The organism is Gordonia sp. (in: high G+C Gram-positive bacteria) (assembly GCF_012515855.1).
Taxonomy (GTDB): domain Bacteria; phylum Actinomycetota; class Actinomycetes; order Mycobacteriales; family Mycobacteriaceae; genus Gordonia.
The window spans coordinates 1-55,253 of sequence record NZ_JAAYXO010000204.1; the positions used below are offsets into that span (position 1 = coordinate 1).

60 protein-coding genes (1 of these 60 running past the window's edge) are annotated in these 55,253 nt (G+C 66.9%); 23 read left to right on the forward strand and 37 right to left on the reverse strand.

The annotated features are described in order from the left end of the window. Positions 1–1,012 precede the first annotated feature (1,012 nt). Positions 1,013–1,231, forward strand: a complete 219-nt coding sequence (locus tag GX543_RS14535) for a hypothetical protein (protein WP_290852880.1) — start codon at positions 1,013–1,015, stop codon at positions 1,229–1,231. Here GX543_RS14535 and GX543_RS14540 read toward each other — a convergent pair. From GX543_RS14540 to GX543_RS14555, 4 genes are all read right to left on the reverse strand, one after another. Continuing rightward, positions 1,225–1,458: a hypothetical protein gene (locus GX543_RS14540; protein ID WP_290852881.1), complete on the reverse strand. Its 234-nt coding sequence runs from the start codon at positions 1,456–1,458 to the stop codon at positions 1,225–1,227. The two genes, GX543_RS14535 and GX543_RS14540, sit on opposite strands and share 7 nt — an antisense overlap. A gap of 108 nt (positions 1,459–1,566) precedes the next feature. Beyond that, positions 1,567–1,998: a ChaB family protein gene (locus GX543_RS14545; protein ID WP_290852883.1), complete on the reverse strand. Its 432-nt coding sequence runs from the start codon at positions 1,996–1,998 to the stop codon at positions 1,567–1,569. Positions 1,999–2,060: 62 nt separating this feature from the next. Next, positions 2,061–2,933 (reverse strand): SDR family oxidoreductase, encoded by an 873-nt coding sequence (locus GX543_RS14550; RefSeq protein WP_290852884.1) that lies wholly within the window; start codon positions 2,931–2,933, stop codon positions 2,061–2,063. Positions 2,934–3,042: 109 nt separating this feature from the next. Next, a complete protein-coding gene (locus GX543_RS14555) occupies positions 3,043–3,252 on the reverse strand; it encodes a CsbD family protein (protein ID WP_290852885.1) in 210 nt (69 codons plus the stop codon). A 341-nt stretch (positions 3,253–3,593) separates the two neighbouring features. Between GX543_RS14555 and GX543_RS14560 the strand changes: the two genes are divergently transcribed. Further along, positions 3,594–4,355: a SigB/SigF/SigG family RNA polymerase sigma factor gene (locus tag GX543_RS14560; RefSeq protein WP_290852886.1), complete on the forward strand. Its 762-nt coding sequence runs from the start codon at positions 3,594–3,596 to the stop codon at positions 4,353–4,355. Between the two features lie 89 nt (positions 4,356–4,444). Here GX543_RS14560 and GX543_RS14565 read toward each other — a convergent pair whose 3' ends face one another. The 5 genes from GX543_RS14565 to GX543_RS14585 all read right to left on the reverse strand — a co-directional run bounded on the left by GX543_RS14565 (position 4,445) and on the right by GX543_RS14585 (position 6,835). Beyond that, positions 4,445–4,981: a DNA starvation/stationary phase protection protein gene (locus GX543_RS14565; RefSeq protein ID WP_290852888.1), complete on the reverse strand. Its 537-nt coding sequence runs from the start codon at positions 4,979–4,981 to the stop codon at positions 4,445–4,447. An 87-nt stretch (positions 4,982–5,068) separates the two neighbouring features. Beyond that, positions 5,069–5,341: a hypothetical protein gene (locus GX543_RS14570; protein ID WP_290852890.1), complete on the reverse strand. Its 273-nt coding sequence runs from the start codon at positions 5,339–5,341 to the stop codon at positions 5,069–5,071. 58 nt (positions 5,342–5,399) lie between these two features. Further along, positions 5,400–5,774, reverse strand: coding sequence for a hypothetical protein (locus GX543_RS14575; protein WP_290852892.1), 375 nt, complete (start codon positions 5,772–5,774; stop codon positions 5,400–5,402). Between the two features lie 142 nt (positions 5,775–5,916). After that, positions 5,917–6,123 (reverse strand): CDGSH iron-sulfur domain-containing protein, encoded by a 207-nt coding sequence (locus GX543_RS14580; RefSeq protein WP_290852894.1) that lies wholly within the window; start codon positions 6,121–6,123, stop codon positions 5,917–5,919. Then, the gene (locus GX543_RS14585; protein ID WP_290852896.1) at positions 6,113–6,835 is read right to left on the reverse strand and encodes a HemK2/MTQ2 family protein methyltransferase; all 723 of its coding nucleotides are present in this window, start codon (positions 6,833–6,835) and stop codon (positions 6,113–6,115) included. Before GX543_RS14585 ends, GX543_RS14580 begins: the two co-directional genes overlap by 11 nt. Positions 6,836–7,097: 262 nt before the next feature. Between GX543_RS14585 and GX543_RS14590 the strand changes: the two genes are divergently transcribed. Further along, complete coding sequence (locus GX543_RS14590; RefSeq protein WP_290852898.1) at positions 7,098–7,793, forward strand: iron-containing redox enzyme family protein; 696 nt, start codon at positions 7,098–7,100, stop codon at positions 7,791–7,793. Between the two features lie 52 nt (positions 7,794–7,845). Here the strand turns inward: GX543_RS14590 and GX543_RS14595 are convergent, their stop codons facing one another. Further along, entirely contained in the window at positions 7,846–8,415 is a 570-nt protein-coding gene (locus tag GX543_RS14595) for a type 1 glutamine amidotransferase domain-containing protein (RefSeq protein WP_290852987.1), read from the reverse strand. A 210-nt stretch (positions 8,416–8,625) separates the two neighbouring features. Between GX543_RS14595 and GX543_RS14600 the strand changes: the two genes are divergently transcribed. Continuing rightward, positions 8,626–9,732: a BtrH N-terminal domain-containing protein gene (locus GX543_RS14600; protein ID WP_290852901.1), complete on the forward strand. Its 1,107-nt coding sequence runs from the start codon at positions 8,626–8,628 to the stop codon at positions 9,730–9,732. A gap of 33 nt (positions 9,733–9,765) precedes the next feature. On the opposite strand, the gene GX543_RS14605 is transcribed toward GX543_RS14600, so the two are convergent. After that, positions 9,766–10,788 carry an AraC family transcriptional regulator gene (locus tag GX543_RS14605; protein WP_290852903.1) on the reverse strand — a complete coding sequence of 341 codons (1,023 nt, stop codon included), beginning with the start codon at positions 10,786–10,788 and terminating at the stop codon, positions 9,766–9,768. Positions 10,789–10,963: 175 nt separating this feature from the next. Between GX543_RS14605 and GX543_RS14610 the strand changes: the two genes are divergently transcribed. From GX543_RS14610 to GX543_RS14625, 4 genes are all read left to right on the forward strand, one after another. Further along, on the forward strand, positions 10,964–11,374 hold the full coding sequence (locus GX543_RS14610) for a carboxymuconolactone decarboxylase family protein (protein ID WP_290852904.1): 411 nt from the start codon (positions 10,964–10,966) through the stop codon (positions 11,372–11,374). A gap of 128 nt (positions 11,375–11,502) precedes the next feature. Beyond that, positions 11,503–11,910 (forward strand): hypothetical protein, encoded by a 408-nt coding sequence (locus tag GX543_RS14615; RefSeq protein ID WP_290852906.1) that lies wholly within the window; start codon positions 11,503–11,505, stop codon positions 11,908–11,910. Positions 11,911–12,106: 196 nt separating this feature from the next. Then, on the forward strand, positions 12,107–13,048 hold the full coding sequence (locus tag GX543_RS14620) for an oxidoreductase (RefSeq protein WP_290852908.1): 942 nt from the start codon (positions 12,107–12,109) through the stop codon (positions 13,046–13,048). Between the two features lie 60 nt (positions 13,049–13,108). Then, the gene (locus tag GX543_RS14625) at positions 13,109–14,617 is read left to right on the forward strand and encodes a YdiU family protein (protein ID WP_290852910.1); all 1,509 of its coding nucleotides are present in this window, start codon (positions 13,109–13,111) and stop codon (positions 14,615–14,617) included. 245 nt (positions 14,618–14,862) lie between these two features. Here GX543_RS14625 and GX543_RS14630 read toward each other — a convergent pair whose 3' ends face one another. The 3 genes from GX543_RS14630 to GX543_RS14640 all read right to left on the reverse strand — a co-directional run bounded on the left by GX543_RS14630 (position 14,863) and on the right by GX543_RS14640 (position 17,667). Then, positions 14,863–16,401 (reverse strand): acetyl-CoA hydrolase/transferase family protein, encoded by a 1,539-nt coding sequence (locus GX543_RS14630; protein ID WP_290852911.1) that lies wholly within the window; start codon positions 16,399–16,401, stop codon positions 14,863–14,865. A gap of 209 nt (positions 16,402–16,610) precedes the next feature. Further along, positions 16,611–16,967 carry a hypothetical protein gene (locus GX543_RS14635; protein ID WP_290852912.1) on the reverse strand — a complete coding sequence of 119 codons (357 nt, stop codon included), beginning with the start codon at positions 16,965–16,967 and terminating at the stop codon, positions 16,611–16,613. A 106-nt stretch (positions 16,968–17,073) separates the two neighbouring features. Then, positions 17,074–17,667: a TetR/AcrR family transcriptional regulator gene (locus GX543_RS14640; protein ID WP_290852914.1), complete on the reverse strand. Its 594-nt coding sequence runs from the start codon at positions 17,665–17,667 to the stop codon at positions 17,074–17,076. 114 nt (positions 17,668–17,781) lie between these two features. Here GX543_RS14640 and GX543_RS14645 point away from each other — a divergent pair, with 114 nt between their 5' ends. After that, positions 17,782–19,020 carry a cytochrome P450 gene (locus tag GX543_RS14645; protein WP_290852916.1) on the forward strand — a complete coding sequence of 413 codons (1,239 nt, stop codon included), beginning with the start codon at positions 17,782–17,784 and terminating at the stop codon, positions 19,018–19,020. A 33-nt stretch (positions 19,021–19,053) separates the two neighbouring features. Here GX543_RS14645 and GX543_RS14650 read toward each other — a convergent pair whose 3' ends face one another. Beyond that, a complete protein-coding gene (locus tag GX543_RS14650; RefSeq protein ID WP_290852917.1) occupies positions 19,054–19,764 on the reverse strand; it encodes a hypothetical protein in 711 nt (236 codons plus the stop codon). A 226-nt stretch (positions 19,765–19,990) separates the two neighbouring features. Here GX543_RS14650 and GX543_RS14655 point away from each other — a divergent pair, with 226 nt between their 5' ends. Continuing rightward, positions 19,991–20,704 (forward strand): nitroreductase, encoded by a 714-nt coding sequence (locus GX543_RS14655; protein WP_290852919.1) that lies wholly within the window; start codon positions 19,991–19,993, stop codon positions 20,702–20,704. 2 nt (positions 20,705–20,706) lie between these two features. On the opposite strand, the gene GX543_RS14660 is transcribed toward GX543_RS14655, so the two are convergent. From GX543_RS14660 to GX543_RS14675, 4 genes are all read right to left on the reverse strand, one after another. Beyond that, positions 20,707–21,204 carry a hypothetical protein gene (locus tag GX543_RS14660; RefSeq protein WP_290852921.1) on the reverse strand — a complete coding sequence of 166 codons (498 nt, stop codon included), beginning with the start codon at positions 21,202–21,204 and terminating at the stop codon, positions 20,707–20,709. An 84-nt stretch (positions 21,205–21,288) separates the two neighbouring features. Beyond that, the gene (locus GX543_RS14665; RefSeq protein WP_290852923.1) at positions 21,289–22,290 is read right to left on the reverse strand and encodes a crotonase/enoyl-CoA hydratase family protein; all 1,002 of its coding nucleotides are present in this window, start codon (positions 22,288–22,290) and stop codon (positions 21,289–21,291) included. Then, entirely contained in the window at positions 22,287–23,945 is a 1,659-nt protein-coding gene (locus GX543_RS14670) for an acyl-CoA dehydrogenase family protein (protein WP_290852925.1), read from the reverse strand. Before GX543_RS14670 ends, GX543_RS14665 begins: the two co-directional genes overlap by 4 nt. A 31-nt stretch (positions 23,946–23,976) precedes the next feature. Then, positions 23,977–24,936 (reverse strand): oxygenase MpaB family protein, encoded by a 960-nt coding sequence (locus GX543_RS14675; RefSeq protein WP_290852926.1) that lies wholly within the window; start codon positions 24,934–24,936, stop codon positions 23,977–23,979. A gap of 71 nt (positions 24,937–25,007) precedes the next feature. On the opposite strand from GX543_RS14675, the gene GX543_RS14680 reads away from it, so the two are divergent. After that, entirely contained in the window at positions 25,008–25,739 is a 732-nt protein-coding gene (locus GX543_RS14680) for a PaaX family transcriptional regulator (RefSeq protein ID WP_290852927.1), read from the forward strand. Positions 25,740–25,867: 128 nt separating this feature from the next. Here the strand turns inward: GX543_RS14680 and GX543_RS14685 are convergent, their stop codons facing one another. Together GX543_RS14685 and GX543_RS14690 are read right to left on the reverse strand one after the other, a co-directional pair. Further along, complete coding sequence (locus tag GX543_RS14685) at positions 25,868–26,950, reverse strand: maleylacetate reductase (protein ID WP_290852930.1); 1,083 nt, start codon at positions 26,948–26,950, stop codon at positions 25,868–25,870. Further along, positions 26,947–27,456, reverse strand: coding sequence for a VOC family protein (locus GX543_RS14690; RefSeq protein WP_290852931.1), 510 nt, complete (start codon positions 27,454–27,456; stop codon positions 26,947–26,949). The genes GX543_RS14685 and GX543_RS14690 overlap by 4 nt, the downstream gene beginning before the upstream one ends. A 129-nt stretch (positions 27,457–27,585) precedes the next feature. Between GX543_RS14690 and GX543_RS14695 the strand changes: the two genes are divergently transcribed. Next, positions 27,586–28,038 carry a MarR family transcriptional regulator gene (locus GX543_RS14695; protein ID WP_290852933.1) on the forward strand — a complete coding sequence of 151 codons (453 nt, stop codon included), beginning with the start codon at positions 27,586–27,588 and terminating at the stop codon, positions 28,036–28,038. On the opposite strand, the gene GX543_RS14700 is transcribed toward GX543_RS14695, so the two are convergent. Further along, positions 28,031–28,804 carry an SDR family oxidoreductase gene (locus GX543_RS14700; protein WP_290852934.1) on the reverse strand — a complete coding sequence of 258 codons (774 nt, stop codon included), beginning with the start codon at positions 28,802–28,804 and terminating at the stop codon, positions 28,031–28,033. The genes GX543_RS14695 and GX543_RS14700 overlap by 8 nt on opposite strands. Positions 28,805–28,979: 175 nt before the next feature. Here GX543_RS14700 and bluB point away from each other — a divergent pair, with 175 nt between their 5' ends. Together bluB and GX543_RS14710 are read left to right on the forward strand one after the other, a co-directional pair. After that, a complete protein-coding gene (bluB, locus tag GX543_RS14705) occupies positions 28,980–29,627 on the forward strand; it encodes a 5,6-dimethylbenzimidazole synthase (protein WP_290852936.1) in 648 nt (215 codons plus the stop codon). A 63-nt stretch (positions 29,628–29,690) separates the two neighbouring features. Next, positions 29,691–30,209 carry a GNAT family N-acetyltransferase gene (locus GX543_RS14710; RefSeq protein WP_290852938.1) on the forward strand — a complete coding sequence of 173 codons (519 nt, stop codon included), beginning with the start codon at positions 29,691–29,693 and terminating at the stop codon, positions 30,207–30,209. Positions 30,210–30,232: 23 nt separating this feature from the next. On the opposite strand, the gene GX543_RS14715 is transcribed toward GX543_RS14710, so the two are convergent. The 5 genes from GX543_RS14715 to GX543_RS14735 all read right to left on the reverse strand — a co-directional run bounded on the left by GX543_RS14715 (position 30,233) and on the right by GX543_RS14735 (position 34,344). Continuing rightward, positions 30,233–31,216: a glycine betaine ABC transporter substrate-binding protein gene (locus tag GX543_RS14715; RefSeq protein ID WP_290852940.1), complete on the reverse strand. Its 984-nt coding sequence runs from the start codon at positions 31,214–31,216 to the stop codon at positions 30,233–30,235. Further along, positions 31,213–31,980: an ABC transporter permease gene (locus GX543_RS14720; protein ID WP_290852941.1), complete on the reverse strand. Its 768-nt coding sequence runs from the start codon at positions 31,978–31,980 to the stop codon at positions 31,213–31,215. The genes GX543_RS14715 and GX543_RS14720 overlap by 4 nt, the downstream gene beginning before the upstream one ends. Next, positions 31,980–33,203 carry an ATP-binding cassette domain-containing protein gene (locus GX543_RS14725; protein WP_290852942.1) on the reverse strand — a complete coding sequence of 408 codons (1,224 nt, stop codon included), beginning with the start codon at positions 33,201–33,203 and terminating at the stop codon, positions 31,980–31,982. The genes GX543_RS14720 and GX543_RS14725 overlap by 1 nt, the downstream gene beginning before the upstream one ends. Beyond that, the gene (locus tag GX543_RS14730) at positions 33,200–33,847 is read right to left on the reverse strand and encodes an ABC transporter permease (protein ID WP_290852989.1); all 648 of its coding nucleotides are present in this window, start codon (positions 33,845–33,847) and stop codon (positions 33,200–33,202) included. Before GX543_RS14730 ends, GX543_RS14725 begins: the two co-directional genes overlap by 4 nt. A 179-nt stretch (positions 33,848–34,026) precedes the next feature. Beyond that, the gene (locus GX543_RS14735; protein WP_290852944.1) at positions 34,027–34,344 is read right to left on the reverse strand and encodes a DUF2853 family protein; all 318 of its coding nucleotides are present in this window, start codon (positions 34,342–34,344) and stop codon (positions 34,027–34,029) included. A gap of 212 nt (positions 34,345–34,556) precedes the next feature. Between GX543_RS14735 and GX543_RS14740 the strand changes: the two genes are divergently transcribed. Together GX543_RS14740 and GX543_RS14745 are read left to right on the forward strand one after the other, a co-directional pair. Then, on the forward strand, positions 34,557–35,768 hold the full coding sequence (locus GX543_RS14740) for an oxygenase MpaB family protein (protein WP_290852946.1): 1,212 nt from the start codon (positions 34,557–34,559) through the stop codon (positions 35,766–35,768). Positions 35,769–35,897: 129 nt separating this feature from the next. Next, positions 35,898–36,386 (forward strand): nuclear transport factor 2 family protein, encoded by a 489-nt coding sequence (locus GX543_RS14745; RefSeq protein ID WP_290852948.1) that lies wholly within the window; start codon positions 35,898–35,900, stop codon positions 36,384–36,386. A gap of 34 nt (positions 36,387–36,420) precedes the next feature. Here the strand turns inward: GX543_RS14745 and GX543_RS14750 are convergent, their stop codons facing one another. Continuing rightward, entirely contained in the window at positions 36,421–38,793 is a 2,373-nt protein-coding gene (locus GX543_RS14750) for an excinuclease ABC subunit UvrA (protein ID WP_290852950.1), read from the reverse strand. Positions 38,794–38,899: 106 nt separating this feature from the next. Continuing rightward, positions 38,900–41,008: a serine/threonine-protein kinase gene (locus GX543_RS14755; protein WP_290852952.1), complete on the reverse strand. Its 2,109-nt coding sequence runs from the start codon at positions 41,006–41,008 to the stop codon at positions 38,900–38,902. Positions 41,009–41,165: 157 nt separating this feature from the next. Between GX543_RS14755 and GX543_RS14760 the strand changes: the two genes are divergently transcribed. The 4 genes from GX543_RS14760 to GX543_RS14775 all read left to right on the forward strand — a co-directional run bounded on the left by GX543_RS14760 (position 41,166) and on the right by GX543_RS14775 (position 46,169). Next, on the forward strand, positions 41,166–42,215 hold the full coding sequence (locus tag GX543_RS14760; RefSeq protein ID WP_290852954.1) for a phosphotriesterase-related protein: 1,050 nt from the start codon (positions 41,166–41,168) through the stop codon (positions 42,213–42,215). A gap of 9 nt (positions 42,216–42,224) precedes the next feature. Then, complete coding sequence (locus tag GX543_RS14765) at positions 42,225–42,740, forward strand: Fur family transcriptional regulator (RefSeq protein ID WP_290852957.1); 516 nt, start codon at positions 42,225–42,227, stop codon at positions 42,738–42,740. 36 nt (positions 42,741–42,776) lie between these two features. Then, positions 42,777–44,981 (forward strand): catalase/peroxidase HPI, encoded by a 2,205-nt coding sequence (gene katG, locus GX543_RS14770; RefSeq protein WP_290852959.1) that lies wholly within the window; start codon positions 42,777–42,779, stop codon positions 44,979–44,981. Positions 44,982–45,134: 153 nt separating this feature from the next. Further along, the gene (locus GX543_RS14775; protein WP_290852961.1) at positions 45,135–46,169 is read left to right on the forward strand and encodes an LLM class F420-dependent oxidoreductase; all 1,035 of its coding nucleotides are present in this window, start codon (positions 45,135–45,137) and stop codon (positions 46,167–46,169) included. A gap of 365 nt (positions 46,170–46,534) precedes the next feature. Here the strand turns inward: GX543_RS14775 and GX543_RS14780 are convergent, their stop codons facing one another. The 3 genes from GX543_RS14780 to GX543_RS14790 form a co-directional block, all read right to left on the reverse strand. Further along, positions 46,535–46,819 carry a hypothetical protein gene (locus tag GX543_RS14780; RefSeq protein WP_290852964.1) on the reverse strand — a complete coding sequence of 95 codons (285 nt, stop codon included), beginning with the start codon at positions 46,817–46,819 and terminating at the stop codon, positions 46,535–46,537. An 18-nt stretch (positions 46,820–46,837) separates the two neighbouring features. After that, the gene (locus GX543_RS14785; RefSeq protein ID WP_290852965.1) at positions 46,838–47,653 is read right to left on the reverse strand and encodes an adenylate/guanylate cyclase domain-containing protein; all 816 of its coding nucleotides are present in this window, start codon (positions 47,651–47,653) and stop codon (positions 46,838–46,840) included. An 86-nt stretch (positions 47,654–47,739) separates the two neighbouring features. Beyond that, positions 47,740–48,021 (reverse strand): hypothetical protein, encoded by a 282-nt coding sequence (locus GX543_RS14790; RefSeq protein WP_290852966.1) that lies wholly within the window; start codon positions 48,019–48,021, stop codon positions 47,740–47,742. Between the two features lie 154 nt (positions 48,022–48,175). Between GX543_RS14790 and GX543_RS14795 the strand changes: the two genes are divergently transcribed. After that, positions 48,176–48,520: an RNA polymerase-binding protein RbpA gene (locus GX543_RS14795; protein WP_290852968.1), complete on the forward strand. Its 345-nt coding sequence runs from the start codon at positions 48,176–48,178 to the stop codon at positions 48,518–48,520. A 119-nt stretch (positions 48,521–48,639) separates the two neighbouring features. Here the strand turns inward: GX543_RS14795 and GX543_RS14800 are convergent, their stop codons facing one another. The 4 genes from GX543_RS14800 to GX543_RS14815 all read right to left on the reverse strand — a co-directional run bounded on the left by GX543_RS14800 (position 48,640) and on the right by GX543_RS14815 (position 53,331). Continuing rightward, entirely contained in the window at positions 48,640–49,416 is a 777-nt protein-coding gene (locus GX543_RS14800; RefSeq protein WP_290852970.1) for a polyprenol monophosphomannose synthase, read from the reverse strand. After that, positions 49,397–50,959 carry an apolipoprotein N-acyltransferase gene (lnt, locus tag GX543_RS14805; RefSeq protein WP_290852991.1) on the reverse strand — a complete coding sequence of 521 codons (1,563 nt, stop codon included), beginning with the start codon at positions 50,957–50,959 and terminating at the stop codon, positions 49,397–49,399. The genes GX543_RS14800 and lnt overlap by 20 nt, the downstream gene beginning before the upstream one ends. A 107-nt stretch (positions 50,960–51,066) precedes the next feature. Continuing rightward, complete coding sequence (locus tag GX543_RS14810) at positions 51,067–52,683, reverse strand: amidohydrolase family protein (RefSeq protein ID WP_290852972.1); 1,617 nt, start codon at positions 52,681–52,683, stop codon at positions 51,067–51,069. A gap of 108 nt (positions 52,684–52,791) precedes the next feature. Further along, positions 52,792–53,331, reverse strand: coding sequence for an FxsA family protein (locus GX543_RS14815; RefSeq protein WP_290852974.1), 540 nt, complete (start codon positions 53,329–53,331; stop codon positions 52,792–52,794). Between the two features lie 138 nt (positions 53,332–53,469). On the opposite strand from GX543_RS14815, the gene GX543_RS18820 reads away from it, so the two are divergent. Then, a complete protein-coding gene (locus GX543_RS18820; RefSeq protein WP_366929082.1) occupies positions 53,470–54,027 on the forward strand; it encodes a hypothetical protein in 558 nt (185 codons plus the stop codon). On the opposite strand, the gene GX543_RS14830 is transcribed toward GX543_RS18820, so the two are convergent. After that, positions 54,024–54,773, reverse strand: coding sequence for an SDR family NAD(P)-dependent oxidoreductase (locus GX543_RS14830; RefSeq protein WP_290852976.1), 750 nt, complete (start codon positions 54,771–54,773; stop codon positions 54,024–54,026). The genes GX543_RS18820 and GX543_RS14830 overlap by 4 nt on opposite strands. Before the next feature lie 81 nt (positions 54,774–54,854). On the opposite strand from GX543_RS14830, the gene GX543_RS14835 reads away from it, so the two are divergent. Further along, positions 54,855–55,253, forward strand: partial view of a pyridoxamine 5'-phosphate oxidase family protein gene (locus tag GX543_RS14835; protein WP_290852979.1) — the 5' portion only. It continues 27 nt past the right edge of the window; only the first 399 of its 426 coding nucleotides appear in the window; the start codon lies at positions 54,855–54,857; the stop codon falls past the right edge of the window.

Consider the following 55,253-nt stretch of genomic DNA (forward strand, 5'->3'; position numbering starts at 1 on the left):
AAACCAACTGCCAGCGATGACGGCTACACGAAACCGGTCCCTGCCCTTTCGTCCTGAGGGCAGGTTTCGGAGCCTGCCTCAGCTGGTTTGGACTCGAGACAAAGTGATACGAGTGGTTACCAGTACATCTAAGTTGGCAGGTCTCGATGTGCATCACGCTGATCGATCGATTGCGAATCGCCATCAGGGCTTCGTTAGACCGTGGTCGCGGTTGGTTGTTCACCCGGAGTCTACGTGCACTGACCGTCGCACCTCGTAGGGTTGCCTGCGCCTCGGTTGGTGTTGTGCGGGTTTGATGCTGAGGTTATCGTTTCGACTTCTTCCGTAGGTGTCGCATCGATTCCGGCGCACGTATCGCACAATCTCCCCGGCGTCACTTTATCGTCACTGTGACGAAGTGTCGGTCCCCGAGCGGCGTTGGTCACGCCTCTGCTCGAGTTCCGGTCTACGAGCGTGGGGTCCCTGGGCGTGATCGACCGGCGTCACCGGCTGTAGTCGTCGTTCAGCAGCCGTCGCTGGTGCCAGCGTCGACTGTAGGTGCCTTCTCGGACCACGTTCTCGTCGTCGAAGATTGGAGCCGAGAGCGCCTGCGATGGTTCCCATCGACGCCGAGAACCACCCGAGGTGCAGATAGTCGGCGATCGTGACAGGGTGGCCGAGTTGGTCCGCCAGGTAGGTCGGCTCCACGACCGTTCCGCTGAGTATCGTCATCCCGGCGAACAGTATGAGATGCAGGAGTGTGGTCGCCGAGCACACCGTGACCACGGTGGACGCATTGTCTAGGGCGCCGCTCGACGGGGCGCACTGACTCCCGAGGCAGCGGTTCGGATGTCGGCGGCAGGTCGGCGAGGATCAGGTCGCCGAGTAGCCGTCGGATTCTCACGGTTTTGCGCAGCCATCCGTACGCGGGTACGAAGACCACGATGGCTGGCTCCTCGCCGGACAGCTGATAGCGGACCGGCGTGGCGTCTCGGTAGTGGGTCAGGTCGGACAGGTAAACCAGCCAGCGCCATTGATTGCTGTGCAGTACCTCCCGCTTCTCGGCCATCAACGGAATGTCGCCGCCCGCGGTGATCGGCAACGATTCCTCCCGCACATCCACCGTCCAGTGCTGCCCGGTACGGGTCGTCAGGTCAGCCGACAACTCGTCGGCGACCGCCGCTGCTACTTGGCGCGGAACACCGGGATCGGCCAGCAGACCGACGGTCGCCGAACCGTCAACCGTCACTGATGATCGAGCACGTCCTGAACGGACGTCTCGTGCTCAATCGGCAGGATCGACTGTGCGATGTCCGAGCGCGGGACGGGGACCTTGGTGCCGTCGCGGTCGAGCTGAACCTCGATGAAATCGACGGGGAACCGTCGGATGGCCGAGACCACGGCATCGGCCGTATCTCCCGAAGGCAGCCGGCAGCGGACATGCGTCCCCGGGGTGATGTCCATATCTGCTGAGTGCATCGCAGTACCTCCATGATTGAGATCGGCGTCCGACGAACGCGGGCCACTCCTTGACTACCCGCGAGCACGGATCGCCAAACCTCGTTCGATGAGCGACGTGCGTTGACGTTACGAACCGGCGGACCCGGCCTTGCTGGTCGCGTTCTTGTTCGCAGCCCTGATCGCGTCGATCAGCTCGGACTTACGCATCCGCGAGCGGCCGGTGATCTCCAATCGGCGGGCGACGTCGAGAAGATGCTCCTTGGTCGCATTGGCATTTACCCCGTCCGCGCTCTCGCCAGAGGGATGCGGGCCTCCCCTTTTGGCTCGGGAATCGGACGGTCCGCGGTGGGCCTTCTCCTCCCAATGGTCCCCGACCTTCTCGTAAGAGTGTTTGAGGGCGCTGTAGGCGACCTTGTGTGCGCGTTCCTCGGATCCGTACTCCTCGAGCGCACTGTCATGAGCCTCGGCGAAGGTGCGTTGCGCCTTGGCCAGCGATCGGCCGATCGTATCGGGAAGTTCAGATTTACGAGGTCGACCTGATTTGTCGGTCTTGGGCATGACGCTTCTCCTTTCTCGCGGCCCGCTCGGTGAGCGCGGCCGGTGCGACGGCGAGTTGCTGGTCAACCGGGCAACGTCTCACCTCCGGTGGGAGCGAGCACCTCTCCGGTGTAGTACGACGACAGGCGATCGGCCGCGAAGAAGACGAACGACGGGGCGACCTCGTCGGGTTGTGCGGGTCGGCCGTAGGGGGCCTGAGCGCCGAAGCCCTCCACTTCGTCCTCGGAGAACGTCGCCGGGATCAGGGGCGTCCACACCGGACCCGGAGCCACGCAGTTCACACGAATCCGTCGCTCCATCAGGGCTTGGGCGAACGAGAAGGTCAGCGCGTGCACAGCCCCCTTGGTCGCCGAGTAGTCGATGAGTTTCTTGTTGCCGCGCAGACCGTTAACAGAGCCGGTGTTGACGACCGACCCGCCGGGAGTGAGGTGCTCGAGCCCGGCCTTCGTCGTATGAAAAACAGCAGAGGAGTTGACTGCGAACGTGCGCTCCCATTGCTCGGCGCTCAACTCGGCGAGGTCGTCCACCGGCACCTGCGTCGCGGCATTGTTGACCAGAATGTCGATCCCGCCGAAGCGGTCGACGGTCTTCTCGACGATACGGCGGCATTCGGCGGGATCGGCAAGGTCGGCGCGGATGCAGAGGGCCCGTCGCCCCTCCGATTCGATCAGGTCGACCGTATGGGCGGCATCGTCGTCCTCGGAGAGATAGGCGATCGCGACGTCGGCGCCTTCCTTCGCGAACGCTGCGGCGACCGCCCGCCCGATCCCGGAATCGCCGCCGGTGATCAGCGCTCGTCGTCCCTCCAACAGGCCGCTCCCGACCCAATCGCGCATCTCATCGTCGGGACGCGGGGCCATCTGGTCCGTCGCTCCCGGGTAGGGCGCACTTTGACGCGGGGCGCCGCCTGCGAGCTTGTCATGTTCGGTGTCCATGCCCATAGGGTGCCCACTACCCCGCTCACTGAAACACATCGAGCGGCCCGTGCGCACGTTGAACGGCCCGTCACTCAGATCTGAGTGACGGGCCCGTCCCTGTACCGGATCAGTGTCCGGTCAGTTTCTCCTTGACCGTCTCGACGCCCTCCTTGACCTTGTCTGCAGCCTCGGAGACCTTCTGCTTCGCGGTGGCTACGCCCTGGTCGGCCTGCCCCTCGTTCTTCAGTTCGTCGTCGTTGGTCGCTGCACCGGCGGCCTCCTTGGCCCGCCCCTTCAGTTCCTCGGCCTTGTTCTGTGCGCTGTCGGAAGAGCTCACGATTCCTCCTTCGGATGGGTTGGTACTTGTTGGAGCGTCAGCACGGGTCCCCTGCTCGCACCTGCGTCGTCACGCAGCGCGTGGCAGTGCTTCGGTGCGTGTCCCATCAACGGAGTACCCGGTACCGACGCAACGAAACGTCCGGTGGTCACACAACGAGCTCGAGGAACTTCTGCTCGCAGTGTCGTTTTGGGGGTAGCCTGTGGTCACTCGGTTCAACCAACAGCCGAGTTCGACGCCTTGAGGACGCGTATGCGTCAGGGCCTTCACATCTCCGCACAGTCCGGCTGCGCCACGTGCGTTGCTGCTTCCGTGCGGATGGCAGTCGAAGGAGCTCTCGAATGAAGGACAACGAATACGGCTTTGTGGGCGATCTCCTCGCCGAGCGTGCCGAACTGGCTGACGACGACTCCGTGCGGCGGGACGCGCTGCGCGACGAGGCGATCATCGCGTGTCTACCGCTGGCTCAGCACATCGCTCAACGCTATGGAGGGAGAGGTGAGACCTACGACGACCTACTGCAGGTCGCACGTCTGGGACTCGTGCACGCGGTCGACCGGTTCGATCCGTCGCTAGGCACGGACTTCCTGTCGTTTGCCGTCCCGACCGTCACGGGTGAGGTGCGCCGACACTTCCGTGACCGAACGACCACGGTGCGGACGCCACGCCGCGCGAAAGAGTTGGCGCTGCGGCTCGGCGACGCAGAGGAACAACTGGCGCAACGCCTGGGTCGGTCGCCTACAAGGGACGAACTCGCCAGTGATCTAGGCGTGGAGGTCTCCGCAATCGACCGGGCGCGGCTGGTCACAGCGGCGTCGGTGACCATTCCACTGGATGCTCCGGCCCGCGGCCACGAAGGCACGCCGACAGTCGATCTACTGGGTCAGGAAGACGCCGGGTTCGACTTGGTCGAGGACACCCACGCACTGAAACCCGCACTCGCGACGCTGCGCGCCCGCGAACGACGCATTCTGAAGCTGCGGTTCTACGAGGATCTCTCGCAGAGCGCTATCGCGCAGCGCACCGGACTGTCTCAGATGCATGTGTCGCGCCTGCTTCGGCAGTCGATCACTCATCTGCGGTGCCAACTGGTCCCGGCCTGATTCGGGCCGATGCGAGACGGCGGTCGAACGGAGTTCTTCGGTCGACCGCCGTCGATCGGCACCGACGAGCCGAGGTCGCGGTTCCGGATTCAGCGGACCGCTGCTGCGGCCCCCTCCTCGGTGGACTCGGAGGCGTGCGGGACACGCCCTCGGGGGTCCTCGAGATGCGCCCGCATGAACCACTGGAACTGTTCGAGGTCGCCGGTTTGGCCGATCAAGATGTCCTCCGAGACCGGGTCGATCTTGCCTGCGGTGTCGATCGCCGCGCGGTGGGAGGCGATCACGCCGTCGTACACCACGTCGAGCGCAGCGAGATGGGCGTCCACCGTGTCACGCCCCAGGCTGTAGTCATCCCATGTTCGGTCCCGCTCGATGGCGGACGGCGTCCCGGACGGGGCGCCGCCGAGTGCGGCGATGCGTTCGGCCAGTACGTCGGCGAAACCGCGCACCGTCTCCACCTGCGGGTCGATCATCTGATGGACCCCGATGAAATTGGGTCCGACGACATTCCAATGGACGTGTTTGAGCGTCAGGTGAAGATCGTTCAGTGCGCTGAGCCGAACCTGTAGGAGTTCGATCAACCGGTCGGCGTCGTGCTGTCCGATGATGGTCCTATGCGTGGGCATGCTTGTCTCCTTCACGAGAACGAATGGGTGCGGCACACGTGTCGCATCTGTCGATGAGGCGGTGAGAATCCGATGCGGCGATCGGAATCAGGGCTCCCGAGGCGTGAGATATGACGGCGACGGGGCGACGACCGCCCCGTGCGACGCATCGTCGCCGGTGCTGGAATCCGACATTCCTCCTGGATTCGGATCGGCGCTGACCGCCGGGGTCAACTTGCCCGGATCGGTGTGGAAGGTGACATCGCCGGTGTCGGTGTCGACTCGTGCCGTGAGTGGTACGGAGAGGATCTCTCCGCCCGCGAGCAAGACCGTCATCTGCGACTGATCGATGGCTATCTCACTCGAATCGATATGTGCCATGAATGCCTCCTGCGGCGTTGGTGTTCTAGACGGAGTCAGTCGGGCGTTCGCCGGTGCGTTATCGCGAAACGTCTGGGCGGCCGTGATGCTCCCGTTGGTAGGTCACCGCCTCCTCCTTAGTCACTTCGGGGATGAGCGGGTCGTGCTGAGGGCGGTCGCGGGCTGGATGCCGCGCCAACGCGACCCGAACGGTCGCGATGAATCCGATGCCGATCACGCCGCACACGATGGTCGCGACGATCCATGGCGTCAGGGCCGTGTCGAAGGCGGCCGCGGCCAAGGTGACGCCGACCAAGGCGATAGCTGCCAGTAGGAATCCGTAGCCGACCAGGCCGGCGACCTTAAGCGGGCGCAGGCTGCGCTCCGGGGCGTGTGCGTGGCTCGGGTCGCGGGGCGTCGGGCCGTCGACCCCGGGCGTGTGGTGGGCCGTCATGACACTGTGCTCCCTTCTGCTCCGTTGGTTGGGTCGGCGAAAGACCGACCCGACTGGATGCGTCTGCATCCGCAACCACTCGGGTACCCGGCGGGACTGTGGTGAAACATGCGCTGGTCAACGATGCTGGCGGCGACCGCAGTCAGTCGCGGCGCCGCCGCAGGAGTCGACGATGGCTGGCGTCGCACAGCGGAGGCGTACCGCTGAATCCGCACGCGCAGATCGCCACCTGAAACCGATCGCAGTGGAGGGTTGTTCCGTCCGGTCGTTCAACGTCCACGGGACCCTCCACCAGGATCGGCCCTTTGGCGACCAGGCGCACACGTCGCGCCGCGTGCTCAGCACTCATGACGATCACTTCCGTCACCGGCAGTGGTTCGGTCGGCCCGCGTGACAACGATGGATTCGAGGTCGGTTGTCGGATCGAGGAGACCGACGTCGACGAGCTCGTTTCGGCGCGACCGCAGGACCGGGCCGAAAGCGATGGAGCGCTTGCGAACAAGATTCGTCCGCAAGCCGGCCGCGCGCAGCGCCATGATCGTTTGGTGCACGCCGGCGAGTTCGGACTGCACAACGAAGGCGGTACCCCGGTCGGCGAGCAGTCCGGGGATCAGTGCGCACACCACGTCGAGGACGGCACGCCCGTCCGGGCCGGCATTCCACGCGTGGTGTGGCCCGGGAGCCGACAGCTCTGTCCCCGGTGGTGTCGGGACATACGGCGGGTTGCAGGTGATGAGATCGAAGGTCTCACCCGTGACGTCGGCGAGATCGGCGCAGACGACGTCCACAGCGACTCCGGCAGCGACGGCCGCTCGACGAGTCGCGGCAGTCGCCCGCGGGCAGGAATCGACGGCTGTGACCGCGGCTCCACCCAGCGCCGCGCTCACCGCAACCGCACCGGAACCGGAGCAGAGATCCAGCGCCCGCGCACCACGCAGGTCGATGTCCCGGAGGGCGTCGATCAGCAGCGCGGTGTCGTCCTGCGGCTCGTAGACCCGCCCGATACGGTTCTCGTCGACGGGACCGGCGGACCGGCGTGGGGCCAGTGCGGACTTCTTCATACAGGGACCTCCTGCCGTCGGTGCGAGACGGCCACGTCAGTGCGCCCCACATGTCGTGCCGTTTCGGGTACCCCAACGAGCACGTATTCAATCCTCGGGGTCGCCGGCCGCACGAGGGCCTGTCACGCCGCATGTTTGCGTTGCTGCGGCGAGGGGTACTCGTCGATCAGACGTGAGGAAAGGCCAGGTGAAGTACGTGCTCCGAACGGAAGGGGCCTCGTCCCGCGGTGCGCAGGCAACGCTTCCCTCCCCGCGCGGACCAGTGTCCGAGGCCGTGATCGAGGCGATCCGCGCGCGATCCGCCGACAACCGAGCCCGGATTGCGATACCTGAAGATCTCGATCCGTGGGGCGACGACGGTCAGCTGTCGATGACCGTGTGCCAGGAGTTGTACTACCGCGGATGGGCAGACGCGGGGCGTGACTGTGAATGGGATCCCACCCTGGTGGAGGTACGGGTCCGCATCGAAGATCTGTTTCTCGACGCCGTCAAGCATCAGATCTCGCCGTTCGCAGGAGACACCACTGCCGACGCCGCACTCGGGGCGCTCGCCCGGACGGTGCCGACGGGCGCCTCCGACCAACTCGCGCGACACGGCACCGATGACGAGTTCGTCGACTACTTCGCCGCCCGATCGATCTACCACTTGAAGGAGGCGGACCCGCATGCCTGGGCTATCCCACGGCTGCGCGGAGCATCGAAGGCGGCGTTCGTCGCTGTCGAGTTCGACGAGTACGGCGCAGGTCGCGGCGAACGAGTTCACCAGGAGTTGTTCGGCGATCTTCTGGCATCGATGGAACTCGACGACAGGTATCTCGGCTACCTGGATGTGGCGCCCGCCGCGGTCTTGGCTCCGGTGAACCTGATGTCGTGCTTGGGCCTACGGCGTTCGCTGCGCGGGGCGACGATCGGCTCGATGCCGCATTCATCGACGCCTGGAACGCGGGTCACTCCGTGATGGGTGGGGCTGTTGGTTTGTCGGGTGACACCCGGTGAACTACTGTTCCGGCTCACTGCGCGGGGCGCGATCGCCGCGCATCCCCGACCATCGCCCTGGTGGCATCGGCGAAGACATCGACGATCTTGGCGCAGAACTGAGGCAGATCCGCTGGTCCCCGGCTCGACACCAGGGAACCGTCGACCACCACTTCGCCGTCGACCACGATGCCTCCGGCATTCCTGATATCGGTGCGAACACTGGGATAGCTGGTCAGCGTTCGCCTCGAGACGACACCTGCTTCGACCAGAGTCCACGGGCCGTGGCAGATGACTCCGGTCGGCCGCTGCGCGTGCATGCAACCCCGAACGAAGTCGACCGCATGAGAATTCTGGCGGAGCTTGTCGGGATTGGTCGTCCCGCCGGGCAGGAGAAGACCGTCGAAATCGGCCACAGAAACATCGTTGACCACCTTGTCGACCCGGAAGCGTCCGGCGGGCTCGACGTCGCGGTGCATCGCTTGAATCTCGCCGTCGTGCAGCGACACCAGAACGGCCTGCGCACCGGCCCCCTCCAGCGCGGCGCGAGGCTCGGTCAGTTCGACCTCCTCCACGCCGTCCGTCGCGAGGATGGCGACGACCATGCCATCCAGCGGTCGTGCAGGTCGCGGTTCCCGGGTAGTCGAATTCAGGAAGATCGGATCGTTGCCCGTCATGCATCGCTCCTCACCGTGTCGTGCTTGCTGTCCCCTGTCTGAGTGCCCCGTCCTCGCCCGACCGAAACATCCGTGGGAACCAGACGCAGCAGCCAAGCGGAAGTCCGGAGTCGTCGAGCGCGCATATACGCTGGGCGCATGGCCCGACAACGAGTTGGCGGTCTGACAGACGAGTCGGCGAGTGATGCGTCCACGCCGCCCGGCGCGCGGATCGTCGGCGGCGTCGCTTCAACCGGCGGTATGCACTGCGAGACGACCGCGCTCGGCGTGCTCCTGAGCCACGCAGGCCTCGACCTCTCGGAATCGATGCTCTTCGGGCTGGGCGGCGGGTTGTCGTTCATCTACTGGGACTCGAAGCAGCAAGAACTGCCCTTCCTGGGCGGCAGGGTGAAGCCTTTCGTCCTCACTCAGAACCTGACCCGGCGGCTGGGGGTCGAGCTGAGAGCCCTGGAGACCACGTCCCCACGCAAGGCCTGGGAGCAGGTCCGCTCCTCGATCGACGACGGGAGTCCCGTCGGGCTCCAGCTCGACAGCCACGACCTCGAGTACTTCGGCTCCCCCGTGCACTTCGCCGGACACGTCGTCGCGATGTACGGCTACGACGCCGAGCGGGCCTACCTGGTCGACACTGCACAGCAGGGCGGAGCCGTGTCCACCAGCTTGGCGAGTCTGGCCAGAGCACGTGCCGCACGCGGACCGATGTCGGCCCGCCACCGCTCCTTCACGATGATGGTCGAGGCGGCGAACATGGATGCGGGACAACACATTCCAGCGCTGATACCCGCGATCACCGCGTGTGCTGAAGACTTCCTGTCCCCGCCGATCGCCAATCTCGGCGGCCGAGGAATCCGCACCGCCGCCCGGCGGGTGCCGTCGTGGTTCACGCGCGTCGACCGCCCCGACCGAGACCTCCCCGTCATCGCCACGCTGATGGAGCGTGCCGGCACCGGAGGCGCACTGTTTCGTAACCTGTACCGCGACTTCCTGACCGAGTGCCACGGACTCCTGGACGGCGAGCCGAGCGCGGACGTCGTGGAGCAAGCACGGGACCGCTTCGCGGAATCCGCTCTGCTCTGGACGCGTGTCGCCGGCCTCATTGAGCAGGCGGGCGTCGTGGGCGAGTCGGCGCATCTCGTCGAAGCGAGTCAGCTGCTCGAGCACATCGCGACGATCGAGATCTCCGCGATGACTGCACTCAGCACTCTGACGGCAGCCGATCCGGACCACTCCCCTCGCCGTACTTGAGCGGGTCTCCGGATAGCAGTCGCGGACTGCCGTCTATGTCGGCGATTCGCCGCGGGTACGAGCCTCTGACGTCGCGACACGCTGCGAACTCCAGGAGCGGGCGCTACAGCCGAACTTGGAGTGGAACCAGCGTGAGAACGTACTGAGCGACGCGAAGCCCAGATCCTGGGAGATCTCAGTCATCGTGCGATTCTTGTTCGCGAGATAGTACTGCGCTTGGCTCATCCGCACCTCGTCGACGAGGGATCGGTAATTCGCGTTCTCCTCGGTCAGATGCCGATGCAGGGTGCGCCGGTCCATGCCGAAGCTGCGCGCGATGTGCGCCGCGGAGCAGCGTCCGGTGGGCAGCAGGGACTCGATCATCGACCGAGTCCGGTCGGCCGTGGTCGCCGACTCCTGCGGCAGCAAGCTCTGCAGATACTGGCTGACGAGGGGCCGGAGCAGCGGATCGGACGTCTCGTTGCGCCGGTCCAGTGCGTGGGAGTAGAAGACGATCCCGTTGAAGCTGCTGCCGAACCTGACGTTGGCGCCGAAGATCTGGTGATGGGTTCCGAGGTCCGACGGCGGCTGATGGGTGAAGCACACCGTCAAGGGTTGCCAATCGTCGTGCAGGAACTCTCGCAGGATGCGCGTCGTCGCGGCGATGGTGAGTTCGATGCTCTGCGGGCCGAGGACGAAGCCTGCCGGCGGTCCGATCTGCACCGTGGCCCGGCCGTCCCCCTCGATCAGTCGGGTCACGAGACCTTCGTTGTGGACGTTGATGTGGCGCAGCATCATCGTCATCACGCCCCGGACATCCGGTTCCTCGCGTGCCGCCAGAGCCACCGGGCCGAGGTTCGACAACCCGCGCGCCGTCGCCAGCTGCATGCCGAAGTCCTCGTGACCGGTGGTCGCTGCTGACAACTCGAACAGCGTGTTGACGGCCTCGGCCGACAGCCATCCCTCGCCGCCGGTCATCGCCGGATCGATTCCGACCGACCGCATGAGAGCGGACGGGTCGTGGCCCCACCGGAACATCAGTTCCGTGTAGCCGTTGAGAACTGCCTTCCGCACCATCGGCTGCTGCACGTATGCCCCAAACTGCAAAATAATCTGTCCCGTTAAGCAAATCGTAGAAGGCTAGGGGCCAATAGTGTGAATCACGTCATCAACGATGTCCACATCGATCTGCAGCACCTTCGACAGATCCTTCGCTTCCGATGACCGCCTACCCCTGAAAGGGATGATTCGCATGACCGCTCTCCACCACTGGAATGCCGCAACCACCGAGACGTCGGCCGCCGGAACCGTTGACCGACTCAAAGACTCTGGTTCGTGGAATCCGTTGTGGGACGGCATGGAGGACTACGACCAGAAGTGGGCGGACGACTACATGGCGGCCATCATCGAGCCGTACGAGTCCGGCGTGATCCCCCGCAAGACGGTCGAACTCATCGCCATCGCGGTCGACGCGGCCTGCACGCACATGTACGCACCTGGGGTCCGCCGCCACATCCGAGCGGCGCTGAGCATCGGAGTGACCGAACAGGAGATCTTCGAAGTGCTCAAGCTGTCCACCTCGCTCGGCGTGCACGCCATGAACGTCGCCTTGCCGATCCTCAACGAGGAGGCCGCGGCCGCGAGGGGCGTGCGCGAAGCATGAGAAGGCTGCGATGAACGCACCTTGGGAGAATTGCGTGGTAGACACGACCAATGACGGTCGTTCGAATCCTGTGGTTCGCTCTCGCGGTAGCCGCGGCCGCGCTGACCGCCTGGTTCGCGTCGAGTTCGGTGGACGTCGTTTCTGCGGTGTGCTCTCACTCGGCCTTTGTCTCGAACCCTGACGATCCTGGACGATTCGCGACGTGCGACGCCAGTATTCTGACCGCGGTCGGAGTTGCACAGGTCGGCCAGCTGGGTGCTCTCTTCGTCGTGCCCCCGTTGGTCGCAGGTTTCGTCATGCGTTGGTGGGTTTCCTGGTGCATGGTCGCCGTCATGGCCGGCTTTGCCGTGCTGGGCCTGATCGGGGCCAATGGCTTCTGGATCGGCCTGACCTATGTCGGAGTTCCGGTCGTGATGATGGCGATTGCGATCGGGGCTGCACAGATCGCGGCGGCAGCCCGCCAGGAATCGCGAAAACCGAGGCTCGCCGACGCGACGTTGGCGTCGTTCCTTGACCGCGACTCCGCACCACGCTAACTGTCAGGGATGCCGACACCGGCGATCGCCGCGATCGGATCCTCGGATTCCATCCGCTTCCCATTCGAAGCCCGATGGCGTCAGGGCGTAGAACGAGCGCTCACTGTCGGATGGGGATTAGCCCTCGCCGGAGACCCCTGTAGCGTGATCCTGCCGACCACCGGGGCCGGCCAATCACTACGACGGGAGATCGCGAGTGTCTCGCAAGGACGCAGCGGCACCATGGACGCTCGCCGACGCCGCCGGTCTGACAGGGCGGGTCGCGGTGGTGACCGGCGCCAACTCGGGCATCGGATACGAAACCGCGCGCGGGCTGGCGCGACTCGGCGCGACTGTCGTGATGGCGTGTCGAACGCAGAGCACCGCCGAGGCGGCCCGTGCTCAGATCCTCGCCGAGCATCCCGATGCGGACGTCGTCGTGGTGCCGCTAGACCTCGCGGACGCCGACTCGATTCGGCAGTGCGCGGATCGGATCAACGCCGATCACCGCACAATCGACATCGTCGTCGCCAACGCCGGGTACATCCCGACCGAGGTCGTCAGGAACGCCGACGGCATCGAACTCGGTTTCGCATCGACCTTCCTGGGCCACTTCGCGCTCATCGGGCTCCTCAGCCCTGCCCTACTTCGCGCTCCCGCCGCGCGCGTGGTGACGGTCGGCAGTCTCGCCCATCGCACGAAGGGCATCGACCCGACGCGGCTCGGCGTCGGCAGCTCGACCACACCGATGCGCGCCTACGCCGAAGCCAAGCTCGCCCAGTTGATCTTCGCGGCTGAACTCGATCGCCGCTTCACCGCGACGGGAGCGCGCGCCATCTCCCTCGCCGCTCACCCCGGCGCCGCCCGGACCGGCGTGATGCGCGAACGCAGCAGATGGATCCAGCGTGTCTACCACAGCCGTTTCACCTGGCCGGTCCTGCGCCTGTTCATCAACGACGCGTACGCCGGAGCGCTGCCCGCGCTCCGCGCCGCCACTGATCCGACAGCCGTCGGCGGGGAGTACTTCGGGCCGTCAGGTCCCTTCCAGCTCACCGGTGCTCCCGCCGCGGTCCAGGGCAGTCTCATCGTCCACGACCCCGCAGTGGGCGAGCAGCTCTGGACGTTCGCGGAGAACCACACCGGCCTCGCCTACCCGTAGCTCGTCTACCCCTAGTGCGAAGGAATCGGCACCGTCGGCAACCCGGCTACCCTGGGAGGCGTGTCCGCTGCACCAGAACCCCCCGCACCGACCAGCACCGCGATCGCCGGTTTCGAGAACACCTTCGTCGAGGCACTGGCGCCGCTCACCGTCGCGTGGCAGGGCGCCGAGGTCCCCGACCCGATGCTCCTGATCGTGAACGAGGACCTTGCGGAGTCGCTGGGATTGAACGTTGCGGCGGTGCGCAGCGACGACGGCGTCGCGATCCTGTCCGGCGCTGCGAGCCCGGCCGACGCCACCCCGGTCGCGACCGCGTACGCCGGACACCAGTTCGGCGGCTACGCGCCGATGCTCGGCGACGGGCGTGCGCTGCTGCTCGGCGAATTGATCGACACCGCGGGGTGCCGGCTCGACTTGCAGTTGAAGGGCTCCGGGCCCACCCCGTTCTCCCGCGGCGGCGACGGGTTCGCGGTGGTCGGACCGATGCTGCGCGAGTACCTGGTCAGCGAGGCGATGAACGCGCTCGGTATCCCGACCACCCGCTCGCTGGCGGTCGTGGCCACCGGCCGCGACGTCCACCGGAACGGCGCCGAGCCCGGAGCGGTGCTCGCCCGCGTGGCGGCCAGCCACCTGCGGGTGGGCACCTTCGAGCTGGCCGTCCGACACCCGGACCTGCTCCGGCCGCTCGCCGATTACGCGATCAACCGTCACTACCCCGAGCTCGTCGATCTTCCAGAGGACGGCGACCGGAACCGCTACCTCGCGTTCCTGGAAACCGTGATCGAGCGGCAGGCCGCACTCGTCGCCCAGTGGATGCTGGTCGGCTTCGTCCACGGCGTGATGAACACCGACAACACCACCATCTCCGGCGAGACGATCGATTACGGCCCCTGCGCCTTCATCGACGCCTACGACCCCGACGCCGTGTTCAGCTCCATTGACCACGGCGGCCGCTACCGATTGGGGAACCAGCCCACTGCGCTGAAGTGGAACCTGGCTCGGTTCGCCGAGGCACTCCTGACACTCATCTCCCCCGTTCCCGATGACGGAATCGCCGCAGCCACCGCAGCCCTCAACACCTTCGACGATCACTACGAGCGATACTTCGCCGCCGGGCTGAAGGCCAAGCTCGGCCTCGCCGACAACGTGACGGACGGTGAGTTGCTCGACGACCTGCTGACGTTGATGCACGACCACCGCGCCGACTGGACCGGCACCTTCCGCGCCTTGGGCGGCGAACTGCGCGGCGACTCCACAGCTCTCGACGACCTGCTGCCCCGCGAGGCGAGCGCGTCGTGGCTGGATCGGTGGCGGACGGCATTGGCCGAGCGCGGTGTCGAGGAGACACGGATCGCGGTCGAGATGGATACGGTGAACCCGGTCTACATTCCGCGGAATCATCAGCTCGACGACGCGCTGCGCGCCGCCACCGCGGGCGACCTCGCCCCGTTCCACCGACTGCTGGACGCGGTCACGCACCCCTACGCACCCCGCGATGAGTGGTCGGATCTGGTTGGTCCGGCACCGGAATCGTTCAGTTCCGGATTTCGTACCTTCTGCGGCACCTGAGAAACGGGGGTCTCGATACGCGCGTGCTCGCTGCGCTCGCAGGCGCTACTCGACCAGCAAGGGCGGCGTGTGCGGTCGATTGCAGGCGCTACTCGAGCAGCAAGGGCGGCGTGTGCGGTCGATTGCAGGCGCTACTCGAGCAGCAAGGGCGGCGTGCGCGGTCGACTGCAGGCGCTACTCGACCAGCAAGGGCGGCGTGCGCGGTCGACTGCAGGCGGTCCTCGACCAGCTAGGATCGGCCACCGTCAGCGCATCGACCCGGTCTCCTGGTACCGCTGATGGAAGCCGAACGCCTCGCCGAGGAGGTGCGGCGTCTGACCGGCGTCGGGCTGGGCCTCGGCCCGCGCGAGGTAGTCGTCGAGCAGCGGCCGGTAGTCCGGGTGCGCGCACTTGTCGATGATCAGGCGGGCGCGGCGCCTCGGTGACAGGCCGCGCAGATCCGCGAGCCCGTGCTCGGTGACGATCACCTGGGTGTCGTGTTCGGTGTGGTCGACGTGCGGGGTCATCGGGACGATCGCCGAGATCGCTCCGCCGCGGGCGGTGGACGGGCTCAAGAACATCGACACGTAGCCGTTGCGGGTGAAGTCCCCGGAGCCGCCGATGCCGTTCATGATCTTGGTGCCCATGACGTGGGTGGAGTTCACGTTGCCGTAGATGTCGGTCTCGAGCATCCCGTTCATCGCGATCACGCCGAGACGACGAACCACCTCTGGGTGGTTGCTGATCTCCTGCGGCCGGAGGGTGATGTGATTGCGGTAGAAGTCGATGTTGGCGACGAGTTCTTCGATCCCCTCCTCGGTCAATGCGAGGGCCGTCGCCGACGCATGCGCCACGGTGCCGTCCTTGATGAGGCTGAGCATGCTGTCCTGGATGACCTCCGAGTAGCAGGTCAGGTTCTTGTGCGGGCCGCGGTCCAGGCCGCCGAGCACGGCATTGGCGACGTTGCCGATTCCGGCCTGCAGCGGCAGCAGCGAGTCGGCGGGCAGCCGACCCGCGCGCACCTCGTACTCGAAGAAGTCCAGGACGTGCCCGGCGATGGCCTCACTGACCGCGTCCGGCGCGGTCAGCGGGCTGGCGGCGTCCCGGGCGTGCGTCTCGACGACGGCCACCACCTTCGACGGATCCACCTTGTAGGTGGTCTGGCCGATGCGGTCGTCGACGCGGGTGAGCTGGATCGGCCTGCGATCGGGCGGCAGAGCCGTGCCGTAGTAGACGTCGTGAATGCCTTCCATCTCGGCAGGCACCCACGAATTGACCTCGAGAATGATCTTGTCGGCGACGTCGAGCCAGGTCTTGTTGTTGCCGATCGATGCCGAGGGGATCAGTTCACCGGACTCGGTGATGCCTGCGACTTCGACGATCGCGACGTCGATGTGGCCGTAGTAGCCCTGCCAGACCTGCTGCGCGACATGCGAGAGGTGGATGTCGACGTAGTCCATCTGCCCGCGGTTGATACGTCCACGTGCCGTGGGCTCGGACTGATAGGGCATACGCAGGGCGATGCCCTCGACCTCCGACAGCAGGCGCTCGGTATCCGTCGACACCGACGCCCCGGTGAGGAGGTTGATGGTGAAGTCCGATCCACCCGCGCGGGCCTCCCGGATGCGCTCGGCGAGGGCCGGGATGGAGTCCTTCGGCGTGCCGGCACTGGCGAACCCGCTGATGGCTACGGTGTCGCCGGGATGGATGTGCCGGACGGCGTCGGCAGCCGAGGTGATGCGGCCGGAAAAGGCCGCGTTTCGGATCCGGTCTGCGATGCCAGTGTCGCCTGAAGACGTGCTCATGGACTTTCATGATAGGCGGAGTTATGCCAGATGAATTACAGTGAGCAGCGATACCAGGCCGACGGCATGTGATAAGGATCAGTTCCTGATGGGATATCGCCGCCGCCACAATGGTTCTCGCGGACGTGCGCGACGGTGGTGACGACCAACACACTCAGCGAGGTATGGGGCCTGGCGTCGGGATCCATCGGCGCGCAGCCTCTTCCTGCTCAGCGGCGCGGCTTCAGAATGAACGTGCCGATCCGCACGCCGTTGAAGTATGCCGGCCCGCGGTATCCTCCGCGCCCGTCGCTGTTCATGTAGACGCGGTGTCCGGGGAACACGTCGGCGTAGCCGCCCGATGCGGTTGGGTGGATCCGATAACGACCGATCAGGACGAGGTTGCCGCCGCGTACCTGTCCGGTGCGCTGCAGCAGAACGACGCCGGACGATTCGGTGATCGAGGTGTAAGTGCCAGGTGTGACGTCAGCGGAGGCGTTGCCCGCGACGCCGAGCAGCGCTGCGGCCGCAACCGTCGTGGTGATCGCCGCGGTCCGGGCAATGGTCCGATTGGCGTAGTTTGACATGATACAATCCTCTCGGTTTGCTCTGTCGATCGTACGCCCGAGCTGCAGTGATGCAGGGTGGAATCGGCCGTCCAGGATTGAATTGACCTGGCGTACGACCACGTCGCTACGGCTTGATGGCCGGTGCCACCCAGCGTGCCAAGAAACGACGCAGTTCTTCGGGGGTGCGATCGGGTGCGGGTGCGACGAGGAACGAATGCAGAACCCGCAGCAGGTACTCGGCGAGTTCGTCGACGTCGGCGTCGGCGTATCCGTGAGCCGGCCAGTCCACATCGAGCGCCGCGATCATCGTGTGGCCGAAGGCGATCGACCCTGCGGACAGGACGGCAGTTGAGTGCACCCCCGCTTGCGGCCCGGCCAGTAGGACCCGCATCTGCGAGTTCCGTGGGACGAGCGTCACTGCGCCGACAATGATCTCGACGACGGCATCGGCCGGGTCGGTGATGCCGCGAGCGCGGTCGGCCAGTTGGGCGATCAAGGCGTCGACCGTGCGCAGGGCCGCTGTCGACATGAGGGCGTCTGCCGTAGGGAAATAGCGGTACACGGTCTGACGGATCACTCCCAGCGACTGCGCGACGTCGGCCAGTGAAATAGTCGCCTGGGTCTGCTCCATCAGCTCGGTTGCCGCTGTGACGATCCGTTCGGTGGCTTCGGCATCGTCGGTCGGCGGGTGTCCGTTCCATCCCCGTCGTCGCGCCACGGCATCCCCTCTCAGCGCTTGCTGGACCTGGGGAAACGGTAGCAGTCCTAGTAAACATACATATATCGTGTTACTTGTATGTTGACTTGATTCGACGACGATGCCGAGGTGGCTATGACACGAGTGAACGGTGACTGTCCGATGGGACCGGGGTGGGATTTCACTGATCCGGATCTGTTGGAGCGGGGTATACCGACCGACGAGTTCGCGTGGCTGCGTGAGACCGCTCCGGTGTGGTTCAACCAGCAGCCTGCGGGCTCGGTCTTCGGTGACGACGGCTACTGGGTCATCAGTCGGCATCGCGACATCCGGGCCGTGTCGAAGGACTCTCAGGTCTGGTCGACCAACGCGAACGGTGCGATCATGCGGTTGCCGGACTTCATCACCGCCGACCAACTCGATTTCACCAAGGCGCTGCTGATCAACCACGACCCTCCCGCGCATACCCGCCTGCGCAAGGTGATCTCACGGCTGTTCACGCCACGTGCGGTCGGCCAGCTGCACGACAACCTCACCGCCGTCGCGCGCCGCGTGGTGACCGCAGCTGCGGAGAAGGACGGCGGAAACTTCGTCGAGGACATCGCCGTCGATCTGCCGCTCACCGCGATCTTCGATCTGCTCGGAGTTCCGGCAGGTGATCGCGCTCAGCTATTCGAATGGTCCAACGTCATCATCAACACCGATGACCCGAGCTTTCAGGGCGTCGACGTCGCCGGCGCCAATGCCAGCCTCCTCGGTTACGCATACGAGATGGCCGAGCAGCGCCGACAGTGCCCGACCGACGACATCGTCACCACGCTGATCGAGGCGGACATCGATGGCGAGGCGATCGACCAGACCGAGTTCGGCTTCTTCGTTCTGCTGTTGGTCGTGGCCGGCAACGAGACCACGCGCAACGCGATCACCCACGGCATGAACGCATTCTTCGACCACCCCGAGCAGTGGGAGCTGTTCAAACGGGAGCGGCCGGTCACCACGGCCGACGAGATCGTCCGGTGGGCCACCCCCGTCAATTGCTTTCAGCGGACCGCGTTGCAGGACACGGAGATCGACGGCGTCGCCATCGCCGAGGGTCAACGTGTCGGCCTGTTCTATGGTTCGGCCAACTACGACGAGACGGTCTTCGACGACCCGTTCGCCTTCAATATCCTCCGCGATCCGAACCCGCACCTGGGCTTCGGTGGCAACGGCGCGCACTTCTGCATCGGTGCCAATCTGGCGAAGATGGAAATCGGGATCATGATGAACGCCATCGCCGACATCGTCCCCGACATCGCCAAACGAGGCGATCCGGTACGGATGAGGTCGGGGTGGCTCAACGGAGTCAAGGACCTTCAGGTAGGCTATCGCTGATTCGACAGTTCTCGCTGATCGCGTCATCTCATCTCAGGCGTCGTAGACGACCGCCACCTGACGCGGTGCCGACAGGGTCGGCGCGCACGTGGACGAATCGGCGACGGTGTCGAACAGCACCCGACTCGTGGCCACGGCCACCCCGTAGCCGAGGAGGAGTCGAACGGCCGGTGCGAGGTCGTTGTTGAGTCCGGATGGGGGCGCCCCCTCGATGCCGAGCGGCATCGGAAACATGCCGAGGTCGGTGAGGGTGGAATCGGACCAGACTCGCGGCGACCATGGCATCTCTCTGCTCGTCAAGGTCGAAAGGGCGTGCACCACGATCAGATTCGGATGGTCGGCGTCCTGGTGGAACTCCTGGCCGTCGAAATCTGCGGTCCACCAGAGCACCCCGTTGACCGGGGCGATCCCGAGCGAGCCCGCATCGCCGAGCATCGTCGAGCACACCGCCTTCTCGAAGAGCAGGAATCCGCGATCGCCGGCACCCACCAGGACGTCGGTCTCGATCGGCGACGGAACCTGCGCACTGAGCGTTTCGACGACCTCGGCACACAGCCACGTCGGCGTGGCTTCTTCCGCCGAGCGGCGTGCGGCGTCGAGCATGGTTCGCGTCACGACCTCCCCGTCCTCGATCCTGCCCGCCATCGTCGCCTCGATCCGCCGATAGCCGTCGCACAACTCGGACCGGATGCGGTCCATCTGCGACGGTGACCACCTCGTCAACTCTCCCCCGGTGAAATTCATGCGAGGACGCTAACGCCGGGATCGGCAACTGCGCCAACGCATTATCCACAGATTTGCGCAGCGCTCGGCGTCCTCACGTGGTGGTTGCAACACCTCTCCCCGGATTCGGCATCGACGTGGAGCAGGTCCGTGCGCTGATCGCCGCGGCGAACTCGTAGACTGGCGGTTCATGCCGGGCCCCCGGGAAAGCAGGGCAACCGGGTCCGTGTCGACGAAAGACGAGTTGATGACCAGCTTCGAGACGTCCCCCGCTGTCGCGGATCGACAGGCGGCCATCGCCTTCGACGAGCTGCTGGCCGCCCGGTACAGCTGCCGCGCCTACCGCCCCGAACCGGTGGCCCAGGAGACGATCGCATCGATCCTGACCACCGCGCAGCGGACGGCCTCGTGGTGCAACAGTCAGTCGTGGAAGGTGGCGATCACCAGCGGCGCGGGCACCGAACGCCTGCGGTCGGCACTGTTCGAGGCGGCGTCGACCGGCGCCGCAGATCGGGCGGACATCGACTTCCCGCGCGAGTACCGCAATGAACACCGGGAGCGTCGCCGGACCAGTGGCTTTCAGCTGTACAACGCCCTCGACATCGCGCGCGACGACCACGCACGACGGCAGAGCCAGATGCTCGAGAACTTCCGCTTCTTCGGCGCGCCCCACGTGGCCGTCATCCACTCCGACGAGGCGCTCGGCGCGTATGGCGCCGTGGACTGCGGCGGCTACGTGGCCAATTTCTTGAGTGCTGCCACCGCGCACGGCGTCTGCAGCGTGGCCCAGGCGGCGATCGCGCTCTACCCCACCGTGCTGCGGCGCGAACTGGGTCTGGGCGACGACCGCACGATCGTCTGCGGCATCTCGTTCGGTTACCCGGACGACGACCACTCGATCAACGGCTACCGCACCGAGCGGGCGCCGCTGACCGAGGTGGTCGACTGGGTCGACGCCTAGGGTCAGGCTTCGTTGTCGGCGACGCCGTCGGGCTCGCTGCTGCAGCAGCCGCGAACCAGGGTGCCGAGTCCCTCGCCGGACTGGGCGGCGTCGACCAGCAGCGCTGCGCCGATGCCGAGAAGCCAGGAGTCCTTGGCGATGGCGGTGCCCTGCTGCGTGGGACGCACCGAGCCCTCCTCGCGCATACCCGGCGTCCGCATGTACATGGCCAGGAGCCCGGCGCTGAAGGCGGTCAGCCCGGCGCCGGCCACCGCGGCCGGGACCACGGGGACGAGCAATGCCGCGCCGAGAGCGATCTCCGCGCCGGCGAGCGCCTTGCCGAAGACCACCGGCGGCAAGACCTTGACCGGCGGCAGCGCGTTGGCCGCCATCCCCTGAACTCCGGCAGCACTCTCCGCGTCCAGGCCGAGCTTGCCGACGCCGGAGTTGAGGATGAACGCACCCGCGGCGAGGCGGAGCGGGAGCCGTCGAAGGTTGGCCTTGCTCGGCTTGAGATTCATGATGCTCCTCGATTTCGATCCTGTAGGGCTGACTGACTTCATCTCACCAGAACGTGCGACGCTCGGACGGAGTTTCGCGAGGCCTCAGCGCTTTCCGGCCCCGAACTGCTTGGCATCCCCGAACGGTCCGTCGCGTTCGGCGACGGCGGTGCGGAAACCGGCGGTCGCCGCGCGCTGCTGGAACGCATAGCCCTCGCGGGTGTGGCGAGAGATGCCGTCGAAGACCGTGCTGATCATGGTCGAGTTGCCCACGCCCTGGGCGATCAGCGCGCTGTTGAGCGCGAGCTTGGTCATGATCAACTGGTTGATCGGCATCCGCGCGATCCGGTTCAGCAGTTCTTCGGTCCGGTCGTCGAGGGTCTCCGCCGACGTCGCCTCGACCGCCAGCCCCCACTCGGCGGCCTGGGCGCCGGTGATGCTGTCGCCGGTGAGGAGCAGCCGTTTGGCGCGTTGGTCGCCGATCCGGTGCGCCCACATCCCCGCGGCGGGGACTCCCCACACGCGGGTGGGCGGGTAACCGATCCGGGTGTCGTCGGCGCAGATGATCTGGTCGGCGTACAACGCGATGTCGGTGCCGCCCGCGATGGCGAAGCCGTGGAGCTTGGCGACCGTCGGCTTGTTCGCGTGCAGCAAGCTCGAGAAGCCGCGGTTGAACCGGCTCATCATCTGGTAGTCGATCATCGGATCCCACGTGCCGCCGGGATCGTGGTTGCGTGCCTGGACCATCGGGTCGAGTACTGTGCCGCCGGTCGCGGCGCGGTCCTCCGGCTGGTCGCCGTACTCGGCGAAGATCGAGAGGTCGTAGCCGCCGCAGAAGCCCTTGCCTCGACCGGAGACCACCATCACGTGGACACGCGGATCCAGGTCGGCGCGCTCGACGGCCGCCGCCAGCTCGATCGGGGTGTCGGCGGTGATCGCATTGCCGCGCTCGGGCCGATTGAAGGTGATCCGCGCGATCCGGTCGGTGACCTCGTAGGTCAGCGTGCGGTACTCGTCGTCGCGGTCGGTCTGGGGTCGGTCGGTGAACTGCGGGCTGTCGGTGAGCGGGTCGTACCAGGCGGCGGGGCGGTCGCCGGGGCCGGTCATGCCAGCGCTCCGATCTCGGTGGCGGTCCGCGAGACGATCTTGCCGGCATCGACGCCGGACGGCAGGGTGCCGAACACGTCGCCGCGGTCGCCTGCGAGTCGGGTGGCGGTGAAGGCGTCGGAGACGGCGGGATCGCCGTACCGGATCAGCAACGACCCCTGCAGGAGGGACGCCATGTCGCCGACGATGCGTCGGGCCTGGAACTGGAGTTGCCCCGCGTCGCTGGGATCGAGGCCGGTGAGTGTCTCCTCCAGGGCGTGGACGGCACCGTCGAAGTGCCGATCGGCACCCGCTGCCGAGCGGATCTCGTCCAGGTAGATCCCGAGTGTCTCCGGTTGTCGTGCCATCGCGCGCAGGGCGTCGAGCGCCGCGACATTGCCCGAGCCCTCCCAGATCGACATCAGCGGCGCCTCCCGGTACAGGCGCGGCATCCGGGAGTCTTCGATGTACCCGTTGCCGCCAAGGCATTCCAGGGCTTCCGCGGCGTGGATGGGGCCGCGTTTGCACACGTGATACTTGGTGACGGCCAGCGAGATCCGACGCAGCGCGGCGGCGCGGTCGTCGCCCGCGGTCGCCCGATCGGTGAGCTGAGCCAGCCAGAGGGCGACGGTGGTCGCGGCCTCGGACTCCACTGCCAGATCGGCGAGCACGTTCTGCATCAGCGGTTGATCGACGAGGCGGGCACCGAACGCCGAACGGTGGATCGCGTGGTGGGTGGCCTGTGCCGTGCCGGTCCGCATGGCGGTGGCGCTGCCGATGGTGCAGTCGAGGCGGGTCAGGTTCACCATCTCGACGATGGTGCGTACCCCGCTCCCCTCGTCGCCCACCCGCCAGGCGACGGTGTCCTGGTACTCCACCTCGCTGCTCGCGTTGGAATGATTGCCGAGCTTGTTCTTCAGTCGCTGCAGGGCGAAGGTGTTGCGCGATCCGTCCGGCAGCACCCGCGGCACCAGGAAGCAGGTCAGGCCGCCGGGCGCTTGCGCGAGGGTGAGGAAGAGGTCGGACATGGGTGCCGAAGTGAACCACTTGTGCCCGGTGATGAGGTACGACCCGTCGGTCTGGGGCACGGCGGTCGTGGTGTTGGTGCGGACGTCGGATCCGCCCTGCTTCTCGGTCATCGACATGCCCGCGATGAGGCCGCGCTTGCTGAGCGGGGCGGTGAGTCCCGGCTGGTACTCGCGTGCGGTGAGCAGCGGTTCGTACTGGGCGGCCAGGTCGGGTGCGGCGCGCAGTGCGGGGACCGCCGCGTAGGTCATCGAGATCGGGCACCCGTGACCGGCGTCCACGTGACCCCAGACGCTGAACTTGGCGGCCCGGATCAGGTGGGCGTCCGGCCGCGGATCGGACCAGGGCGCGCCGTGGAGGCCCGCGTGGACGGCGTGGGTCATCAGCTGGTGATAGGCGGGGTCGTAGACCACCTCGTCGATGCGATGGCCGAACCGATCGTGCGTCGTGAGCACGGGCGGATGGGCCTCGGCGAGGTCGCCGAGTTCGATCGCCTCCGCAGTCCCGGCGAAGGCGCCGAGGGCGCGGATCTCGTCGACGGTCGACTGATCGAGTCCCGCGCGATGCAGCGCGTCGTTGATCGACGGCGCGTCGGCGGGATTGGTATCAATGAGCAGCGGGACTTGGTTGGTGACCTGATGGGTGGGCATCGGGAGCTCCTTGATCAGCAGGGGTGCGATGTCATTGGGCGACGGCGTGACGGCGGAGGTCGTCAGCGGCGTCCTTGTTGGCCGCGAGGCGAGTCCGCGAGTACACGGTCTGCCACCCGGGACTGCCGAAACGGCGGCGCAGGCCGAAGTAGACGGGTCCGAACCGTCCGGACACCGAGCGAGGCACGGTTCGCCAGAACGCACCGTGCAGGCGGCGTTCCAGACGGTCGATCGAGGTGACGCGAAGGTTCAGCTCGGCATGGAACTGCTCCGGGACACCGGCCAAGACGCCGACCCGCAGTGTCCGCACCGCGGGCAGCGACAAGGCCCGCCACACCGGCATCGGCACCAGATCCCAGCCGCGCGGCTTGGCGGGAGCGAGCGCGTGGTCGACGATGAACCGAACTTCCGGTCCCACCGCGAGCGTGTCGTCGACGATCGGCTGCCAGTACTCGACGAACTCCTGACACGTCTCGGGAAGACCGAGCACGCCGTAGCGGCGGCCGATCTCGACCAGTGCGCGGTACGCCTGCTCGCGCTCGTCGTCGGACCGAAGGATCCCGAACTCATCGGCGATGTCGAGACCGCCTTTGAGGATCGACCCCCACGTCCAGTTCCACACGTCCTTGTTCCACGCGTGGTAGGCCGTGCCGTCGGGCATCGTCCCGGCGATCGGTCGATGGAGTTCGTAGAGCCCGTGGGCCACCTCGTCGGCCTCGGGCCCGGCGAAGACGATGCCCATCACCATCTCGTAGGTGCTGATCAGTCGTCGGGACATGGTCTGCAGGTCGGTGAGTCGCTCGTTGCCGTTGAGGGCGCGGTCCTTCTCGCTGAGGACGTAAGCGATCTTCGGATGCAGCGTCGGCATGATGAGTGCAGGCACGTTGGCGTAGAGCAGGACCAGGGGATGTCCCGCGATCCATCGGCCGAAGGTGCCGGGCGCCAACGGGTCGTCTCGATCGGTGTCGGAGCGGGTGTTGAGGTTCGTCATGCCATGAGAATTACACGCAGGATTTGAATGACACAAGAGTGTAATAGGATTTCGGTGTAGCCTCAGATCCGATGGATCGTCCGCTTGTTCCCCCGGTTTCGGCGCGCTCAGCAGTGCTGAGTGTGCTTTTGGGCGCCAATCCCCCGACGCTCAGCGGTCGTGAGATCGTCGTGGCAATGGACCTCTTCGGGGTCGCCGAAGCGACCACCCGAGTGGCGCTGACCCGCATGGTGGCCGGCGGTGATCTCACCCGCCGCGACGCGGTTTACACGCTGTCCGAGCGGTTGACGCAACGCCAACAGGACGTGGAGCCTCCGGCACGCCGCGAGGATTGGGCCGGGCAGTGGGAGATGGCCGTCGTGACGGCGACCGGTCGTCGAGCGGCCGACCGGGTGGCTCTGCGAAACGAGATGCGCCGCCAACGTGTCGCGGAACTGCGCGAGGGCGTCTGGACGCGTCCCGCCAATCTGCTCCGCCCGTGGCCGGAGCAACTGCTGAGTGTGTCGACCTGCTTCGAGGCGCGCCCGCTCGACGACCCCGCCGAACTGGTCTCTCGGCTCTGGGACTTGGAGGGCTGGGCCGCGCGTGGCAACGAGTACCTCGCGGCACTGGGGGCGGTGCCCGACGAGCCGACGCGATTCAAGACGATGGTCGCCGCAGTGAATCACCTGCAGACCGATCCGATGCTGCCCGACGAGTATCTTCCGGCCGACTGGCCCGCCGCTGCCCTTGCTGCGACGTATGCCGATTACCGGGCATGGCTCGCACGACTCCGAGAGAGCATCGGGTCGATGGCCAGGTGAGGACGCTGGTTCTGCTGGTTCTGCTGGTTCTGCTGGCTCTCGCGGCGATCCGATTCGTCGGCCCTCCTTCACCAACTTCGGCGACGTTCCGGTTCCTGTGAACCGGAAAGTCGCCGAAGTTGAATCGATCAGGGCTCCCCGACCGCTGCATGCAGCAAGGCGGTGATCCCTTCGGCGGTCAGGGCCGCCGGATTGGGATACTGCTGCGCGAGAGCAAGCTCCACTGCTTGGGGAATCTGCTCGATGGTGAACCCGAGCCGCGCCAGGTCGGTGGGGCCGCCGCCCCCGACGACGAGATCGAGGACCCCCGACGGTGCGTCGTCGACGCCGAGCGCGGCCGCGACGCGCGCCATCGCCTCCGGCGCCGCAACGGCGTTGTAGCGCATCGCATGCGGAAGAACGACGGCATGCGTCTGCGCGTGCGGGAGCGCAAAGGTGCCGCCGAGAACGTGACACAGCTTGTGATGGAGTCCCATGCTCGCGCCGGCCAGACAGGTGCCCGCGAGCCATGCGCCGACGAGCAGGTCGGTTCGCGCGCCTACGCTCCGGGCATCCGTGCGCACCGCACGGAGACCGCGGCCGATACGTCCGACGGCTTCGACGGCGAACGCGCCGGTCGCCGGATCGGAGTCGGGGGCGTACAGCGCTTCGACGGCGTGAGCGAGGGCGTTGATCGAGCTGACCAGGGTGAGGTCGGTGGGCAGGTCGATCGTGAGGGAGACGTCGTAGAGCACCGTCTCGGGCAGGATCTCTGGCCCGGAGCGCGTGGTCTTGACGCCGTTGCGCGTCTCGCCGAGAACCGGGGTCACCTCGGATCCGGCGTAGGTGGTCGGCACGACGACCTGGTCGTACCCCTCGCGGGCGGCGAGCGCCTTCGCCAGCCCGACGGCACTGCCGCCACCGACCGCGACCACCGTGTCGACGTCGGTCTCCCGCGCCAGCCGCGCCGCCTGTTCGGTGACCTCGACCGGAGTATGCATCGCGGCACCGGAGAAGCTCGCGACCGCGAGGCCCCCAAGAATCGCCTGGGCGACCGCGCGGTGCCGATCGCTCGCGATCAGCAGGACACGGCGACCGCCGAGCCTGTCCACCTCGTGCGGCAGCTGCGCGAGTGCCCCGTTCCCGAAGACAATGCGCGTCGGCGATGCCGTGTAGGTGAATCCCGATGCGGCGTCGGTGGTCACCGTTCCGGGCTCCGGAACCACGATCACAGCACCTGGTCGCCGTACATCTCGCCCAGTGGGTCGGCGATCAGCTCGATACGGGCGCCGTCGGGATCGCGGAAGTAGATCGACACTCCGCTGTGCTCGACCGCGTCGACACCGGCGGCGGCCAGCTTGCTGCGCAGATGCTCCCAGCGGTTCGGTTCGACGCTGATCGCGACATGGTGGAGGCCACCGAGGACTTCCCGGTAGGGCCCCACCTCCAGACCGGGAAAGTCGAAGAACGCCAGCAGGTTGCTGTTGCCGATGTCGAAGAAGAAGTGCGACGACCCCGGGTAGTCGCGGTTCTCGATCAGTTCGGTGAGCGGGAACTCCAGAAGTCCCTGGTAGAAGCGAATCGTCTGTTCCACATCGCTGCTGATGAGGGCCGTGTGGTGCAGACCTCGAGCCGACGAGCTCGGTCGTGCAGTCGCCGACGTCAGATATCTGTCGCGTAACCGGTCGCGCGTCGCGGCGAACCGGGTCGAGCGTTCGTTCTCCTCGGCGGTGGTCATATCGACTCCTCACTCCGGTCGGGCGGTGACGACTCGAGTCGGGGACATTCAAGTCGGGGACTCTCAGCCGGTGCCCTTGACAGTACTCAGAGTGATTTCGGCGTCAATCATTCTCGGTATGCTCGTTCAATGACTTCTCCGCGATGGCTTTCCGCCGACGAGACCGCAGCCTGGCGTGCGTACCTCGACGGCACGCGGCTGCTGATGGCGGCGCTCGACCGCCAGTTGACCCGCGACGCCGGCCTGTCGCTGACCGATTTCGAACTCCTGGTGCACCTGTCAGAGGCACCAGAACAACGGCTGCGGATGAGCGACCTCGCCGACGCGGTGACCACCACCCGTAGCAACGTGACGCGCGCCAGTCAGCGGCTGGTCGCGGCGGGCTGGGTGGAGCGCACCCCGTGCGAAGACGACCGCCGCGGCACGTGGGCTCAACTGACCGAGGCAGGCCTGGCCAAGCTCGAGGAGGCCGCACCCGGACACCTCGCCGAAGTCCGCGCCGACCTGATCGACATGCTGACGCCCGACGAACTCGCGACGGTGGCGTCGATCGGGGCGCGCGTCCGGTCGCAACTCAGCTGAAGTAGGCCTGACCACCGTCGAGAGGAATCGTCGCGCCGGTGAGGTAACGGAACTCCGGACCGCACAGAGCGGCCACCGCAACGCCGATATCGTCCCGACAGTCACCGATCCGTCGCAGCGGGATGGTCTGGAAGAACGCTGCGGCCTCCTCCGGATTCGCTTCGATCCACCAGTTGAGTCCTGCCGACTCGGCATGCGGGGCGATCGCCAGGGCACGAATGCCGTCGACTCCCCACTCGGCCGCTGCGGCCCGGGTCAGCGACACGATGGCACTCTTCACCGCCGCGTACGGGCCGTATCCGCCCATGTCCCAGCGCTTGGTGGTGGAGCTGGTCAAGTTGAGGATCACCGCGTCGCCACTGGCCTGCAGGTGCGGATGGCAGGCCTTCATGAAACGGAAGGTCGCCAGCGGGCCCGACGAGAAGCCTTTCTGAAAGCGGTCGTCGCTGACGGCCATCAGGGTTCCGAGGGGAACCTGCTGCGCGTTGTTGACCAGGATGTCGATGCGGCCGAACTTCTCGGCGACGGCGTCGACAGTGGCAGTGATGCCGTCGGCGTCCTTGACATCGCAGACGAAGGTGGCGCAGACACCGCCCTCGGCCTCGATCTGTTCCCGGGTGCTCTCGAGTTTGGATTCGGTACGACCGACAGCGGCCACCCGTGCTCCCGCATCGGCCATGGCCAGGGCGATGCCCTGTCCGATTCCCTGCCCCGCCCCGGTGATGATCGCGGTCTTGCCTGCCAAGTGCTGATGCGCTGATTCCATACCTGCAGCCTCTCAAGAGATTCCGACTTCGGTCCACTCCGGGGCGACTCCCGGCACGCATTCCGTACGACGGGCCGCGATGGACCCTGGATACGATGAACCTGTTGACGCCCGGACACCGGGCCGACGATCAGGTGGCGAGACCACGACGCGAGACGACAAGGGGCGATCTACGGTGGCGAGCGGGGCCGACGGGCAGTTCAGCGAAGACTTCATCGAGGAGTTCGACGAACTCCTTCGGTGGCGTCGGGACGTCCGCCATTTCAAGACCGACCCGATCGACGAGGCCACGGTCGAGAGCATCCTGCGTTCGGCCGAGTTGTCGCCGTCGGTCGGCAACAGTCAGCCGTGGCGCTGGGTGGAGGTCCGTTCCCCGGAACCCCGCGCGGTCGTCAAGGAGACCTTCGCTCGCTGCAATGCCGACGCGTTGAACGGGTACCGGGGCGAACGCGCGCAGAAGTATCTGTCGCTGAAATTGGCAGGCCTCGACGAGGCCCCGGTCCACATTGCGGTGTTCTGCGAGGACGAGACCCTGCAGGGTCACGGACTCGGACGGGCGACGATGCCGGAGACCCTGGCCTACTCCGTCGTCACCGCGATCGGCAGCCTGTGGTTGTCCGCACGGGCGCGTGGCGTCGGCGTCGGATGGATCTCGATCGTCGAGCCCGAGGCGGTGTGCCAGGCGCTGGATGTGCCCGCGGATTGGCGATTCGTCGCCTACCTCTGCATCGGATACCCGGCGGAACTGGCGGCGATCCCCGAACTGCAGCGCACTGGCTGGCAGGCCCGGACCGATCCCAAGGCCCGCTACTTCGTCCGCTGAGAACCCTCCGCCGAGAACCTTCCGTCGAGGACTATCTGCCGAGCACAACCGAAAGGGTCGACCATGCAGGCAACGAGCCCGGACTGGACCATCCGCCCCGAGACAGCGGCTGACGCCGACGGCATTCGCGCCGTGACGGTGGCGGCGTTTCCCTCACCTGAGGAAGCCGACCTCGTGGAGGCGCTGCGCGCGGACTCTGCTGCGTGGATCGACGGCCTGTCGTATGTCGCCGAGGTCGACGGAACGATCATCGGGCACGCGCTGCTGACTCGCTGCCACGTGAACGGCACCGAGTCGCTGGCACTGGCACCCTGTTCGGTGGCACCCGAACATCAGCGCACCGGGGTCGGCACGGCAGTGATCCGACAGCTGCTCGACGCCGCGCGTGACCGCGGCGAAGCCTCGGTGATCGTGCTCGGGCACGCCGACTACTACCCGCGCTTCGGCTTCGTCCCCGCATCGCGGTACGGAGTGACGGCGTCGTTCGCGGCGCCCGACGAGGCGTTCATGGCGCTGAGCCTCGGTGACGGTCGCTCCGTTCCGGCGGGGACGATCGCGTACCCGCCCGCGTTCGGGGTGTAGTCCAGCCGCGCAGGCAGCAGACGTCAGTAGTTCACGAAACCTTTCGACACCAGCCAGTCGCGCGCGACGTCGGCGGGCTCCTTGCCGTCGACGTCCACCTGACGGTTGAGCTCGGTGATCGCCTCGGAGGTCAGCGCGGCCATCACCGGAGCGGTGACCTTCGCGATCGACGGGAACCGGTCGGCCACGTCTTTCGGTGTCGTGACCGCCGCGTTGTAGTGCGGGAAGAACTGCTTGTCGTCCTCGAGCACGATCAGGTCGAGCGCCTTGATCCGACCGTCCGTGGTGAAGACCTCACCGAACGCGCAGTTCCCGTTCGCGGTGGCCTGATAGATGATTCCGGTCTGCAGGATCTGTGTCTGGGCCGCCGCCGGATCGAAGCCGTACTTGGCGGCCATGCCGGGGAAACCATCCTGCCGACTGCGGAACTCGGTCTCGAGGCAGGTCGATGCCGCGGCGGGGTCGCTCTTGACCAGGGCCGCGTAATCCGACAGGGTCTTGACGCCGGTCTTCTCGGCCGTCGCCTTGCTCATCGCCAGTGCGTACGTGTTGTCCATCGGCGCGGGGTTGACCCAGACCACGTCGTTGCGTTTCAGGTCTTCGTCCCGCACGGCGTTGAACTGCTCGGTGGCGTCGCTGATCGGCGTCTCGTTGCCGAGGTAGTTGATCCATCCGGTGCCGGTGTACTCGATGGTGGCGTCGACCTGACCGGCCAGCATGGCGTCGCGCGTGCTGTTGGACCCCTGGATATTGGTGAGGTCGCGGACGTCGGCACCGGCAGCAGAGAGCGAGAACGCCAGGATGTAGCCGAGGATCACCTGCTCGGTGAAGTCCTTGGAGCCGACCGTGATGGTCTGGCCTTCGAGGTCGGGCTGCACCGTGATCGATCCCGGTTTCACCGGCAGTGGGAGCGCGCCGCCGGACTGCAAGCCGCACGCCGCGACCCCGAGGATCAGGGCGCACGCACCCAGCAGGGCTGCGCACGCGCGTCGAACCGACTTGGTCATTGCAGGCCCTTCGGTGACAGGTAACGTTCGGCGAGCGCGCCGAGCCAGTCGACGGCCAGTGCGAGCGCCACCGATAGCACGGCGCCGACCACCAGCGTCACATTGTCGCGCAGCTTGTATCCGGTGTCGATGAGGATGCCGAGGCCGCCCGCGTTCACCAGGAAGCAGAGGGTCGCCGTTCCCACGGCGAGCACGAGCGAGGTGCGCAGGCCGGCCAGGATGAACGGGACGGCGAGCGGGAGCTCGACCTTGGTGAGCACCTGGATCTCCGACATCCCCTGCCCCTTGGCCGCATCGATGATCGACGGGTCGACTTCCTGGAGGCCCAGCATGCTGTTCCGGAGTACCGGCAACAGCGAGTAGAACGCGATCGGCAGCACACCCACCCAGAAGCCGGTGGTCGCCGTCCACAGGAAGAAGAGCACCAGGAGGCCGATCGCCGGAGCGGCCTGGCCGATGTTGGCGATACCGATGAAGAAGGGCGCCAACCACCGGAAGCGGTGACGGGTGACGACCACGGCCAGCGGCACCGCGATCACCAGGACGATCGCTGCGATCGCTGCGGTGAGCATGATGTGCTCCCACGCGAGCTGGCCGATGTACTCGGAGTTGATCGTCGCCTTCTGCGTCGCGGTGAGGTCGCGGGTGAATGCCCACGCCAGCGTGATGCCGGCCATCACGATCGCGACCACCGGCTGAATCCACAGCTGGAGGTTGGTCGTGGCTACGGTCCCCGGCTCCGCCGGGGCGGTCGTGGAGGCCATCAGGTGCCGTTCCCCGACGCTTCGGCCGTGTCCGCAGTCGATACGGCGGCCGGCTCGGCGATGGGCGGATCGTCCTCGTGCTGTTCGCGCAGTGAACGGATGGTCTCGATCAGAGTCTCGATGGTGACCACTCCGTGGTACCGCCCGCGAGCGGCGGTCACGACGGCCGACGCGTTCCGTTCGGCGAGGATCGCTTCGAGGGCGTCCTGGAGGGTCGACGATGTCGACACCAGTTCGCCGAGGGGAAGGCCGACGCTGCGGAGCGACGAGACACCCTGCAGGTGTTTGCGGTCGGTCCACCGGATCGGGCGATCGCGCGAGTCGAGGATGACTCCCCAGTCGCCGCCGATGCGTTCGGCGAAGTCGGCGACCGAATCGCCCTCGTGGGCGGTCGGACGCTGCTCGATCTCGATGTCACGGACCTTGAGCAGGTTCAACTGCTGGAGCGACGCACCCTGTCCGACGAACCCGGCGACGGTGTCGTTGGCCGGGTTGGCCAGGATCGCTTCCGGCGAGTCGTACTGCAGCACCTCCGACCGCGCGCCGAGCACGGCGATCTTGTCGCCCAGTTTCACCGCCTCGCTGAAGTCGTGGGTCACGAACACGATCGTTTTGCGGAGCTCGGCCTGGATCTGCATCAACTCGTCCTGCAGCAGACCTCGGGTGATCGGGTCGACGGCGCCGAACGGCTCGTCCATCAGCAGGACCGGCGGGTCGGCCGCCAGCGCGCGGGCGACGCCGACGCGCTGCTGCTGACCGCCCGACAGCTGGCGGGGATAGCGGTCGGCGAACTGCGTCGGGTCCAGACCGACGGTGTCGAGGAGTTCTTCCACCCGGTCGGCGATGCGTTTCCGGTCCCACTTCAGCAGCTTCGGCACCACTGCGATGTTCTGAGCGACCGTCATATGTGGAAAGAGGCCGGCCTGCTGAATGGCATATCCGATGTTCTGTCGGAGCTTGTTGGGATCCAGCGACAGTGCGTCCTGGCCGCCGATCGTGATCCTTCCGGAGGTGGGCTCGATGAGACGATTGATTATCCGCATCGTGGTGGTTTTGCCGCTGCCGGACGGACCGACGAAAACCACGATCTCGCCCGCCGGAATGGTCAGTGAAACATCCTCGACGGCAGGTTCCTTCTGGCCGGGGTAGGTCTTCGAAACGTGCTCGAGAACGATTTCGACGCCCGAGACGCCGTTCTCTGCGGTGTTTGTCGATTCGCTCAACGGATGCCCTTCGAAGTAGTCAATCGACCGATGATCACGTAGATCCCATCAAGGATCAGCGCGAGGATCACGATCAGCAAGGTGCCGGTCAGGGCCTGCGAGGCGGCCGTTGGACTGCCGACTCGGGACAGGCCCGAGAAGATCAGGTTGCCCAGTCCCGGGCCCTTCGCGTACGCGGCGATGGCGAGGATGCCCATCGCCATCTGCGTCGCTACGCGCATACCGGTCAGGATCGACGGCCAGGCCAGCGGGAGTTCGACACGGGCCAGGACCAGCATGCGATTCATCCCGATGCCCTTGGCCGCGTCGGTGACCGCGGGATCGACGGCTCCGAGACCGACGATCGTGTTGCGGATGATCGGCAGAAGCGAGTACAGGGTCAGTGCGATCACCGTCGGTGCCACGCCCAGGCCGACGATGGGAATCAGCAGACCCAGCAGGGCGAACGACGGGATGGTGAGGATCGTGCTCGACAATGCGGTGGCGATCGCCGATCCCGCCGGGCTGCGGTAGACGAGAATGCCGACCGAGACACCGATCACCGTTGCCAGAATCAAGCACTGAATCACGGCGCTGATGTGCAGATAAGAATCGACCATCAGCTGTGATCGGCGGGTTGAGATGAACTCCCATATCGAATTCAGAGCGCTCTCCTTCGTCAATTCGACGGTAGCCCAAAAAGCGATCGAAATCGGGTCGGCGGCGGATAAACGCAGGTCAATCCGGGTAGTCGTGCGAATTTAATGCGGCGAATTCCGCCCAGTGGAATGCGAAAGGCCGGTGTGCCGACGGAGGTCCGTCGGCACACCGGCCTCGCCGGGTCTTACTTGAGGACGTCGAGCTTGCCGAACTTCTCGGCGAGCAGGTAGTAGACGGCCAGGCGCGGGTTCGGCTTGCCGTTCTTCATCGCTGCGATGACCTCCGCGATCGCCTTGTCCAGGTCCGCGTCGGACTCGGTCAGGCCGAGCTTCTTCTTCAGGAAGTTCTCGCGAACGGTCTTCAGTTCCTCCGGGTCGCTCGCCGACACGAGGGATGCGTCGCGGTTGCTCAGGGCGAGGCGGTAGGTGGCCGCCATCTTGTCGATGATTGCCACATCGGCATGGGGTGCGTACTCCAGAACGCTTTCGCGGGCGTCGCTCATCTAGGGTCCTCCGATCAGATCTTCTTGTTCTTTCAGCGCACAGTACGCGTGGACCCCGACATCGGCAGCGCAAGCGCGCCGACATGTCGTCCGATCGATCGCTCACCGAAACCGCTCAACTGCGGATTGAGACGAAATGCTAGATTTATCGCAGCCTCGTGCCTACCGTGATGACGGAACGAATCGAACGGTTCGAGGGAATGGGGACGAACGTGAACGCAGGAGTACCAGAGCGCCATCCGGAACGGCCGCGGCGCGTTCCCGGGGGCATCGCGATGTTCGGCCGACTGCTCGGCGTCGGCGCACCGACCGACGCGGAGTTCGCGAATCTGGGCCGACTGCTGATGGCGGGCGACCCGATGATGGACGACGTGGTCGCCGAGATGTCCGCGCTCGGCATGCGGGAGACGAGGCCGCTGTTCGAGCAGGCACTGGTCGACGGTATCGATGCCGTCGACGATCCCCCGCCGCTGATGGAGGCCTTCTTTCGACACATCGAGGCGACGCCCGACTGGGTGGACCACGACCAGCTCACCCTCGCAGCGCAGGTGATGCAGAGCGGCGGCGCCGACGGCCTCTACATCGCCCGGGACGTCGCACTGTTGGGCGGTTACCAGTTCTCGGGCTTCAACCAGACGCTGTTGCGGACCGGTGCGCTCACCAAGGGCTCCAACAAGCGGTTCGCCGAGACCTCGCGATGGGCGCTCGATGTCATCAGCGAGGGCGGCCTGCAACTCCGCGGCGCCGGTTACCGATCGACCATTCGCGTACGGTTCATTCACTCGATGGTCCGCGGGCACGTCGAGTCGATGCCGGACTGGGACAACGACCGGTGGGGCCTCCCGATCAATCAGACCGATATGGCGGCGACGCTGGTCGGCTCGTTGGTGGCGCCGTCGATCGGGGTGGCCGGTCTGGGGCTGGTGAACAGTCCTTCCGAGTACCGAGCCGTCGGTCACCTCACCCGCTATGTCGGCTGGCTCATCGGGGTGGACGATGACTTCCTCCCCGCGGACTTCCGCGACGCGGTCCGCATCCTGGTGCACACCTCGGCCGCGCTCTCGACTCCGGACGAGACGTCGAAGGTTCTCGCCGCGCCGATGGTCGACGACCCCGATCAGTGGCATTACGACTCGTACCCCGGGGTGCGCCGGCGGATCGCGAGGTCCCAGCATCTCGGTATCGCCCGAGCGTTCCTGGGACGTGCGGCGCTGCGGCAGTTGGGCGTCGACGACTCGGCTCTCCCCTGGTATCCGCCGCTGGTCTTCGCCCTCAACCTGGCACGATCGGCGGCGGCACAGCTCCCCGGCGGGCGGCGACGTGCCGCCCGCGCGGGTGCGGAACGCGCCGACGCCTTCCTGTCGACGATGATGCCGACGCCGGTCGTGATCGGTGATTCGTCGGCGATCGCTCGCGCGGCGTAGGGCGACAGGTGTGGGACTGGGCCAATCCCGTGACACCCGAGGCGAATCGACGCCGGCCCGCAGCGGCGACACGATAGCGTGGCTGTTCGACACCGACCGTCATCGACACTGAATCGTGGGAGAACGCTGATGAGCGCAGACGACATCCGAGCCATCGAGACCTTGAAGTACCGGTACCTGCGTGCCGTCGACACCAAGGACTGGGCCGGACTGGAGGCCACGCTCACCGCGGACGTGCGGACCGACTACGGATCGCAGTTCGGCGGCCAGCCGCTGACCTTCCCGGACCGCGCCTCCGTCCTCGCCTACTTCCGCAAGGCCATGGGCGGAACGCTGGTCAGCGAGCATCACGTCGGACACCCGATCATCGAGATCGACGCCGCCGACCCCACGGTGGCGACCGGCAGCTGGTACCTGCAGGATCGGGTGATCGTGCCCGACCACGACGTGATGATCATCGGGGCGGCCTTCTACGAGGACACCTACCGCAAGACCGACGACGGTTGGCGGATCAGCTCCACCGGCTACCAGCGGACATTCGAGGCCACCAGCAAGCTGTCGGCCACCGGGTTCCACCTGACCCGGGGAGCCGCGCTCCCCGAGCCGGGCACCGTCTAGCTGGAACCGGGCCCCTTTTAAACGGGGCACCGTCTTACGAGGCGTCGACGTACTCGGCCAGGTGCTGACCGGTCAGCGTCGACCGCCCGGCCACCAGATCGCGCGGGGTCCCCTCGAAGACCACGCGACCGCCGTCCTGACCCGCGCCCGGGCCGATGTCGATGATCCAGTCGGCGTGCGCCATCACGGCCTGGTGGTGCTCGATCACGATCACCGACTTGCCTGCCTCGACCAGTCGATCGAGTAGGCCGAGCAGTTGCTCGACGTCGGCCAGGTGCAGGCCGGTGGTCGGCTCGTCGAGCACGTAGACATCGGCCTTCTCGGCCATCGCGGTGGCGAGTTTGATGCGTTGTCGCTCGCCGCCGGACAGGGTGGTGAGCGGCTGGCCCACTTTCAGGTAGCCCAGGCCGACGTCCGTCAGTCGGCGCAAGATCTTGTGCGCGGCCGGGATCCGGGCCTCGCCCTCGCTGAAGAACTCGGTGGCCTCGTCGACGGACATCTGCAGCACTTCGCTGATGTCGCGGCCGCCGAGTCGGTACTCCAGGACCGCGGCGTCGAACCGCTTGCCGTCGCAGACGTCGCACGGGGTCGCCACGCCGGCCATGGTGGCGAGGTCGGTGTAGATGACGCCCGCGCCCTTGCACGTGGGGCACGCGCCGTCGGAGTTCGGGCTGAACAGGGCGGGCTTGACGCCGTTGGCCTTGGCGAACGCCTTCCGGATCGGTTCCAGCAGGCCGGTGTAGGTGGCGGGATTGCTCCGGCGGGAGCCGCGGATCGCCGTCTGGTCGATGGTCACGACCTCGGCGTCCTTCGGCATGGAGCCGTGGATCAGTGAGCTCTTGCCCGATCCCGCCACACCGGTGATCACCGTGAGGATGCCCAACGGGAGGTCGACGTCCACCTCCTGCAGGTTGTTGGTGGACGCGCCGCGGATCTCGATCGCGCCGGTCGGCGTGCGGACCGCGTCCTTGAGGTGGGCGCGGTCGTGCAGATGCCGGCCGGTGAGGGTGTCGGCGGCGGTCAGGTCGGCGACGCTTCCCTCGAAGCAGATCTGACCGCCGAGCGAGCCCGCGCGCGGTCCCAGGTCCACGACGTGGTCGGCGATCGCGATGGTCTCCGGCTTGTGCTCCACGACGAGGACCGTGTTGCCCTTGTCGCGCAGGCGAAGCAGGAGGTCGTTCATCCGGGCGATGTCGTGGGGGTGCAGGCCGATCGTCGGCTCGTCGAAGATGTAGGTGATGTCGGTGAGTGATGACCCGAGATGCCGAATCATCTTGGTGCGCTGGGCCTCACCGCCGGACAGGGTGCCGGTGGGGCGTTCCAGGGAGAGGTATCCGAGTCCGATCTCCACGAACGATTCGAGCGCGGCGCGGAGTTTGTCCAGGAGCGGGGCGACGTTCGGGTCGTCGAGGCTCACCACCCAGTCGTGCAGGTCGGTGATCTGCATGCGGCAGGCGTCGGCCATGCTGACGCCGTCGATCCGCGCGTTGCGCGCGGGTTCGGCGAGCCGGGTGCCGTCGCATTCCGGACAGGCGGCCCTGGTGATCGCGCGTTCGATGAACGCGCGAATGTGCGGCTGGACGGCGTCGATGTCCTTGCTGAGCATCGACTTGGTGATCTTGGGGATCACGCCTTCGTAGGTGAGGTTGATGCCGTCGACCTTGATCTTGGTGGGCTCGCGGTACAGCAGGTCATCGAGCTCGCGTTTTGTGAACGAGCCGACCGGCTTGTCCATGTCGAAGTAGCCGCTGCCGCCGTAGATCCGGCCGTACCAGCCGTCCATGCTGTAGCCGGGGACCTTGAGGGACCCGTCCGCCAGTGACTTGTCCGCGTCGTAGATCTCGGTGAGATCGATGTCGGAGACGGTGCCCATCCCCTCGCAGCGCGGGCACATGCCGCCGAGCCGTTCGAAGGTCTGCTTCACGGCCTTGGCCTCGGAGTTCCGCTCGACCTTGACGGCTCCGCTCCCCCGCACGGTCGGCATGTTGAACGAGAACGCGTTCGGGCCGCCGATGTGGGGAACGGCGATCTTGCTGAACAGGATGCGCAGCATCGCGTTGGCGTCGGTGAGGGTCCCGACTGTCGAGCGTGGATTGCCGCCGATTCGCTCCTGGTCGACGATGATCGCGGTGGTGATTCCGTCGAGGACGTCGACGTCCGGGCGGGCCAGGGTCGGCATGAACCCCTGGACGAAGGCGCTGTACGTCTCGTTGATCAGCCGCTGGGACTCGGCGGCGACGGTGCCGAAGACCAGTGAACTCTTGCCCGACCCGGACACTCCGGTGAACACCGTCAGACGCCGTTTGGGCAGTTCGACACTGACGTCGCGCAGGTTGTTGACGCGTGCGCCCTGGACGCGAATGAGGTCATGGCTGTCGGCGGGTGCGAGACCCTCTCGTGTTGGCATGCCAGACATTCTTGCCTATCGGTCTGCACGCGCGACTCGATGCCGTGAGTGTCCGACTCGCCCGGGCGGTCGTGCCGGTTCTGCGAAGACGGCGGTGGGGTGTCGGTCAGCGAGTGCGGACCTTGAATCCCATCACGGCCTTCTCGACTTCGTCCTGCGTCGTTTTGTCGTCCGCCGGGCTCACTCCGAAGGAGAACGCCATCGGAGTGGTGTCGATGACGATCAGGATGATGTCGTCGCCGGACACCCCGGGGTGATTCCCGACGTTGATCCGTGCTCGCACCAAGGTCAGCGGGGTGCGGTTGTCTTCGAGCGTCGCGGTCCTGGTGTCGGTGATCCGCGGCTCGGACGGATCAGCGCTCTGGTATCCGATGCTGCCGGGCAGGCAGTCGATCAGCTTCTTCGCGATGGCGTCCGTGTTGCTGCCGAACGAGGTCGGCAGGTTGCCGACGGTGATCTGTGCGACCCAACTGGATGCCCCGGTGGGACGCGGCGCGGCCAGACCTGCGGCGCGGGTGGCGAACGGGATCTGCGACTGGGATTCCGGCGTCCACCCGGTGGTCGGCAGCTTGTCCGCGGGAATGGTGATGTTTCCGCTGGTCACGCTCGTCGGTGAGGTCGCGGCGTCGGTCGTGGTGCCGCGTGCGCACTGCGTGGGCACGCCGGCCACCACCGCGGGATCGGTGCCGAGGGTGGGTGTCGGGCTGCTGGTGGTGGTGGAAGTCGAGGGGGTCGTCGTGGTGGATGAGCTCGATGCCGTGGTGCGGGGTTCGTCGTTTCCGCGGAACAGGAAGTAGCCGCCGACGGCGATCAGAAGGATCGCCACGATCACCGCGGACACGATGCCGATGATCTTGCCCCTGCCGCCTGAACTGCCACCTGAACGGCCACCTGAGCCGCCGCCCGGGGATCCACCGGCGAGGCCGTATGGCTGCTGGCCGAATCCGCCCGGAGGGGGTCCGAATCCGCCGCCCGCGGGGACGGCGCCGTACGGGGGCTGGCCGGGCATCTGCTGTCCGGGCATCTGCTGGCCCGGTCCCTGGTAACCCTGCTGTATCGGGGGCTGCTGGTGGGGGCCCTGCGGAAACGGTGTCGACGGCGGCTGGCCTTGGGGCGCTGACTTCTGCAACTGCGGTCCCGACGGCGGTTGATTCGGCTGTGCCGGCCCGCTCCCGTGACCGGGAACCGTGCCGTAGGGAGTGGTGCCGCCCGCAGCCGCAGCCGCGCCGAACGGTGTCGTCGACTGGGGGGTACCGGATTGCGGGGCCTGCTGTTGGGGAGCGCTCTGCGGTGCCGACGGATTCGCCGGCTGCTGTGGGAACTGCGGCGCCGGATTGATCATCGTCGGCGCATACGCCGCCGGAGCTTGCGGCTTGAATCCGGGGCGAGTGATGGCGCCCTCCAGGTCGGAGGCGAACTCACCGCAGGTGCGGTACCGCCGCGCGGGGTCTTTCTCCATCGCGCGAGCCAGGACGGTGTCGACGGCGGGCGCCAGGGTCGGCAGGACTGTCGTGGCCTTCGGCGCGGGCGTGCTCAGGTGCGCGTTGATGATGGAGGTCGGTGTCTCCATCGGGAAGGGCGCGCGCCCGGTCAGTAACCGGAATGCGGTGCAGGCCAACGCGTACTGGTCGGATCGGCCGTCGAGTTTGCTGCCGCGGAGCTGCTCGGGCGAGCAGTACTGGATGGAGCCGACCGTCAGGTTGGCCGCGGTGAGCGCGGTGTCGTTGGTGATGGTCCGAGCGATGCCGAAATCGGTCAGGTACACCTTCCGGCGCGACGACGAATCGTCGACCAGGATGTTAGCCGGCTTCACGTCGCGGTGCAGCATCCCGTGCTCATGCGCGTAGTCGAGGGCGTCGGCGACCGCGTTGACGATCTCGCTGACCTTCCGCGGCTCCGGCACCCCGGATTCGCGCAGCATCGCGTCGCAGTCGGACCCGGGAATGTACTTCATCGCAATCCACAACTGGCCGTCGAACTCACCGCGGTCGTACACGCTGACGATGCTCGAGTGATCGAGCTGTGACGCGAGGTCGGCCTCGCGGGTGAATCGCGCACGGAACGTGGCGTCGTTGGTCAGCTCGCTCGGCAGTACTTTCAGCGCGTCTTCGCGTGGCAGGCGCGGGTGCGCGGCCAGATAGACCTCGCCCATTCCGCCCACACCGAGGTTCCGCACGATCCGATAATTGGCAAAAAGCTGACCGGCGCTCAACATGAGAACAGCCTAAGTCATGGGCCTGCGATTCCCGACGAGCACCGGAACGCCGAATGAGATGCCGGCTTCTGCGGTAAAGGCACCAACACCCTCGCCAGCGGCTAGATTTGGCAGAGATCAGGGTGCCCTTTCGGCATCGGTTTCAGCGAGAGGTGTCATGGAGAGCATCAACACCGCGACAGGTCTTGTCGGGGCGGACCGACTCGGAGTGACGCTCACCCACGAACACGTATTCGTCCTCAATGAGGACTACCGATTGAACTTTCTGCCCGACTGGGACGAGGCCGCCCAGATCGCGAACGCGGTCGAGCGACTGAACAGCCTGAAGACGGCCGGCGTGGACACCCTGCTGGACGTCTCCGTGGCAGGCCTCGGACGTAACGTCGAGCGCGTCGCGAAGGTCGCGGCGCAGGTCGAGGTGAACATCGTGCTGGCGACGGGGCTGTACACCTTCCACGACCTCCCGTTTCAGTTCCACTACACCGGTCCGGCGCTGGGGTTCGACGGTCCGGACCCCCTCGACACGGCGTTCATTCGAGATCTGACGGTCGGTGTCGGCGATACCGGGATCAAGGCGGGCTTCCTCTTCTGTGCGATCGAAGCCGAAGGTCTCAGCGCCGGCGTGGAGCGGGTGATGCGAGCGGTCGGACGTGCCGCGGTCGCCACGGGGGCGCCGGTCATCGTGCACACCAATCCGCACACCAAGTCGGGTCTGGTGGCGCAGCGAGTGTTGGCGGAGGAGGGCGTCGACCTGACACGCGTTCAGATCGGGCACTGCGGCGACACCACAGACCTCGACTACCTGATGCGGGTCGCCGATGCCGGCTCGATTCTCGGTCTCGACCGGTTCGGGCTCGACGTCTTGCTCCCCTACTCCGATCGCTTCGCCACGTTGATGGCGTTGATCGACAAGGGCTACGCGAATCAGATCGCGCTCTCGCATGACGCCTTCTGCTTCAGCGACTGGTTCGACGAGGCGAAACGGCAGGAGGTCGCGCCCGAGTGGGACTACTTCCAGGTGACCGGCCGGGTGATCCCGGACCTGCTGCGCGCCGGAGTCACCCAGCAGGTCGTCGACGCGATGATGCAGTACGGCCCGCGGGACTTCCTGGCCCCGCCGAGCACGACTCCGGCGGCGCTCGCCGTAGCGAACTTCAATCAGACGGCGAATCCACATAAAACTGGACTGAGTCCAAAAAGCATGTAGAGTGGTGTCATGGCCGCCAGAGATCACAGCGCAAGCATTCGAGATGCCGGATTGCGAGTCACCCGGCCTCGTCTCGCTGTGCTGGCCGTCCTCGACGCTCACCCGCACGCGGAGACCGAAGAGGTCCTGGCGGCAGCACGGCAGGAGCTGCCGGGGGTCTCGCGGCAGGCCGTCTACGACGTTCTGCACGCACTGACCGACGCCGGGCTCATTCGCAGAATCCAGCCGTCCGGCCATGTCTCCCTGTACGAGACCCGCATCGCGGACAACCATCACCACCTGGTCTGCCGGGTGTGCGGCACCGTCCGTGACGTCGACTGCGCGGTCGGCGAGGCCCCGTGCCTGCACGCATCAACCGACTACGGCTTCGCCATCGACGAGGCCGAAGTCATCTACTGGGGCGTGTGCCCCGAGTGCACCGCGGGCGACGCGACCGCAGTCGTCCCCAGCGCGACAGACCCCAGCGCGCCCGACCACACCCCGCGTGAACCGGAGGATCCCGGCCGCGCGACACGTAGTAACTGATCGTCAACCCGAGTTCGTTCACCGAAAGGAACTGAAGTGTCCGACCAACAGCCCGCATCGCAAGCAACCGGCTGCCCGGTACACGGGGGCCAGATGGCTTCTCCGTCCGAGGGTGGCGGCAACCGTGACTGGTGGCCCAAGCAGCTCAACCTCAAACTCCTGGCCGAGAACCCGGCAGAAGGCAACCCGATGGGCGCCGACTTCGATTACGCCGAGGCCTTCGAGTCGCTCGACCTCGTCGCCGTTCGACGCGACATCGAAAGTCTCATGCTCGACTCCAAGCCGTGGTGGCCCGCCGACTACGGCAACTACGGTCCCCTCTTCATTCGGATGGCCTGGCACTCGGCGGGTACCTACCGCGTGGCCGACGGCCGCGGCGGCGGCGGCCACGGCATGCAGCGCTTCGCCCCGCTGAGCAGCTGGCCGGACAACGCAGGCCTGGACAAGGCACGTCGTCTGCTGTGGCCCATCAAGAAGAAGTACGGCAACAAGCTGTCGTGGGGCGACCTGATCATCTTCGCAGGCAATGTTGCCCTGGAGTCGATGGGCTTCAAGACCTTCGGCTTCGCCGGTGGTCGCACCGACAAGTGGGAGCCGGAAGAGGTCTACTGGGGTCCGGAGACCACCTGGCTCGACGATGAGCGGTACACCGGCGAGCGCGACCTCGACAATCCGCTCGCAGCCGTCCAGATGGGTCTGATCTACGTCAACCCCGAGGGCCCGAACGGCAACCCCGATCCGCTGAAGGCGGCCGTCGACATCCGCGAGACCTTTGCCCGCATGGCGATGGATGACGAGGAGACCGTCGCCCTCATCGCCGGCGGCCACACGTTCGGCAAGACGCACGGTGCGGCCGTCGCCGACGAGTACGTCGGACCGCTCCCCGAGGACGCTCCGCTGGAGGACATGGGCCTCGGTTGGAAGGGTTCGTACCAGACCGGAGTCGGTGTGGACGCGATCAGCTCCGGCATCGAAGGCGCCTGGAACAGCACTCCGGTCACCTGGGACAACAACTTCTTCTGGACCCTCTACGGCTACGAGTGGGAGACGTACACCGGCCCGGGCGGCGCCACGCAGTGGCGCCCGAAGGACAACGCGGGCAGCACGAGCGTGCCCGACGCGGGCGACCCGGACAAGCGCCACCAGCCGATGATGCTCACCACCGACATCGCGCTGCGCGAAGACCCGGCGTACGGCAAGATCTCGCGCCGGTTCCTGGAGAACCCCAACGAGTTCGCCGACGCCTTCGCGCGTGCATGGTTCAAGCTGACCCACCGCGACATGGGTCCGCTGTCGCGCTACCTCGGCAACGAGGTGCCCTCCGAGGAGCTGATCTGGCAGGATCCGGTGCCTGCGGCCGACTACGAGCAGATCGACGCCGCCGATGCCAAGGCGATCAAGCGGCAGATCCTGGACTCGGGACTGACGGTGGCTCAGCTGGTCAAGACGGCGTGGGCGTCGGCGGCATCGTTCCGCGGCAGTGACAAGCGCGGCGGCGCCAACGGTGGACGCGTTCGTCTGGAGCCGCAGCGCAGCTGGACCGTCAACGAGCCCGCCGAGCTGGAGAAGGCGCTCACGGTTCTGGAGGGCGTCGCGGAGGCGTTCAACGCCGAGTCCGGCGCCAAGAAGGTCTCGGTGGCCGACGTGATCGTCCTGGGCGGCGCGGCGGCGGTCGAGAAGGCCGCTGCGGCGGCCGGTCACACCGTCGAGGTTCCGGTCTCGCTGGGGCGCACCGATGCGTCGCAGGAGGACACGGACGTCGATTCCTTCACGGTGATGGAGCCGCGTTGGGACGGGTTCCGCAACTACCTGGCCGCTGATGCTCCGATTCCGGCCGAGTACCTGCTCGTGGACCGTGCCCAGCTGCTCGGCGTCACGGCGCCGCAGATGACGGCGCTGGTCGGTGGACTCCGCGTGTTGGGCGCCAACCACGGTGCGTCGCAGCACGGTGTGCTGACCGATCGTCCGGAGGTCCTGTCGAACGACTTCTTCGTGAACCTCCTCGACATGGACACCGCGTGGGCCGAGGCGTCCGACGGCTCGTACGTCGGCACCGACCTCGCTAGCGGAGACCAGAAGTGGACCGCCTCGCGGGCCGACATGGTCTTCGGCTCCAACTCGCAGCTGCGGGCGCTGGCCGAGGTCTACGGTTCCGACGACGCGACCGGCAAGTTCGTCGACGACTTCGTCCAGGCGTGGGCACAGGTCATGGACGCCGATCGGTTCGATCTGCACGGCTGATCGTCACTCGAATCCCGTTCCACCGCGTCCCGTCGGAGCTCGTCTCCGGCGGGACGCGGTGCGTTCTCCAACCCTTTCCCCTCGGCCGCGGACGGAATGACTGAAAACCGGCTTACCCTGTCGACACGGCGGGACGATCGATAGCCTCGTGACATGAAACTTGGTCTGCAACTTGGGTACTGGGGCGCACAGCCGCCCGCGAATCACCGCGAACTGGTGGCCGCCGCCGATCGGTCGGGGTTCGACGCCGTCTACACGGCCGAGGCGTGGGGGTCGGACGCCTACACTCCCCTCGCCTGGTACGGCAGCGAGACCGAGCGCGTACGACTCGGCACCTCCGTCCTCCAGCTGTCGGCGCGCACACCGACCGCGTGCGCGATGGCTGCGCAGACGCTCGATCATCTGTCGGGCGGTCGACACATCGTCGGGCTGGGCGTCTCCGGTCCGCAGGTGGTCGAGGGCTGGTATGGACAGAAGTTCGCCAAGCCGCTGGCACGCACCCGCGAGTACATCGACATCATGCGCCAGGTCTGGGCCCGGCAGGCGCCGGTGACGAACGCCGGGCCGCACTACCCGTTGCCGCTGGCCGACGACGATGCGACCGGCCTGGGCAAGCCGCTGAAGTCGATTGTGCACCCGCTGCGCAATGACATCCCGATCTTCCTCGGCGCCGAGGGGCCGAAGAACATCGCCTTGGCCGCGGAGATCGCCGACGGCTGGCTGCCGCTGTTCTTCACGCCGCGGATGGCCGACCAGTACAACGCGTGGCTCGACGAGGGCTTCGCCCGCGCAGGCGCACGCCACACCCGTGAGACGTTCGAGGTCGCGGCCGTGGCGCAGATCGTGCTGACCGACGACCGGGACGCCGCCTACGCCGCCATCAAGCCGTTCCTGGCCCTGTACATGGGCGGCATGGGCAGCGAGGACACCAACTTCCACGCGGAGGTGTACCGCCGGATGGGCTACAGCGATGTGGTCGACGAGGTGACCGCGCTGTTTCGTTCCGACCGCAAGGACGAGGCCGCGCGGATCATCCCCGATGCGGTGGTCGACGACTCCGCGATCGTCGGCGACGAGAGCCACGTGCGCGAGCAGATCAAGGTATGGGAGAAGGCCGGCGTCACGACGATGCTGGTCTCCGCGGGCTCGACAGCGGAGATCGAGCGACTTGCGTCACTGGTGGACTGACCGAAAGTAAACCCAAGCTGTCGAAGGTGAACGGAAAGTGAACGAGAGCGGAATGGAGCTTGACTTCAGCTGGACGTTAGGTTACAAATGAATGGACAGAAACTAGCGGAGAGGGTTCCACGATGCGTATTCGCACCAGTTCGACCTTTGCGTCCAGGATTCGTAACCTCGCTCACCTCGTGTCTGAGCGAATGAACCAGAGCGCGAGCCAGCGCCTGACCATGCAGCTCGGCAACTCGCCGATCGCAGTGCTCGGCGCGGCATAGTCCCCGGCACCAGCCAACAACGACGCCCGACGGATTCTCCGTCGGGCGTCGTTGTTTCAGCGGAGATTCAGCGCTGTCTGTATCTCAGCGACTCTGCTCTCAGTGCTTCTGCGGCGGTCTGGGGACGGCGCTGGTCAAGTGCCACGACCCGCAGACGCACTCGTACGACCGCAACGACGGACGGCTCTGCGACTGCCGAGCAATCGCCAGAATCGCGCCGGTGACCGCAGCCAGGGTCGGGTAGGCGATCTTCTCCGGTGTGGGGCACGAGAACTGCACCTGCGGAACCGCCCGCTTGCGTTTACGAGGCTTGGCGTTGGCTGCAGCCGTCCGCGATTCGATCCGCCGGTAGAACTCGTCGAGTTCGTCGTCGTCGAACGGCATGAGATATCGAGGCCGCGGCTATCGGGGATCGCTGTAGCGGGGCAGCACGCGGAAGACCTGAAGCTCCTTCGGGACGCCCTTGGCGCGGAAGCGCCGCCGCCGGACGAGAAAATCGTCGATGTCGACCTGTGCCAGCGCGGCGTCGCTCGCGAGCACCTCACCGCCTCCCGCCGCGTCACACACACGCGCGGCGACGTTCACGTCGACCCCGATGAAGTCGTCGCCGACCGCCCGCGGAGTTCCGGTGTGCAGACCCGCGCGCAACGCCGGACGGAAGTCGCCGACCACGATCGCGCTGACGGCGCCCACGGCTTCGTGGGCGGCCGCAATGGCTGCTGCCGCGTCGACGAACACCGCCATGGTGCCGTCGCCCAGCGTCTTGACCACCTGTCCGTGGTGCGCGCTGATCACCTGCTCGGTGGCAGCGTTGACCCGGCGGAGGAGGTCGAGGACCTGGTCGTCGCCCGCACGCAGCGCCCAGGACGAGAAGCCGACGAGATCGGTGAACAGAATCGTCGCGTGGACGGGCCCGGAGGGTTCGGGGCGACGGCGCTCCACCATCGACTGCCAGACCGCCACCGACGCCAGCCCCAGATCACGCACCGCGCTCGGGCGATCGGGACGGACGTCGTTCAGCAGGCGCGCCACGCGGTCCGAGGTCCGGTCGCCGGGAGCCAGTCGGTTCTCGCCGGGCGCGAGTTTACGAGCCAGACGGGCCGCACGAACGGCGGCCTGGCTCTCGTCGGTCCGCGCCAGCAGTTCGCTCGCACGGTGCAGCGCCGACGGGGGTACGGCTACGGCGTCGCGCTCGCTGGGATGGCGTTCGTCGTTCACGTTGATTGATCTTAGTGACTCGCGGTCACGGGATTCCGATACCGAGGGCGGTGACGTGAATCTCGCCGGTGCGATCCCGCGCCGGTTCAGCGGAGTCGTTCCGCTTCGTGCGCCAGCTTCAGCAGTTCGGCGGCCAACTCCTCGAGGGTGTCCTGATCGGCCTTCTCCCCGATGGCCGTCGAGAGATCCTCGGCGGCACAGCGCAGCAGAAACATCCGGTCCCCGAGGCCCTCGGCCTCGGTGGGACTCAAGATTATCGCGTCCTCGGGAATAGCCGTGCCCTCGACGAGCGTTCTCTGTTCATAGGCGCGTTGGCGGCACGACCGCTTGCAGTACTTGCGCCTGCGACCCCGTTCGGAGTCGACCATCTGCCGTCCGCACCAGGCGCACGCGTACGGGCGTTGGCGGGAAGTCGGTTCGGACACGGGCTCGGACACAAAGGAGACGGTACCGCGTCAGTCTCGCAGACGCGCGGACCGCGTAGAATGGTTCTGTTACCCGACCGTTTGAGAGGAAGACTTCATGGCTGATCGAGTTCTACGTGGTAGCCGGCTCGGAGCGGTTAGCTACGAGACCGACCGCGACCACGACCTCGCCCCGCGTCGGCTCGTCCAGTACCGCACCGACAACGGCGAGATCTTCGACATCCCTTTCGCCGACGAAGCGGAGATCCCCGGCACCTGGCCGTGCAAGAACGGCATGGAGGGCAAGCTGCTCGAGGGTGGCGCCCCCGAGGAGAAGAAGGGCAAGCCCCCGCGCACGCACTGGGACATGCTGCTGGAGCGTCGTTCCGAGGACGAGCTCGAAGTGCTGCTCACCGAACGCCTCGACTTGCTGAAGCAGCGTCGCCGCGGCGGCGGCGCCTGACCCTGGCGTCAGGCACAGGCTGAGAACACAGATCGGCCCCGGGAGCATCTCCCGGGGCCGATCTGTACGTTGCCGGTCGTGTTTACTGCTGGCGACCTGTCTCGTTCTTGGCGAAAGGTCTACTTTCTGGCAAATTTGGCCAGCCGGCCTGCGATGCCCCATCGGGCGACGTTGAGGAACGATTCGGCGATCACGCCGCCGTCCATCTTCGACTCGCAGATCGCCCGTTCGGTGAACGTGATGGGCACCTCGCGGATGGTGAAACCGTTCTGCAAGGAGCGCCACGCCAGGTCGATCTGGAAGCAGTAGCCCGCCGACTCCACCTGGTCGAGGCCGATCTTCTCCAGCACCTCGCGGCGGAACGCGCGGTAGCCCGCGGTGATGTCCTTCACCTTCGCACCGAGAGCCAGGCGCGCGTAGGTGTTGGCGCCCTTGGACAGGAACTCCCGACGTTTGGGCCAGTTGACGAGCTGGCCACCCGGCACGTAGCGCGAACCGATGACCAGGTCGGCGCCGTCTTTGATCGCATCGAGCAGTCGGTGCAGCTGCTCGGGCGCGTGGCTGCCGTCGGCGTCCATCTCGACGATGACGGCGTAGTCGCGCTCGAGTCCCCACGCGAAGCCCGCCAGATATGCCTTGCCCAGTCCGTCCTTGACGGTTCGGTGCATCACGTGGATGCGTCCGGCGGCATCGTCGGCCGCCAACTGATCGGCGACGTCGCCGGTCCCGTCGGGGCTGGAATCGTCGACCACCAACACGTGAATCGCCGTCTGCGCGGTGAGCAGCCGGTCGACGATGACCGGGAGGTTCTCGCGCTCGTTGAACGTCGGAATGACGACAAGGGCGCCTTCGCCGTCCGCGCCGACGAGGCGGGATTCAGGAAGCCTGCTGGCCATCGTGCTCCTTCTCCGTGACCGGTACCCTCCGACCGGTGAACATATCGAGGCTAGTGCGTCGACCCAGCGCGTACAAAAAAGCGATGGCGGTCACGAGGATCACCAGGCGCTGAGGCCAGGGTCCGAAGCGGACCGCCAGGGTCTCCCCGGAACGCATCTGGATGCTCGATTGCAGGATGTCCGGAGTGAAGATCTCGCTGCTGGAGATCAGTGATCCATCCGGTGCCACCAGCGCACTGACCCCGCTGGTCGCCGCGACCACCACGCTGCGGCCGGTCTCGACGGCCCGCACCTGAGACATCGCCAGTTGCTGGTAAGTCATGTCGGTCTTGCCGAAGGTCGCATTGTTGGTCGGGACGAACAGGAACTCCGCGCCTTCGCGGATCGACTGCTGCGCGGCCCGGTCGAAGGCGACCTCCCAGCACGTGGCGACACCCATCGTCACCTCACCGTCGCGCGTCGGCACCGTGAGGACGGCGGGACCGGTGCCGGGACGGAAGTCGCCCGCCCGGTCGGCGTACGAGGAGAACAGCCGGAAGAAGTCGCGCCAGGGCAGGTACTCGCCGAACGGTTGGATGATGTGCTTGTCGTAGCGACCGGACGGCTCCGGATCGCCGAAGCCGTCGGTCTCGCCCCACAGGAGGATCGAGTTCGACGCGCCGCCGCCCTCGTTCGGAATCCACGTGCCGAACGCGATCGGTGCGCGCGCCGCGGTGACCGCGGCGCGAATGCTGTCCGCCGAGTCCTGGTAGACGGTCGGTGGCGCATCGGCGGCGTTCTCCGGCCACAGGACCATGTCGGGTTGCGGACGGCTGCCGTCGATCACTTCGGCCGACATCCGCAATGTCTGCCGAACGTGATTGTCGAGCACGGCGCGGCGTTGGGCCGCGAAGTCGAGGCCGAGGCGCGGTACATTGCCCTGGATCGCCGCGATCTCGCGCTCGCCGACTGTCGAGGTCAACGGGCTTCCGGTCACCGCGAGGATGCCGCCGACGGCCAGCGGAAGCACCACGGCGGCGAGGGCGAGGCCGGCCGTCGTCGAGCGAAGCACGGAGCGGCTCCGACCGATCAGGGTGATCACGAAGGCAGCGGCGGCAGCCCCGCTCAATGCGATGACGCCCGAGACTCCCGGCGCGCCGATCACGGATGTCAGCGGCAGGTACCAGCCCTCCACCTGACTGAATGCGGTATTGCCCCAGGGGAACCCGCCGAAGGGGAAAGCCGAGCGGATCGCCTCGATCGTGACCCAGCTGAGAGCGAACCACAGGGGCCGGAACCGCAGACGCATCGTCACCGACGCCAGGGCGCCGAACAGCGCGGTGTACAGCGCCATCACGACCGCCAGTGCCAGCCACGGCAGGGGGCCGACGTACTCGCCGATCCACGGCAGCAGCGGCACGAAGAACGCGAGGCCGAAGACGAATCCCGAGCCCGCATTGCTGCGGGTCGACGGTCGTCCGACGGTCATCGCCGCGTACAGCAAGCCGAGCGCGATCGGTGCCAGCCACCAGACGTACCGGTTCGGCGGGAAGGTCGCGTACATCAGGCCGCCCGCCGCAGCGGCGACGATCACCCGGTGCCACCAGGTGACCGCGAACGACGGCTCGGAGGTATCGCGGTCGACCGGATCGGCCACGGACGTCGAGGTGCTCACGCGCGACGGAAGATGGTTCGGCCGGCGGACACCGTCTCCACGCAGACCGGCAGCTTCGCGTCCGGGGACACGTCGGGCAACGCGGGCACCCGGGAGCGCGGATCGGTCGACCAGCGCTGGACGCCTTCGCTGGACGCCGCCACCACCAATTCGTCGACGTCCCACACCGCGTAGTGCGCTGGAGCGCCGGGCACCAGGGTCCCGGTGACGCCGTCGTTGATGCCTGCCGCTCGCCAACCGCCGCGCGTCGATGCCGCGAAGGCCGCGCGCGGCGAGATGGAACTGGTCGCGGTGCGGTGATGCGCGGCGGCGCGAACCGTCGCCCACGGGTCGATGGCGCACACCGGGGAATCGCTCGAGAAGGCCAGTGCCACTCCGGCCTTGGCCAGCATCGCGAAGTCGTTCAGGGAACCGCCGCGCTCGCCGAGCCGCTTGGCGTACAGGTCGTCTGCGCCGCCCCACGCGGCATCGAACAGTGGCTGCATGCTGGCGACGGCGCCGCAGCGAGCGAAGATCTCCGCCTGCTCGGGAGTCACCATCTCGGCGTGTTCGAGGCGGTGGACGCAACTGGCGAGAGCCGGGGTCCCGAGTTCGGCCGCCAGCACCTCGAGTGCGGATGCGACGGCGGCCGCGGCGGCGTCGCCGATCATGTGGAAGCCGGCCTGCACGCGTGCCTGTGTGGTGGCCCGGAGGTGGTCGAGGATCACCTGCTCGGACAGGTAGCTGACGCCGCTGGTACTGGTCCAGTCGGTGTACGGCTCGCACAGCCAGGCGGTGTGCGAACCGAGTGCCCCGTCGACGAAGAGGTCGCCGCCGATCGCGTCGGCTCCGGTGCGGGCGAGGATGTCGGCGACCTCATCGGTGGAGGCCGCGGCCTCGCCCCAGTAGCGACGCACGGCGACGCCGTGGTCGATGTCGGCGATCGACCGGAAGTCGTCGATGCCGCTGATGTCGGGGCCGCCGCTCTCGTGGACCGCGACCACGCCGCGGGAGGCCGCGTGGTCGAGCGCCAGGAGCTGTGCCCGACTTCGCGCCGAGGCGCTCAGGAGGTTGCGGGCGGTGGCCCGGACGCGATGGTGGGCGTCGGCGACCAGCGGCTGCTCGGGCGAGTAGCCGTGTTCGGCGTCGAGTCCGGGGACCAGGCGGCGCAGGGCGCTCGACGCGGCCGCGGAGTGCTCGTCGATCCGTGCGAGGTACACGGCGCGGCCGCCTGCGACAGCGTCGATATCGGAGGTGGTGGGCGGCATGTCTTCGCCCGCGACGTCGGCCGCCCAGGCCGACGCGTCCCATCCGAGACCCCAGACGAGTTCGTCGTCGTTACCTGCCAGGTACTCGGCCAGCTGTCGGAGGCAGTCGGTGCGGCTCGTGGCGCCGGTCAGGTTGAGGCCGCCGAGCGCGATGCCGGTGTCGGTGAGATGCACGTGCGAGTCGACGAATGCGGGGCTCACGAACCTGCCCTGCAGGTCGACGACCTCCGCGTCCGGGTGCAGGGCGCGTCCGACGTCGTCGGACCCGACCCACACCACCGTTCCGTCGGTCACCGCCATCGCCGTGGCATCGGGGGTTGCCGGCGAGGAGTAGACCATGCCTCCGAGGAGCAGCTGCGTCGTCACGTCGGCCATTCTCCCAGACATTCCGCCGGGTCCGCCCGTCACCTTGCTCACGTCGGCGTGGCAGCAACGCATTCGGCCCCTACGGGGCCGTGAGCGGTCCCCCGCGATTCACTCCCCCGCGGCGCGCGGCAGCTTGGGCAGATCGACGAAGACGGATCCGTCGGGGTTGCGGACGGTGGTGTCGACGACCACGCCGTCGACGGTGCCGTCGATGTACTCGTGCTCGCCGAAGCCGAATCCGCGACCGCCCGCGGGACGACCGCCGATGTTGACCACCGTCAGCTGGTCGGCCATCAGGGTGGCTCGACGGGTCGCGGTCGCGGCGACGACGGGACTCAGCAGCTTCCGCACCGGTCGCGCCATCAGGATCAGACCGACGACGGTCGAGACCACGCCAGGCAGAATCGTCAGCATCGCGGCGACGCCGAACAGCGCGGAGTCGGTCAGCGGTTTGCCCGGGGCGATCTCCTGGCGCATCGCCTTGCGGACGTCGGTTCCGAGGTGGCGTGCGCGGCGAGCGAGCATCACATAGCCCAGGCCGGTGGCGGCGAGCGTGATGAGCAGAGCCCAGCCGAAACCGAGGAAATGGAACATCGCCCAGAAGGCTGCGATCTCGGCCACCACGTAGCCGACGAAGATGTAGCGCATATCAGGTCCTCTCTGGCATCGTCCGCGCGTCCACAGCATCGTCGTCGAAGGCGCAGCGGTGCGTTCTCTTCAGTCAACGCGCGGGACGCCGGTTTTGCTCCCGAGTCCCGCCCCTGTGGCAGGACTTACTCTGGAGGGATGCAGAATCCAGGCGACCGACTCGTCGCGCGCGTGAGGCTGGCCGATCGGCGGATCGAGGCAGAAGCCCTCGAGCTGCTGGCTCTGGCGGTCGAGGAGTTCGGCGACGGTCGGATCGAGATCGCCGCGCACGCACACCTGCTCGTCTACGGAATCGCGGACGTCCACGCGGAGAGCTTCGGCGATCGGCTGCGGGAGGCGGGATTGAGTACGACCGGGTCGGACACGGAAGTCGCGGACAGCGGGGACAGCACCTCGCCGCTGGCCGCACTCGCGGAGCCCGTCGAAGGGCCCGCCGTCGGGTGGTTCGGGCAGGCGGACGGTCGCGTCCTACTGGGAGCGGTGACCGAACACCGGCGCCTCACGGTCCTGCAGGCCCGGTACGCCGCGGCCATCGGGACGCCCGTGCACTTCACCGCGGCGTCGGAGATCCTGATCCCCGACCTCACCGAGGGCGTTGCGGAGACCGTGGTCCGCGTCCTGGCGCCGCAGGGCTTCATCTTCGACGCGAGTTCGCCGTGGGCTCGCGCGGACCGACCAGGTCTCAGCGCGGACTAACGCGGAAGCCGACGCCAGACGGCGCGCGGCAGCAGGCGCATCCCGAAGAACATCGGTCGGAGGACACCGGGGATCCAGACCTCGCCCTTGCCCTTGCGGTAGGCCTTGGCGACGGCGTCGGCCACTTGATCGGCGGTCCGCGAGAACGGCGCGGGCTTCACCCCGGACGCCATCAGTTCCCGCGTCATCTCGCCGATCACGAACCCGGGTCGGGCCAGAAGCAGATGCACGCCCGACCCGTGGAGCGCGTCGGCCAGCCCGCTGGCGTAGCCGTCGAGGCCGGCCTTGGTGGATCCGTAGACGTAGTTGGCACGTCGGACGCGAACGCCCGCCACCGACGAGTACGCGATGATGGTGCCGCTCCCCTGCTCGCGCAGCGCCACGGCGAGGGGCGTCATGACGCTGATCTGCGCGTAGTAGTCGGTATGCGCGATCTGCAGGGCGTGTTCCACATCGGTCTCGGCGCGTGCGGCGTCACCGAGGATGCCGAACGCGATGATCGCGACGTCGATGGACTCGGAACCGGCGAACAGGGCGTCGATCAGCGGCGGATGCGACGCGATGTCGTCGGCGTCGAAGGCGACTGCGTCGACGGCAGTCGCACCGGCGTCGAGCAGTTGCGCGGTCTGCTCCGCGAGGTCGTCGGGGCGGCGCGCCGCCAAGACCACGCGGTTGCCGTTCGCCAGGCGTGCTGCGGTGGCGACGCCGATCTCGCTGCGTCCGCCGAAGACTACGATTGTTCCCACGACTGCCAGTATTCCGTCTCCGCGGCACCGACGGGTCACGCGGGTAGCCGCGACCTCGCGACCGTCGATACCGTTACCGGCATGAGCCGCACCGTCGCAGACCTGTCCGCAGAAGCCCACCGCATGCTGTCGGAGTACCACCTCGCGAGTCTCACGACCTTGCGCGCGGACGGCACCCCGCACGTGGTGGCGGTAGGCCTGACGTTCGACGCCGACGCGGCAAAGGCGCGCGTCATCACGTTCGACGGCTCGCAGAAGGTCCGGAACGCGGAGCGCGGCGCGTACGCGGCCCTGACGCACGTCGACGGACCGCGATGGCTCACCCTCGAAGGGCCGGTGGTCGTGCGGCGGGACGCGGAGTCTGTCGCCGACGCCGAAGCCCGTTACGCGGCCCGCTACCGACAGCCCAAGGCGAATCCGCGCCGGGTCGTCATCGAGATGGACATCGCGCGAGCGATGGGGTCGGCGAACATGTTCGAG

Coding starts and splice junctions, on each gene's coding strand:
- GX543_RS14630 (WP_290852911.1), bottom strand. CDS start 16,401: ATGAGCACGTCTTCAGGCGACACTGGCATCGCAGACCGGATCCGAAAC.
- GX543_RS14650 (WP_290852917.1), bottom strand. CDS start 19,764: ATGAATTTCACCGGGGGAGAGTTGACGAGGTGGTCACCGTCGCAGATG.
- GX543_RS14635 (WP_290852912.1), bottom strand. CDS start 16,967: ATGTCAAACTACGCCAATCGGACCATTGCCCGGACCGCGGCGATCACC.
- GX543_RS14600 (WP_290852901.1), top strand. CDS start 8,626: ATGGCCCGACAACGAGTTGGCGGTCTGACAGACGAGTCGGCGAGTGAT.
- GX543_RS14670 (WP_290852925.1), bottom strand. CDS start 23,945: ATGCCCACCCATCAGGTCACCAACCAAGTCCCGCTGCTCATTGATACC.
- GX543_RS14575 (WP_290852892.1), bottom strand. CDS start 5,774: ATGACGGCCCACCACACGCCCGGGGTCGACGGCCCGACGCCCCGCGAC.
- GX543_RS14745 (WP_290852948.1), top strand. CDS start 35,898: ATGAGCGCAGACGACATCCGAGCCATCGAGACCTTGAAGTACCGGTAC.
- GX543_RS14790 (WP_290852966.1), bottom strand. CDS start 48,021: ATGGTCGACTCCGAACGGGGTCGCAGGCGCAAGTACTGCAAGCGGTCG.
- GX543_RS14560 (WP_290852886.1), top strand. CDS start 3,594: ATGAAGGACAACGAATACGGCTTTGTGGGCGATCTCCTCGCCGAGCGT.
- GX543_RS14605 (WP_290852903.1), bottom strand. CDS start 10,788: ATGGTGCGGAAGGCAGTTCTCAACGGCTACACGGAACTGATGTTCCGG.
- GX543_RS14710 (WP_290852938.1), top strand. CDS start 29,691: ATGCAGGCAACGAGCCCGGACTGGACCATCCGCCCCGAGACAGCGGCT.
- GX543_RS14715 (WP_290852940.1), bottom strand. CDS start 31,216: ATGACCAAGTCGGTTCGACGCGCGTGCGCAGCCCTGCTGGGTGCGTGC.
- GX543_RS14760 (WP_290852954.1), top strand. CDS start 41,166: ATGGAGAGCATCAACACCGCGACAGGTCTTGTCGGGGCGGACCGACTC.
- GX543_RS14610 (WP_290852904.1), top strand. CDS start 10,964: ATGACCGCTCTCCACCACTGGAATGCCGCAACCACCGAGACGTCGGCC.
- GX543_RS14545 (WP_290852883.1), bottom strand. CDS start 1,998: ATGCCCAAGACCGACAAATCAGGTCGACCTCGTAAATCTGAACTTCCC.
- GX543_RS14815 (WP_290852974.1), bottom strand. CDS start 53,331: ATGCGCTACATCTTCGTCGGCTACGTGGTGGCCGAGATCGCAGCCTTC.
- GX543_RS14755 (WP_290852952.1), bottom strand. CDS start 41,008: ATGTTGAGCGCCGGTCAGCTTTTTGCCAATTATCGGATCGTGCGGAAC.
- lnt (WP_290852991.1), bottom strand. CDS start 50,959: ATGTACGCGACCTTCCCGCCGAACCGGTACGTCTGGTGGCTGGCACCG.
- GX543_RS18820 (WP_366929082.1), top strand. CDS start 53,470: ATGCAGAATCCAGGCGACCGACTCGTCGCGCGCGTGAGGCTGGCCGAT.
- GX543_RS14660 (WP_290852921.1), bottom strand. CDS start 21,204: ATGAATCTCAAGCCGAGCAAGGCCAACCTTCGACGGCTCCCGCTCCGC.
- GX543_RS14580 (WP_290852894.1), bottom strand. CDS start 6,123: ATGAGTGCTGAGCACGCGGCGCGACGTGTGCGCCTGGTCGCCAAAGGG.
- GX543_RS14735 (WP_290852944.1), bottom strand. CDS start 34,344: ATGAGCGACGCCCGCGAAAGCGTTCTGGAGTACGCACCCCATGCCGAT.
- GX543_RS14540 (WP_290852881.1), bottom strand. CDS start 1,458: ATGCACTCAGCAGATATGGACATCACCCCGGGGACGCATGTCCGCTGC.
- GX543_RS14690 (WP_290852931.1), bottom strand. CDS start 27,456: ATGACCACCGCCGAGGAGAACGAACGCTCGACCCGGTTCGCCGCGACG.
- GX543_RS14570 (WP_290852890.1), bottom strand. CDS start 5,341: ATGGCACATATCGATTCGAGTGAGATAGCCATCGATCAGTCGCAGATG.
- GX543_RS14645 (WP_290852916.1), top strand. CDS start 17,782: ATGACACGAGTGAACGGTGACTGTCCGATGGGACCGGGGTGGGATTTC.
- GX543_RS14750 (WP_290852950.1), bottom strand. CDS start 38,793: ATGCCAACACGAGAGGGTCTCGCACCCGCCGACAGCCATGACCTCATT.
- GX543_RS14765 (WP_290852957.1), top strand. CDS start 42,225: ATGGCCGCCAGAGATCACAGCGCAAGCATTCGAGATGCCGGATTGCGA.
- GX543_RS14780 (WP_290852964.1), bottom strand. CDS start 46,819: ATGCCGTTCGACGACGACGAACTCGACGAGTTCTACCGGCGGATCGAA.
- GX543_RS14720 (WP_290852941.1), bottom strand. CDS start 31,980: ATGGCCTCCACGACCGCCCCGGCGGAGCCGGGGACCGTAGCCACGACC.
- GX543_RS14585 (WP_290852896.1), bottom strand. CDS start 6,835: ATGAAGAAGTCCGCACTGGCCCCACGCCGGTCCGCCGGTCCCGTCGAC.
- GX543_RS14680 (WP_290852927.1), top strand. CDS start 25,008: ATGGATCGTCCGCTTGTTCCCCCGGTTTCGGCGCGCTCAGCAGTGCTG.
- GX543_RS14695 (WP_290852933.1), top strand. CDS start 27,586: ATGACTTCTCCGCGATGGCTTTCCGCCGACGAGACCGCAGCCTGGCGT.
- GX543_RS14595 (WP_290852987.1), bottom strand. CDS start 8,415: ATGGTCGTCGCCATCCTCGCGACGGACGGCGTGGAGGAGGTCGAACTG.
- GX543_RS14675 (WP_290852926.1), bottom strand. CDS start 24,936: ATGACGAACCTCAACACCCGCTCCGACACCGATCGAGACGACCCGTTG.
- GX543_RS14800 (WP_290852970.1), bottom strand. CDS start 49,416: ATGGCCAGCAGGCTTCCTGAATCCCGCCTCGTCGGCGCGGACGGCGAA.
- GX543_RS14795 (WP_290852968.1), top strand. CDS start 48,176: ATGGCTGATCGAGTTCTACGTGGTAGCCGGCTCGGAGCGGTTAGCTAC.
- GX543_RS14700 (WP_290852934.1), bottom strand. CDS start 28,804: ATGGAATCAGCGCATCAGCACTTGGCAGGCAAGACCGCGATCATCACC.
- GX543_RS14565 (WP_290852888.1), bottom strand. CDS start 4,981: ATGCCCACGCATAGGACCATCATCGGACAGCACGACGCCGACCGGTTG.
- GX543_RS14550 (WP_290852884.1), bottom strand. CDS start 2,933: ATGGACACCGAACATGACAAGCTCGCAGGCGGCGCCCCGCGTCAAAGT.
- GX543_RS14775 (WP_290852961.1), top strand. CDS start 45,135: ATGAAACTTGGTCTGCAACTTGGGTACTGGGGCGCACAGCCGCCCGCG.
- GX543_RS14655 (WP_290852919.1), top strand. CDS start 19,991: ATGACCAGCTTCGAGACGTCCCCCGCTGTCGCGGATCGACAGGCGGCC.
- GX543_RS14665 (WP_290852923.1), bottom strand. CDS start 22,290: ATGACCGGCCCCGGCGACCGCCCCGCCGCCTGGTACGACCCGCTCACC.